This is a genomic window from Pseudomonas entomophila (assembly GCF_013523165.1).
In the GTDB taxonomy this organism is placed as follows: domain Bacteria; phylum Pseudomonadota; class Gammaproteobacteria; order Pseudomonadales; family Pseudomonadaceae; genus Aquipseudomonas; species Aquipseudomonas entomophila_A.
The window spans coordinates 55,703-108,326 of sequence record NZ_JAAMQI010000013.1 but is presented as its reverse complement, the minus strand read 5'-3'; the positions used below and the strand labels follow the sequence as shown (position 1 = coordinate 108,326).

The window sequence follows — 52,624 nt, the reverse complement described above, 5'->3', positions numbered from 1 at the left end:
AAGCTGTCGAAGGCCTGTTCGGCGTGAAAGTCGAGAACGTGTCTACCGTCAACGTTCTGGGCAAGACCAAGCGCACCGCACGTGGTCTGGGCAAGCGCAATGACTGGAAGAAGGCGATCGTATCCCTTCAGCCAGGCCAAGATCTCGATTTCAGCAGCAGTGCTGAGTAAGGAAGGGGTGCATCATGGCAATCGTTAAATGCAAACCGACTTCCCCTGGCCGCCGTTTCGTGGTCAAGGTGGTCAACCAGGGGCTCCACAAAGGCGCTCCTCACGCACCGCTGATCGAGAAAAAATCGAAGTCTGGTGGTCGTAACAACAATGGTCGTATCACCACGCGTCACGTCGGTGGCGGCCATAAGCAGAACTACCGTCTGGTCGACTTCCGTCGCAACGACAAAGATGGCATCCCTGCCACTGTCGAGCGTATCGAATACGACCCGAACCGTACTGCTCACATCGCTCTGCTGTGCTACGCCGACGGCGAACGTCGCTACATCATCGCGCCGAAGGGCGTGAGCGCTGGCGACCAGCTGATCGCAGGTGCCCTGGCCCCTATCAAGGCCGGCAACTCCCTGCAGCTGCGTAACATTCCAGTCGGTAGCACCATTCACGGCATCGAACTGAAGCCGGGCAAAGGTGCACAGATCGCTCGTTCCGCTGGTGCTTCGGCTCAGCTGATCGCTCGCGAAGGTGTCTACGTGACCCTGCGTCTGCGCTCTGGTGAAATGCGTAAAGTACTGGCTGAGTGCCGTGCGACCCTGGGCGAAGTCTCGAACTCCGAGCACAGCCTGCGTTCGCTGGGTAAAGCAGGTGCCAAACGCTGGCGTGGCGTTCGCCCAACCGTTCGTGGTGTTGCCATGAACCCGGTTGACCACCCGCATGGTGGTGGTGAAGGTCGTACCTCCGGTGGTCGTCATCCGGTATCGCCATGGGGCTTCCCGACCAAGGGTGCTAAGACTCGTGGTAATAAGCGTACCGACAAAATGATCGTCCGTCGTCGCAAGTAAATAGAGGGATACGACAGTGCCACGTTCTCTGAAAAAAGGTCCTTTTATTGATCTTCACCTACTGAAGAAGATCGAAGTGGCGGTGGAGAAGAACGATCGCAAGCCGGTGAAAACCTGGTCGCGCCGTTCCATGATCCTGCCACAAATGGTCGGTCTGACCATCGCGGTACACAACGGTCGTCAACACGTCCCCGTTCTCGTGAACGAAGACATGGTCGGCCACAAACTGGGCGAGTTCGCCGGTACCCGCACCTATCGCGGGCACGTGGCTGACAAGAAAGCCAAGCGTTAAGGGGTAAGGAAATGGAAGTAGCCGCTAAGTTGTCGGGCGCTCGAATCTCCGCCCAGAAAGCCCGCTTGGTCGCCGACCAGATCCGCGGGAAGAAGGTGGGCGAAGCGCTCAACCTGTTGGCCTTCAGCAGCAAGAAAGCCGCTGAAATCATGAAGAAAGTCCTCGAGTCGGCCGTAGCCAACGCCGAACACAACGAAGGCGCAGACGTTGATGACCTGAAGGTCTCCACCGTCTTCGTCAACGAAGGGCGTTCGCTGAAGCGCATCATGCCGCGTGCCAAAGGCCGCGCAGATCGCATCGTCAAGCGGTCTTGCCATATCACTGTCAAGGTTGCGGACAAGTAACGGAGTCGATCAGATGGGTCAGAAAGTACATCCCACTGGCATTCGCCTGGGAATCGTCAAGGAGCACACGTCCGTCTGGTATGCAGACGGCGCGACTTACGCAGATTACCTCTTGAAGGATCTGAAAACGCGTGAGTACCTCCAGGACAAACTAAAAAGCGCGTCCGTAAGCCGTATCGATATTCATCGCCCGGCGCAAACCGCACGCATCACCATCCACACCGCTCGTCCCGGTATCGTTATCGGCAAGAAGGGTGAGGATGTCGAGAAGCTGCGTCAGGACCTGACCAAGCAGATGGGTGTGCCTGTGCACATCAACATCGAAGAGATCCGCAAGCCGGAACTCGACGCCATGCTGGTTGCGCAAAGCGTAGCTCAGCAGCTGGAGCGCCGCGTTATGTTCCGTCGCGCCATGAAGCGCGCCGTGCAGAACGCCATGCGTATTGGTGCCAAGGGCATCAAGATCCAGGTGAGCGGTCGTCTCGGCGGTGCCGAGATCGCACGTACTGAATGGTATCGCGAAGGTCGTGTGCCCCTGCACACCCTGCGTGCCGACATCGACTATGCCACCTACGAAGCTCACACCACCTACGGTGTGATCGGTGTCAAGGTTTGGATCTTCAAAGGCGAAGTGATTGGTGGTCGCCAGGAAGAGCTGAAGCCTCAAGCACCAGCGCCTCGTAAAAAAGCTGCTAAGTAAGGGGTACGCCAAATGTTGCAACCAAAGCGTACAAAATTCCGCAAGCAGATGACTGGCCACAACCGTGGTCTGGCACTGCGCGGTAGCAAGGTCAGCTTCGGCGAATTCGCCCTGAAAGCTGTTGCCCGCGGTCGTCTCACCGCCCGCCAGATCGAGTCGGCACGTCGTGCACTGACCCGTCACGTCAAGCGTGGCGGCAAGATCTGGATCCGTGTATTCCCGGACAAGCCGGTCACCAAGAAGCCTCTCGAAGTGCGGATGGGTAAAGGTAAGGGTTCCGTGGAGTACTGGGTTGCCCAGATCCAGCCAGGCAAGGTCCTGTACGAGATCGAGGGTGTTTCTGAAGAGCTGGCGCGCGAAGCTTTCGCTCTGGCCGCTGCAAAGCTGCCTCTCGCCACCTCCTTTGTTAAGCGGACGGTGATGTGATGAAAGCGAATGAACTTCGTGAAAAATCGGCACAGCAGCTGAACGAGCAACTGCTCGGCCTGCTGCGCGACCAGTTCAATCTGCGCATGCAGAAAGCAACTGGCCAGTTGGGGCAGTCGCACCTGCTCTCGCAAGTTAAGCGTGACATCGCTCGCGTGAAAACTGTGCTCAACCAGCAGGCAGGTAAGTGATCATGGCTGAAGCTGAAAAAACCGTCCGTACGCTGACTGGCCGTGTCGTCAGCGACAAAATGGACAAGACCATCACCGTTCTGATCGAGCGTCGCGTCAAGCACCCGATCTACGGTAAATACGTTAAGCGTTCGACTAAGCTGCACGCGCACGACGAAACCAATCAGTGCAAGATCGGCGACAAGGTTTCGATCACCGAAACCCGTCCGCTGGCCAAGACCAAGTCCTGGGCACTGGTTGAAGTCCTCGAACGCGCTGTTGAAGTCTAAGGGCTAGGGGTCGGAGAAATTTTATGATTCAGACTCAATCCATGCTCGATGTGGCCGATAACAGCGGCGCTCGTCGCGTCATGTGCATCAAGGTACTCGGTGGTTCGCACCGCCGTTACGCCGGCATCGGTGACATCATCAAGGTAACCGTCAAGGAAGCGATTCCTCGTGGCAAGGTCAAGAAAGGCCAGGTCATGACCGCGGTTGTCGTTCGCACCCGTCACGGTGTTCGTCGCGCTGACGGTTCCATCATTCGTTTCGACGGCAACGCTGCTGTTCTGCTGAACACCAAGCAAGAGCCGATCGGCACTCGCATCTTTGGGCCAGTGACCCGTGAGCTTCGTACTGAGAAGTTCATGAAGATCGTCTCGCTCGCCCCAGAAGTGCTCTAAGGAGATCCGACATGCAAAAGATTCGTCGTGACGACGAGATCATCGTGATCGCCGGCAAAGACAAGGGTAAGCGCGGTAAGGTGCTGAAGGTTCTGGCTGACGACCGTCTGGTCGTCGGTGGCCTGAACCTGGTCAAGCGTCATACCAAGCCTAACCCGATGGCGGGCGTTCAGGGCGGTATCGTCGAGAAAGAAGCGCCTCTGCACGCTTCCAACGTTGCCATTTTCAACGGCGAGACCAACAAGGCTGACCGCGTTGGCTTCAAGGTTGAAGACGGCAAGAAAATTCGTGTCTTCAAGTCGACCCAGAAAGCGGTTGATGCTTGAACACTGCTAGGTAGAAGACAATGGCACGACTCAAAGAGATTTACCGGAACGAAATCGCTCCCAAGCTTAAGGAAGAGCTTAAGCTGGGGAACGTGATGGAAGTCCCTCGCGTTACCAAGATCACCCTGAACATGGGCCTGGGCGAAGCGATCGGTGACAAGAAAGTCATCGAGCACGCAGTTGCCGACCTGGAAAAGATCACTGGCCAAAAGCCGGTCGTGACGTTCGCTCGCAAGTCGATTGCGGGTTTCAAGGTTCGTGAAGGTTGGCCGATCGGCGTCAAGGTCACTCTGCGCAGTGACCGTATGTACGAATTCCTGGATCGCCTGCTGGCTATCTCCCTGCCTCGGGTCCGCGACTTCCGCGGCCTGAATGCCAAGTCCTTCGACGGTCGTGGCAACTACAGCATGGGCGTTAAAGAGCAGATCATCTTCCCGGAAATCGACTACGACAAGATCGATGCTCTGCGCGGTCTGGACATTACCCTGACCACCACTGCTCGTTCGGATGACGAAGGCCGCGCCCTGCTGCGTGCTTTCAAATTCCCGTTCCGCAACTGATTGGAGTAGGAAAATGGCCAAGAAGAGCATGAAAAACCGCGAGCTGAAGCGTCAGCTCACGGTAGCCAAGTACGCCAAAAAGCGTGCTCAGCTGAAAGCGACCATCGTCGACCTGAACGCCTCTCCAGAAGAGCGTTTCGCCGCCGTTGTCGCGCTGCAGAAGCAGCCACGTGACGCCAGCGCTGCGCGCCTGCGCAACCGTTGCCGCCTGACCGGTCGTCCGCACGGCGTATACCGCAAGTTCGGCCTCGGCCGTAACATGCTGCGCCAAGCTGCCATGCGTGGCGACGTACCAGGTCTGGTCAAGGCCAGCTGGTAAGTCAGTCGGGTTTACAGGCGCCGGGGGAGCAATCTCCCGACCGTCGGTGGCCTCGCAACGAAACAAGCCCCTTCATGGGGCTTGTTTCGTTTCTGGCTTATGTCTAGAATTGCCGGCTCGCCTGAGCCTGGGTGTCCGCCCGGCGCGATCAGGTGGTTGTGATAGCCGCAAGGCTAATATTTCTTGTATCAGGAGCATCAAGCCCATGAGTATGCAGGACCCGTTAGCGGACATGCTAACTCGCATCCGTAATGCCCAGATGGCTGAAAAGTCCGTCGTGAGCATGCCTTCTTCGACTCTGAAGGTTGCGGTAGCCAAAGTTCTCAAAGATGAAGGTTACATCGCCGACTATCAAGTCACCAGCGAAGTCAAGCCCTCCCTGTCGCTCGAGCTGAAGTATTTCGAAGGCCGTCCGGTCATCGAAGAGCTGAAGCGCGCTAGCCGTCCAGGTCTGCGTCAGTACAAGGCCGTTACCGAACTGCCGAAGGTACGTGGCGGTCTGGGCGTCTCCATCGTCTCCACCAACAAAGGTGTGATGACGGATCGTGCTGCGCGCGCTGCCGGTGTCGGCGGCGAAGTTCTGTGCACAGTGTTCTAAGGGGAGATAGGCATGTCTCGCGTCGCTAAGAACCCCGTTAAGCTGCCCTCCGGTGTCGAAGTCAAATTCGCCGGCCAGCAGCTTTCGGTGAAGGGTGCCAAGGGCACTCTCGAACTGAACGTTCACTCCTCTGTTGAAGTTACCGAAGAAAGCGGCGAAGTACGTTTCGCTGCCCGCAACGGTGACCAGCAAGCTCGTGCCATGGCCGGTACCACCCGTGCTCTGGTCAACAACATGGTCCAAGGCGTCAGCCAAGGCTTCGAGCGCAAGCTCCAGCTGGTCGGTGTTGGTTACAAGGCACAGGCCAAGGGCAACATCCTGAACCTGGCTCTGGGCTTCTCGCATCCAGTGGATTACGAACTGCCAGCAGGTATCACCGCTGAAACCCCAAGCCAGACCGACATCCTGATCAAGGGTATCGACAAGCAGCTGGTGGGTCAGGTGGCCGCTGAAATCCGCGATTTCCGTCCGCCAGAGCCTTACAAAGGCAAGGGTGTGCGTTACGCGGACGAAGTAGTCCGTCGTAAAGAAGCCAAGAAGAAGTAGGGCCTAGCAAATGACCGACAAAAAAGTTACTCGACTGCGTCGCGCTCGCAAAGCACGCCTGAAAATGCACGAACTCGAAGTCGTGCGTCTCTGCGTGTTCCGCTCCTCGCAGCATATCTACGCCCAGGTCATTTCGGCCGACGGCAGCAAGGTTCTGGCAAGCGCCTCGACCTTGGACAAAGACCTGCGTGATGGCGCCACTGGCAACATCGATGCGGCCACTAAGGTTGGCAAGCTGGTAGCCGAGCGTGCGAAAGCCGCTGGCGTTTCTCAAGTTGCTTTCGACCGTTCTGGCTTCAAGTACCACGGCCGCGTCAAGGCGCTGGCTGATGCTGCTCGTGAAGGCGGGCTGGAGTTCTAAGTTATGGCAAATAACGACCAAAAGCGCGACGAAGGCTACATTGAGAAGCTGGTTCAAGTTAACCGCGTTGCAAAAACCGTCAAAGGCGGCCGTATCTTCACCTTCACCGCGCTGACCGTGGTAGGTGATGGCAAGGGTCGCGTCGGCTTCGGCCGTGGCAAATCGCGCGAAGTACCGGCTGCGATCCAGAAAGCCATGGAAGCTGCTCGTCGCAACATGATTCAGGTCGACCTGAAGGGCACCACCCTGCAGTACGCCACCAAGTCCGCCCACGGCGCGTCGAAGGTGTACATGCAGCCTGCCTCCGAAGGTACCGGTATCATCGCCGGTGGCGCGATGCGTGCTGTCCTGGAAGTTGCTGGCGTCCAGAACGTTCTGGCCAAGTGCTACGGTTCGACCAACCCAGTGAACGTGGTCTACGCCACCTTCAAGGGTCTGAAAGCCATGCAATCTCCTGAATCCATTGCTGCCAAGCGCGGCAAGACCGTCGAGGAGATTTTCTGATCATGGCAACCGTCAAAGTAACGCTGATCAAAAGCACCGCAGGTCGCCTGCCCAATCACAAGCTGTGCGTGAAGGGTCTGGGTCTGCGTCGCATCGGTCACACTGTAGAAGTCCTGGATACTCCCGAGAACCGCGGGATGATCAACAAGGCTTACTACATGCTGCGCGTCGAGGGTTAATCGATGAAACTCAATGATCTGAGTCCAGCGCCGGGTTCCCGTCGCGAGAAGCATCGTCCGGGCCGTGGTATCGGTAGCGGCTTGGGCAAGACCGGTGGCCGCGGCCACAAAGGTCAGACCTCCCGTTCCGGTGGCACCATCGCTCCGGGCTTCGAAGGCGGCCAACAGCCGCTGCACCGTCGCCTGCCGAAGTTCGGCTTCGTTTCGCTGAAAGCCATGGACCGCGCCGAAGTGCGTCTGTCCGAGCTGGCCAAGGTGGAAGGTGACCTGATCACCGTGCAATCCCTCAAGGATGCCAACGTGATCAACCAGAACGTACAGCGTGTGAAAATCATGCTGTCGGGCGAAGTCACTCGTGCAGTCACCCTCAAGGGTATCGCCGCCACCAAAGGTGCGCGCGCGGCTATCGAAGCAGCTGGCGGCAAGTTCGAGGAATAAATGGCTAAGCAAGGTGCTCTCTCTTCGCTCGGTAAGGGCGGGATGTCTGAACTCTGGGCTCGTCTGCGCTTCCTGTTCCTGGCGATCATCGTCTACCGGATCGGCGCGCACATCCCAGTGCCCGGAATCAATCCTGACCGCCTGGCGGAACTGTTCCGACAGAATGAGGGGACCATTCTTAGCTTGTTCAACATGTTTTCCGGTGGTGCGCTGGAGCGCATGAGCATCTTTGCACTGGGGATCATGCCGTACATTTCGGCATCGATCATCATGCAGCTCATGACCGCGGTCAGCCCACAACTGGAGCAGTTGAAGAAGGAAGGTGAAGCTGGCCGTCGCAAGATCAGCCAGTACACCCGCTACCTCACCGTGATCCTGGCGCTGGTCCAGGCCACTGGCATGTCCATTGGCCTGGCCAACCAGGGTGTGGCGTTCTCTACGAGCCTCGGCTTCCATTTCGTCGCGGTCGCCACCTTCGTGGCCGGCGCGATGTTCATGATGTGGCTGGGCGAGCAGATCACCGAGCGCGGTGTGGGCAACGGTATCTCGATGTTGATCTTCGCGGGTATCGTCGCCGGTCTTCCGAGGGCAATCGGGCAGTCTTTCGAGTCTGCACGCACAGGCGATATCAACATCTTCGCCCTGGTCGCCATCGGTTTGCTCGCAGTAGCGATCATCGGTTTCGTGGTGTTCATCGAACGTGGTCAGCGGCGTATCGCCGTTCACTACGCCAAGCGTCAGCAGGGCCGCAAGGTCTTCGCTGCGCAGACGAGCCACTTGCCGCTCAAGGTGAACATGGCTGGGGTCATCCCGGCCATTTTCGCCAGCAGCATTCTGCTGTTCCCGGCTTCGCTGGGTGCCTGGTTCGGCCAGTCCGAAGGTATGGGCTGGTTGCAGGACATCTCGCAGTCGATCGCTCCTGGTCAGCCGTTGAACATTCTGCTGTTTAGTGCAGGGATCATCTTCTTCTGCTACTTCTACACAGCGTTGATGTTCAACCCGAAAGACGTAGCGGAAAACCTGAAGAAGTCCGGTGCCTTTATTCCGGGCATCCGTCCTGGTGAGCAGTCGGCGCGCTACATTGATGGCGTTCTGACCCGTCTGACCATGTTCGGTGCTCTATACATGACGGCCGTGTGCCTGCTGCCCCAGTTCCTGGTGGTGGCTGCAAACGTTCCGTTCTACCTTGGCGGGACCTCGTTGCTGATCGTGGTAGTGGTTGTGATGGACTTCATGTCCCAAGTACAATCGCACCTCGTTTCACACCAGTACGAATCCCTGATGAAGAAAGCCAACCTGAAAGGCTACGGTGGCAGCAGCTTGCTGCGCTGAGTGGCCCCTAAGGTTCGAGGAGTTGGTGATGAAAGTTCGTGCATCGGTGAAAAAGCTGTGCCGCAACTGCAAGATTATTCGCCGCGAAGGTGTCGTGCGAGTCATCTGCAGCGCGGAGCCGCGTCACAAGCAGCGCCAAGGCTGAGTGTGATCCGCGTTACAAACCCAGCAGCTAGTGTGCTGCTGGGTTGATTAATCGTTTCTACAGCGATATCATCTTGCGCCCTATTTTCTTGGCTTCCGGGGCGTAGGTAGCTGTCAACTGGAGTTCCACTGAATGGCCCGTATTGCAGGCGTCAACATTCCAGATAACAAGCACACTGTTATCTCGCTGACCTACATCTATGGTGTCGGTCGCACAACTGCGCAGAAAATCTGTGCAGACGCTGGTGTCAACCCAGCCGCTAAGATCAAGGATCTGAGCGACGAGCAAATCGAAACCCTGCGTGGCGAAGTCGCGAAGTTCACCACCGAAGGTGACCTGCGTCGTGACATCAACATGAAGATCAAGCGCTTGATGGACCTGGGTTGCTACCGCGGCCTGCGTCATCGTAAAGGTCTGCCGGTTCGCGGTCAGCGCACCAAGACCAACGCACGCACCCGTAAGGGCCCGCGTAAGCCGATCCGCAAGTAACCGCCCGGGAATATAGACATGGCAAAACCTGCTGCTCGTCCTCGTAAGAAAGTCAAAAAGACAGTGGTTGATGGCATCGCCCACATCCATGCGTCTTTCAACAACACCATCGTGACCATCACCGACCGTCAGGGCAATGCATTGTCCTGGGCGACCTCCGGTGGTTCGGGTTTCCGTGGTTCGCGCAAATCCACCCCGTTCGCTGCGCAGATCGCTGCTGAACGTGCTGGTCAAGCTGCGCTGGAATACGGTCTGAAAAACCTCGACGTCAATGTCAAGGGTCCAGGTCCGGGTCGTGAGTCGGCTGTTCGTGCACTCAACGGCTGCGGCTACAAGATCGCCAGCATCACCGACGTGACGCCAATCCCGCATAACGGGTGCCGTCCGCCGAAGAAGCGTCGCGTGTAATCAGGAGACAGATAAATGGCACGTTACATTGGTCCAAAATGCAAACTGTCTCGCCGTGAAGGCACTGACCTGTTCCTGAAGAGCGGCGTTCGCGCTCTGGAATCGAAGTGCAACATCGAAGCAGCCCCAGGTATCCACGGCCAGCGCCGTGGCCGTCAGTCCGACTACGGTACCCAGCTGCGCGAGAAACAAAAAGTTCGTCGTATCTACGGTGTTCTGGAGCGTCAATTCAGCGGTTACTACAAGCTGGCTGCCTCGAAAAAAGGCGCCACTGGCGAGAACCTGCTGCAACTGCTCGAATGCCGTCTGGATAACGTCGTCTACCGTATGGGCTTCGGTTCGACTCGCGCCGAATCCCGTCAGCTGGTATCGCACAAGGCGATCAGCGTCAACGGCAAGACCGTGAACATTCCATCCTACCAAGTTCGTCCGGGTGACGTGGTCGCCGTTCGCGAGAAATCGTCGAACCAGCTGCGCATTGTTCAAGCCCTTGAACTGTGCGCCCAGCGTGGCCGCGTTGAGTGGGTAGACGTGGATGCTGCCAAGAAGTCGGGCGTTTTCAAGAACGTTCCTGCTCGCAGCGACCTGTCCGCCGACATCAACGAAAACCTGATTGTCGAGCTCTACTCCAAGTAAGGGCTAGAAAATAGGTGCATCCATGCAGATTTCGGTAAATGAGTTCCTGACACCCCGCCACATCGATGTGCAGGTTGTCAGTCCAACCCGCGCCAAGATCACGCTCGAGCCTCTCGAGCGTGGCTTCGGCCATACCCTGGGCAACGCGCTGCGCCGCATCCTGTTGTCCTCCATGCCTGGCTGTGCAGTAGTCGAGGCCGAGATCGATGGCGTACTCCATGAGTACTCCGCGATCGAAGGTGTACAGGAAGATGTCATTGAAATCCTGTTGAACCTGAAAGGCCTGGCTATCAAGCTGCACGGTCGTGACGAAGTTACGCTGACCTTGTCGAAAAAGGGTTCGGGGGTGGTTACCGCTGCCGATATTCAGCTGGATCACGATGTCGAGATCGTCAATCCCGATCACGTGATCGCGAACCTGGCGTCCAACGGCGCCCTGAACATGAAGCTCACCGTAGCTCGTGGTCGCGGTTACGAGCCGGCCGATTCCCGTCAGACCGACGAAGATGAAAGCCGCAGCATCGGTCGTCTCCAGTTGGACGCGTCGTTCAGCCCAGTGCGTCGTATCGCCTACGTGGTTGAAAACGCCCGTGTCGAACAGCGCACCAACCTGGACAAGCTGGTCATCGATCTTGAGACCAACGGTACCCTGGATCCTGAAGAGGCCATCCGTCGTGCCGCGACCATCCTGCAACAGCAGCTCGCTGCGTTCGTCGACCTCAAAGGTGACAGCGAACCGGTGGTTGTCGAGCAGGAAGACGAGATCGACCCGATCCTGCTGCGTCCAGTCGACGATCTGGAACTGACCGTACGTTCGGCCAACTGCCTGAAGGCGGAGAACATCTACTACATCGGTGACCTGATCCAGCGCACCGAAGTCGAGCTGTTGAAAACTCCGAACCTCGGCAAGAAGTCCCTGACCGAAATCAAGGACGTCTTGGCCTCTCGTGGTCTGTCTCTCGGCATGCGCCTCGACAACTGGCCGCCCGCAAGCCTTAAGAAAGACGACAAGGCGACTGCCTGATCGTCGTAATCACCGAACGCAGTGTTTGGTAAGGAATGAATCATGCGTCATCGTAAAAGTGGACGTCACCTGAGCCGTACCAGCTCCCACCGCAAAGCCATGTTCCAGAACATGGCGGTGTCGCTGTTCGAGCACGAGCTGATCAAGACTACCCTGCCGAAAGCCAAGGAGCTGCGTCGCGTTGCCGAGCCGCTGATCACCCTGGCCAAGGAAGACAGCGTTGCAAACCGTCGTCTGGCCTTCGACCGTACCCGTTCGAAGTCTGCCGTAGGCAAGCTGTTCAACGATCTGGGCAAGCGCTACGCTGCCCGTCAGGGTGGCTACCTGCGCATCCTGAAGTGCGGTTTCCGCGCTGGCGACAACGCGCCTATGGCGTACGTCGAGCTGGTTGATCGTCCAGTCGGTGGTGCTGTAGAAGCCGCTGAATAAGACGTCAGTCTGTTACAAGGAACCGGGCCTCGCGCCCGGTTTTTTGTGCGTGGTTGAATTGTAAAAATCTATCAACCAAAGCAAATTAATGAATTTGTCCTGAGAGGCATGCCTGCGGATACTGAGCCCAAGCCATCACCATCGGCACCGTCCGTACAGCAGGAGCCCTCATGAGTCAGATTCTTACCACCGCCAGCGGCGCACCCGTTGCAGATAACCAGAACTCCCGCTCCGCTGGAGCCCGTGGTCCGTTGCTGCTCGATGATTTCCACCTGCTCGAGAAGCTGGCGCACTTCAATCGTGAAAACATCCCAGAGCGCCGTGTGCACGCCAAGGGTTCGGGCGCTTATGGCACCTTCACGGTCACCCAGGACATCACGGCGCTGAGCAGTGCTCGTCTGTTCTCCGAGATCGGCAAGCGTACCGAGATCTTCCTGCGCTTCTCCACCGTCGGCGGCGAGCGTGGTTCGGCCGACACCGAGCGTGACCCGCGCGGTTTTGCGGTCAAGTTCTACACCGAGGAGGGCAACTGGGACATCGTCGGCAACAACACGCCGGTGTTTTTCATTCGTGACCCTCTGAAGTTCCCGGACTTCATCCACACCCAGAAGCGTCATCCGCAGACCAACCTGAAAAGCGCGCAGATGATGTGGGACTTCTGGTCGCATTCGCCCGAGGCGCTGCACCAGGTCACCATTCTGTTCTCCGACCGTGGTATCCCGGATGGCTACCGCCACATGCATGGCTTCGGCAGCCACACCTACAGCCTCATCAGCAGCACGGGGGAGCGCACGTGGGTGAAGTGGCACTTCAAGACGCAGCAAGGCATCAAGACCCTGTCGCCCGCCGATGCCGCACGCCTGGCGGGCACCGAGCCGGACTACGCGCAGCGCGACCTGTTCGACGCCATCGAGCGTGGTAACTTCCCCCGCTGGACGGCCTATGTGCAGACCATGAGCGAGCGTGAGGCCCAGGAGCGCGCAGAGCATCCGTTCGATGTGACCAAGACCTGGTCGCAGAAGGATTACCCATTGCAGGAGGTAGGTGTCCTGGAGCTCAACCGCAATCCGCAGAACTACTTCGCTGAAGTGGAGCAGGCTACCTTCGGCCCCAGCAACATGGTGCCCGGTGTCGGTCTGTCTCCAGACCGCATGCTGCAGGGCCGCGTGTTCGCCTATGCCGATGCGCACCGCTACCGTGTCGGCACCAACCACCAGCAGTTGCCGGTCAACGCGCCACGTAGCCCTGTTCACAGCTACCAGCGTGACGGCGCCATGGCCTTCGGCAGCAATGGTGGCGCTGCGCCCAACTACGAGCCCAATAGCTACGCCAATGCGCCCAAACAGTCGCCGCGTCATGCCGAGCCTGCACTAGCCCTGTCAGGCAATGCGGACCGTCATGACCACCGTGAAGACCGTGACTACTTCAGTCACGCCGGTGCACTGTTCCGCCTGATGACGGCCGACCAACAAGCGCTGTTGATCAGCAACATCGCCGGCGCCATGGCAGGCGTCAGCCTCGACGTCGTGCAGCGACAGCTGCAGTACTTCTACCAGGCCGACCCGGCGTACGGTGAAGGCGTCGCACGTGCACTGGGCGTCACGCTCGGCTGAGTCTAAATGATAAGAATAACCGCCTGCATCCAGGCGGTTTTCAATGCATATCACTACCGTTTGCAGGATTTAATCCACGCGATCCTGCATTTTTCAGTGACCTGAAGCCCATCCTGGTTCACACTATGTCCATCACTGTCATTGTGGAGCACCAGGGTAATGCAAGGTCACCCGGACGTAATCGACTACCTCAACACGTTGCTGACGGGCGAACTGGCGGCACGCGACCAATACTTCATTCACTCGCGGATGTACGAAGACTGGGGCTTGAGCAAGCTCTACGAACGTATCAATCACGAGATGGAAGAGGAAACGCAGCACGCCGATGCCCTGATGCGCCGGATTCTGATGCTCGAAGGCACGCCGCGCATGCGCGCGGACGATCTCGACGTCGGCACGACCGTGCCGGAGATGCTGGCTTCCGACCTGCGCCTGGAATACAAGGTGCGCGCAGCGCTGTGCAAGGGTATCGAGCTGTGCGAACTGCACCGTGACTACGTCAGCCGCGACATCCTGCGCGTGCAACTGTCGGACACCGAAGAAGACCACGCCTACTGGCTGGAAAAGCAGCAGGGCTTGATCAAGTCGATCGGTTTGCAGAATTACCTGCAGTCCCAGATGTAAAGGCCGCACTGTGCGTGAATACGCACTGCCATACGCGACACGCGACACCAAAGCCGTCGTCCCTCACAGGGCGACGGCTTTTGCGTTTCCTCAGGCGCGATCACGCTCCAGCAGAGGCTTGAGGTAGTGGCCCGTGTAGGACTGCTTCATCTCGGCCAACTGCTCGGGCGTACCGCTGGCGATGATCTGCCCGCCCTTGGAGCCGCCTTCGGGGCCCAGGTCGACCAGCCAGTCGGCGGTCTTGATCACGTCCAGGTTGTGCTCGATCACCACCACGGTGTTGCCGTGGTCACGCAGCCGGTGCAGCACGTCCAGCAGTTGCTGGATGTCGGCGAAGTGCAGCCCCGTGGTGGGTTCGTCGAGGATGTACAGCGTCTTGCCCGTGTCGCGCTTGGACAGTTCGCGAGACAGCTTGACCCGCTGCGCCTCGCCACCGGACAGCGTCGTGGCCGACTGCCCCAGCTTGATGTAGGACAGGCCCACGTCCATGAGGGTCTGCAGCTTGCGCGCCAGCGCCGGCACCGCGTCGAAGAAGCTTCGGGCGTCCTCGATGGTCATCTCCAGCACATCGTGGATGTTCTTGCCCTTGTACTTGATCTCGAGCGTCTCGCGGTTGTAGCGCTTGCTCTTGCAGACGTCGCACGGCACGTAGATGTCGGGCAAGAAGTGCATCTCGACCTTGATCAGCCCGTCGCCCTGGCACGCCTCGCAGCGTCCGCCCTTGACGTTGAAGGAGAACCGCCCCGGGCCGTAACCCCGTGAGCGCGACTCGGGTACCCCGGCGAACAGCTCACGGATCGGTGTGAACAGCCCGGTGTAGGTCGCCGGGTTGGACCGAGGCGTTCGCCCGATCGGACTCTGGTCGATGTCGACGACCTTGTCCAGGTGCTGCAGGCCGTCCATGCTGGCGTGAGGCGCAGCCTCCAGCGTGCTGGCGCCATTGAGCGCAGTCGCGGCCAAGGGGAACAGGGTGTTGTTGATCAGCGTCGACTTGCCCGAGCCGGACACACCGGTCACGCAGGTCAGCAGCCCGATCGGCACCTCCAGGTCGACGTTCTGCAGGTTGTTGCCCCGCGCCCCTTTGAGTTTGAGCGACAGCTTCTTGTTGCGCGGGGTGCGCTTGCCAGGCACGACGATCTTCTTGCGCCCGGACAGGTACTTGCCGGTCAGCGAGTCGGGATGGTCCATGACCTCCTGGGGCGTGCCTTCGGCGACGATGCTGCCGCCATGCACGCCGGCGCCGGGGCCGATGTCGACCACGTAGTCGGCCAGGCGAATGGCGTCCTCGTCGTGCTCGACCACGATCACGGTGTTGCCCAGGTCGCGCAAGTGGTTGAGCGTCGCCAGCAGGCGGTCGTTGTCGCGCTGGTGCAGGCCGATCGACGGCTCGTCGAGGATGTACATCACCCCCACCAGGCCGGCGCCGATCTGGCTGGCCAGGCGAATGCGCTGCGCCTCGCCGCCGGACAGCGTGTCCGCGCTGCGATCCAGCGTCAGGTAATCGAGGCCGACGTTGACCAGAAACTGCAGGCGCTCGCAGATCTCCTTGAGGATCTTCGAGGCGATCTCGCCACGGCGTCCGGTCAGGGTGAGGTCGCCGAAGTAGGCGCTGGCGTCGCCGATGGGCAGGCTGGTGACGGCCGGCAGGGTCTTTTCGCCGACCCAGACGTGGCGCGCCTCGCGACGCAGGCGTGTGCCGCGGCAGTCAGGGCAGGGCTGGGTACCCAGGTACTTGGCCAGCTCCTCGCGCACGGAGGTCGACTCGGTCTCGCGGTAGCGACGTTCCAGGTTCGGAATGATGCCTTCGAACGGGTGGGAGCGCTTGACGATGTCGCCACGGTCGTTGAGGTACTTGAAGTCGACGTTCTGCTTGCCGCTACCGTGAAGGATGACCTTCTGGTGGTCGGCCGACAGTTGCCCGAAGGGCTTGTCGATGCTGAAGCGGTAGTGTCCGGCCAGCGAGCCGAGCATCTGGAAGTAGTAGACGTTGCGCCGATCCCAGCCGCGGATGGCCCCTTCGGCCAGCGTCAGTTCGGTGTTGATCAGGCGCTTGGTGTCGAAGAACTGCTTGACCCCCAGGCCATCACACGTCGGGCAGGCTCCGGCCGGGTTGTTGAACGAGAACAGCTTGGGTTCCAGTTCGCTGATGGCATGGCCGCAGATCGGGCAGGCGAAGCGCGCAGAGAAGATCGTCTCTTCGCCTGCCTCGTCGTCCATGGGCGCGACCAGGGCGATGCCGTCGGCCAGCTTGAGCGCGGTCTCGAAAGATTCGGCCAGGCGCTGCTGCAGGTCTTCGCGCACCTTGAAGCGGTCCACGACCACGTCGATGCTGTGCTTCTTCTGCTTGTCGAGCTTGGGCAGCTCGTCCATCTCGTACAGCTTGCCGTTGACCCGAGCGCGCACGAAGCCCTGCGCGCGCAGTTCGTCGAACACGGCCAGGTGCTCGCCCTTGCGTTCGCGGATCACGGGCGCCAGCAGCATGAGCCGGCGACCTTCTGGCTGCTCGAGCACCAGGTCGACCATCTGGCTGACCGTTTGCGCTTCCAGCGGGATATCATGGTCCGGGCAGCGCGGCGTCCCGACGCGGGCGTAGAGCAGGCGCAGGTAGTCGTAGATCTCGGTGATGGTGCCGACGGTGGAGCGGGGGTTGTGGGAGGTGGATTTCTGCTCGATGGAAATCGCCGGCGACAGCCCTTCGATGGTGTCCACATCGGGCTTTTCCATCATCGACAGGAACTGGCGGGCATAGGCCGACAGCGATTCCACGTAGCGTCGCTGACCCTCGGCGTACAGCGTGTCGAACGCCAGGGAGGACTTGCCGGAACCGGACAGGCCGGTGATCACGATCAGCTTGTCGCGCGGCAGGGTCAGGTCGATGTTCTTCAGGTTGTGGGTGCGTGCCCCACGAATCAGGATCTTGTCCACTGCGGCCTCGCTTGGCGGGCATAAACGACGAAGTATACGGCGCACGGCCATCACGCGGCAAAGCGTCGCGCAGATGCCGTCAAGCTGTCGGACTGATAGAATTCCTGCCGGTTCATATGAGGTTACTCCATGCACGACGCTCCCCATGATCGCATGAGCGGCAGCGAAACCCGCGCCGCCAGCGGCCTGGCCCTTGTCTTCGCCTTCCGCATGCTGGGCATGTTCATGGTGCTGCCGGTTCTGGCCACCTACGGCATGGACCTGGCAGGCGCGACCCCTGCGTTGATCGGCCTGGCCATCGGCGCCTACGGGCTGACCCAGGCGGTGTTGCAGATCCCTTTCGGGATGGTGTCCGACCGGATCGGCCGTCGGCCGGTCATCTACGTCGGCCTGGTGCTGTTCATCCTCGGCAGCTTGCTGGCGGCCCAGGCCGACTCCATCTGGGGCATCGTCGCCGGTCGCGTCCTGCAGGGCGCGGGCGCCATCTCGGCGGCAGTCATGGCCTTGCTGTCGGACCTGACTCGCGAGCAGCACCGGACCAAGGCCATGGCCATGATCGGCATGAGCATCGGCCTGTCGTTCGCCGTGGCGATGGTGGTCGGCCCGTTGCTGACCCGCGCGTTCGGGCTGTCGGGCCTGTTCCTGGCCACGGCGGCGCTGGCGGTGGTCGGCATCGGCCTGATCGCCTTCGTCGTGCCGGCCGGTCACAGCGTGTTGCAGCACCGCGAATCCGGCGTGGCCCGCCAGGCCCTGGGCCCGACCTTGCGCAACCCGGACCTGCTGCGCCTGGACGTCAGCATCTTCATCCTCCATGCCATCCTCATGGCCAGCTTCGTGGTCCTGCCCCTGGCGTTCGTCGAGCGTGGCGGGTTGCCCAAGGAGCAGCACTGGTGGGTGTACCTGACGGCCTTGCTGATCTCATTTTTTGCAATGATCCCGTTCATCATCTACGGCGAAAAAAAGCGCAAGATGAAGCGTGTGCTGCTCGGCGCGGTCAGTGTCCTGCTGCTGGTGGAGCTGTTCTTCTGGCAGTGGGCTGACAACTTGCGCGGACTGGTGACGGGCACCGTGGTATTCTTTACGGCCTTCAACCTGCTGGAGGCGTCGTTGCCTTCGCTGGTCAGCAAGGTATCGCCTGCGGGTGGCAAGGGCACGGCCATGGGGGTGTATTCCACCAGCCAGTTCCTCGGCGCTGCCCTGGGCGGCATCATGGGTGGCTGGTTGTTCCAGCACGGTGGTCTGGGGACGGTGTTCCTCGGTTGCGCAGGGCTTTGCCTGGTCTGGCTGCTCGCGACACTGGGCATGAACGAGCCGCCCTACGTGACCAGCCTGCGCCTGCCGTTGTCGCCTGGCGCGTTGCGCGAGGCCGGATTGACCACGCGCCTGATGGCCGTGCCGGGAGTGACCGATGCCGTAGTGGTAGAGGAAGAAGCTGCCATCTACATCAAACTCGATACGAAAATTTTGGATCGCGCGACCCTCGAGCGTCTGGTAGACCCGACCTCGACCGCGCGTGAAGCCTAGGAGAACGTTATGGCCCGTGGGGTTAACAAAGTCATTCTGGTCGGTACCTGCGGCCAGGATCCCGAAGTCCGCTATCTGCCCAACGGTAACGCCGTGACCAACCTGAGCCTGGCGACCAGCGAGCAGTGGACCGACAAGCAGTCCGGTCAGAAGGTCGAGCGCACCGAGTGGCACCGCGTTTCCCTGTTCGGCCGCCTGGCCGAGATCGCCGGCGAATACCTGCGCAAGGGTTCCCAGGTGTACATCGAGGGCAAGCTGCAGACCCGCGAGTGGGAAAAGGACGGCATCAAGCGTTACACCACCGAAATCATCGTCGACATGCAGGGCTCCATGCAGCTGCTCGGCGGCCGTCAGCAGAACCAGGACGGTGGCGGTCAGTACAACCAGGGTGGTGGCAACTACAACCAGGGCCAGGGCCAGGGCGGCAACGAGTACAACCAGGCTCCGCCGCGTCAGCAGGCCCAGCGCCCGCAGCAGGCGCCACAGCGTCCGCAGCAGCAACAGCAACAGCAACCGGCACCGCAGCAGCAGCCGGCGGCCGATTTCGACAGCTTCGATGACGACATTCCGTTCTGAGTCCAGCCGTCAGGCATCGCGCCAGACCAGAAACCCGGGGCTCTCGCTCCGGGTTTTTTTATGCCTGCCGTGAGGAAACGCGAACACACGCTAGCGAAGACATGAAGTAGTCCGAAGAAACTTCTTATTTTGCTGTAGGGGGTTTCTGAACTTGCGCCTGCGCGCTCTATCCCCTGTCGCGATTGCTTAGCATCCAAGCTTTCAAGGGAGTGGACCATGCAATCGGAACCTCAAGCAATCGATCAGCAAGCCGTCAGGTTGACGGCCTTGTCAGGGGACTATCGCATTTCAGGATTCAGCGAAGCGTACGCCACCTATCTTGAAAGCTGCGAAAAGGGTGCTGGTTACGCAGGGGCGTGCCTGCTCCTGGTGGGGGTTCCTCTCGCCCTGCTGGCCATCGGGACGGCGCTGTTCGGACCGTCGACGATCTACTATCCCATTTCCAGCGGCCCGTCCCTGTTCCAGTACATCCAGATCTACCCAGGACCGATCATGACCGTGGGTGGTGCGCTGTGCACTGCAGGCGCCGCGCTGTATTCAAGGCGGGCAGTGAGGCCATCGGCGTTTTTCCGAAACACCTACGAGCTGGTCGCCCCCGATGGGCAGGTCGTGACCGACAGGGCGTGGATCCACTACTTGGGAGGGGACGATTTCCGCATCGATATCAGCGAGTGACGCGCTGAATCGAGAAGAAAGTGAGGCACGTCTGCCTTCCGTTGGCAGAGGGGCGATGCGTACGCGTGCAAACCGATTCGCGCCCCCTTCGGCAGTCGGTAGCAACTTACTTCAGCGTGACACGCTCGCCACACAGGTCCAATCCGAACCAATGCTCACAGTCCTGTGCATCCAGCCCCGCGCCCAATAGGGCGAACAGCTTGCCCAGCGCCGCTTCGCGGGTCATGCCACCGCCACTGACCAGCCCGGTATCCCGCAGTCGACTGCCGGCTTCGTAGGTGTCGAATTGCACCGCGCCTTCCGGGCATTGGCTGATGGCGGCGATGACCACACCATCGCGGTGCGCCTCGCTCAGGGCATCGAGCAGGGCCTGGTCTTCCGACGGGCCGGTGCCACTGCCATAGCACTCCAGCAGCAGCCCTTGGACGCCACTGGCCAGCACGGCACGCACGTGTGCAGCGCGTACGCCGGGGAACATCGGCAGGACCGCCAGATTGACGGGCTGGCGGCGCTGGCGGTAGCTCAGTGCCTCGGGCACCGCGTCGGCTGTCTGGCCATGGCGTTCGCGCGGCAGCGCGGCAAAGGCGTCGAAGGCCTCGCTGCGCAGCTTGGAAGCCCGGCAGCCGTGCAGCAGCTTGCCATGGAAGTAGAGCTGCACACCGTCGTCCAGGCCGCGCTCGAGCGTGTGCAAGGCGCCACACAGGTTGTCCCAGGCATCGCTGTCGGGCACGCCTGCCGGCAGCATCGAGCCGGTCAGCACGACCGGTACGGGCAGGCCGAGCAGCAGGAAGGACAGGGCCGCTGCGCTGTAGGCCAGGGTGTCGGTGCCGTGCAGCACCAGCACGCCGTCATGTCCGTCGCGTTCGACGGCCTCGACGATGGCCTCGCGCATGGCCAGCCAATTGGCCTGTTGCATGTTGGCGCTGTCGATCAGCGGGTCGAGTTCGCGCAGGGTCCAGCTCAGCTGAGGGGCATCGCTGCAGGTGGCGAGGTACTCGCGCATCCGCGCCTCGAAGCCGCCCGCAGGCACAAGGCCCGCAGGTGTCTCGAGCATGCCGATGGTGCCCCCGGTGTAGAGGACGAAGAGATTCTTGACTGCACGCATGGCGCATTCCGTAGCGAGAAAGGCAGAGAAAGGCAGCCGCCCGCGGACGGGGCGGCTGGCGCAGAGGGTGAATCAGTGGCGGGCGTGTGCCGGCGCTGACGCCGTGGCGGCAGGGGCGTCGACGGTCGGGTTGGCTGGCCAGGCGGCACGGTCCAGGTCCAGGTCCTGGAAATTCGCCGAGTCGAACACCGGTTGCTTGATACCGGCACGACGCTGGGCATCGTAGTCGCGCATCACCCGCAGGCCGACCTTGAACAGCAGGGTCAGGGCGATCAGGTTGACGAAGGCCAGGCACGTCATGGTGATGTCGGCGAAGGCGAACACGGTCGACAGGTCCTGCGTCGAGCCCCAGATCACCAGCACCAGTACCAGGGCACGGAAGCCCATCAGCACGGCGCGGTTGCGGGTCAGGAACTGCAGGCTGTTCTCGCCCAGGTAGTAGTTGTAGAGGATGCAGGTGAAGACGAACAGCGACAGCGCCACGCTGACGAAGATGCGGCCCCAGTCACCGACCACGGCAGCCAGGGAGTTCTGCGTCAGGACGATGCCGTCACCTTCGAAGCCAGGGGTGTAGAAGCCCGACAGCAGGATCAGCAGCGCGGTGCAGGTGCAGATCACGAAGGTGTCGAGGAACACGCTGAACGCCTGCACCACGCCTTGCGCGCCAGGGTGCTTGACGGCCGCCACGGCTGCCACGTTCGGAGCGCTGCCCAGGCCGGCTTCGTTGGCGAACACGCCACGCTTCACACCCATGACGATGGCGCTGCCCAACAGACCGCCAAAGGCAGGGTCCAGACCGAAGGCACTCTTGAAGATGGTTTCCAGCATGGCCGGCACGTGTTCGATCTGTGTGCCGATCACGTACAGCGTCACGCCGATGTAGGCCATGGTCTTGACCGGTACCAGCAGGTCCGAGACCGAAGCGATGCGTTTGATGCCACCGATGAAGGTGAGCGCCAGCAGCACGGCCAGCACGATGCCGGTGTGGGTCGGCTCGAAGGCGAAGGCGTTCTGCAGCGAGTGGGTCACGGTGTAGGACTGCAGGCCGATGAAGGCGAAGCCGTAGGTGACCAGCAGCAGGAGCGAGAAGACGATCGCCATGCCTTTGAATTTCAGGCCGTGCAGGATGTAGTAAGCCGGGCCGCCGCGGTACAGGCCGTCGCCGTCGGCGCGCTTGTAGACCTGGGCCAGGGTGCATTCGAAGAAGCTGCTGGCCATGCCCACCAGGGCAGTGACCCACATCCAGAACACGGCGCCAGGGCCGCCCAGGGTCACGGCAATGCCGACGCCTGCGATGTTACCGGCACCGACGCGACCGGCCAGGCTGAGCATCAGGGCCTGGAAAGAACTCAGTTGGCCTGCCTGGCCGCGCAGCGATTCCTTGAAGACGCCGAACATGTGTCCAAAGTGGCGGAACTGCACGAACCGCGAGCGGATCGTGAAGTAGCTGCCGAGTCCGACGATCAGCACGATGAGGAGTTTCCCCGAGAGGAAATCGTTGAGCGCATCAAGCATGGAAGAACCTCGATTCTTATTTTCTTGGCATGGAAAATCGGCACGACACGGGCGCGCCGATGCCATGGGGCGCATGGTTGTGCATGACAAGTGCAGTTACAATTTCGCGGCTTGCTCTGAATTGATGCGACTTGATGCTATGATGGCGCCCATAGCATCACCCGGACGCCCACGATGAGCGAACATTTCGCCGCCAATCTCAAGCTTGCCTGCAGCCATTACCGCTCCATTTCCGAGGTCTGCCGACAGCTGTCGATCAACCGTGCCCAGTTCAACAAGTACCTGAGCGGGCAAAGCCAGCCCACACCGTACAACCTCAAGCGCATCGGCGATTTCTTCGGTGTCGAGGACTACGAGTTGAGGCTGCCTGGCGAGCAGTTCGCCCAGTTGTTCGGTGCGCGCCAGGCAACGCCGGTCACCGCTCCGGACGGCGATCCGATCAGCGAGCTGTTCAAGCCTCTGCTCGCGCATGCAGGCAACCTGTCGCGCTACTGCGGCTACTACTTCGAGTATTCCAACTGCCTCTCGGTCCCCGGCATGATCCTGCTGTCGCTGGTGCACCTGCGCGAAGAGCGGGGGACGTTCGTGTTCGAACGCCAGGAGCGTCAGGAGCGCACCAGCAGCACCGACGTGCAGGCCGAGGACTGGGTCCGCTGCCGCTACCTGGGCGCCGCCTTCCAGTTGCAGGATCGGCTGTACCTCGTCGACTACGAGTCGCTGACCTTGAACGAGATGAGCCAGACCATCCTGATCCCCAGCTTCAAGAGCCGTATCACCCGGCTCAATGGCCTGAAGGCCGGGGTCTCCAGTGGCGACCGACGCAACCCGGCCTGTACCCGGGTGGTCTGGGAGTACCTGGGGACCGAGATCAACCGCATCAGTACCTACCGCCAGGTCAAGCTGTACCGCCCCGATGATCCGCGTATCGACGACGATGTGCGCGAGCGCCTGAGCGCCAGGCCTTCGAGCAACGGGCTGTTCGAAGTGGAGTGACGTGCCGCAGGCAGTGCGCGACGGTGCAGGCCGCCAGGGTTGCGCTCTGCCGAAAAGAACCCGCAAAATGGCTGCCTTCTCCAACCACCTGTCCGGATCTGCTGACTCTATGCGAATGCGCCTGATGCTGTTGGGGGGTGGAAGTGCCCTGGGGCAATCGCTGATTCGCCTCGGCGCCGAGGAAGACATCCAGTTTCTGGCGCCACGACCGCCCGAACAGGGCTGGGACGCCGCGAGCCTGACGCAGCTGCTCGATGACCACCGCCCCGATGCGCTGGTCAACCTGGCCTACTACTTCGACTGGTTCCAGGCCGCGTCGGTCAGCGAGCCGCGCCTGGCCCTGCAGGAACGGGGTGTCGAGCGCCTGGCCGAGCTGTGCCAGCACCACCAGATCACCTTGGTCCAGCCTTCGAGCTACCGGGTCTTCGACGGCTCGCGCGCCACGGCGTACAGCGAGAAGGATGAGCCGGTGCCGCTGAGCCTGCGTGGCCAGGCGCTCTGGCGCATCGAGCAGAGCGTGCGCGCCGCCTGCCCACAGCATGTGCTGCTGCGCTTCGGCTGGTTGCTCGACGACAGTCGCGAGGGCGTGCTCGGGCGTTTCCTGACGCGTGCCGAGCAGCCCCACGAGCTGTTCCTGGCCGACGACCGGCGCGGCAATCCGACGCCGGTGGACGATGCCGCGCGGGTGATCCTCTCGGTGCTCAAGCAGCTCGACTGCGCCGCGCCGCTCTGGGGGACCTACCACTACGCAGGCAACGAAGCGACCACGCCGCTGGCGCTCGGCCAGGCGATCCTGGGTGAAGCCGCGCAGTGGCAGAAACTGGCCATCCAGGCGCCCACCGCCCAGGCGCATGCCGCGCGTGCCGATGCCAGCGAAGAACCCCAGCACGCCGTGCTGGCCTGCAAGAAAATCCTGCACACCTTCGGCATCAAGCCGCGCGCCTGGCGCGCCGGCTTGCCCTCTCTCCTGGATCGGTTCTATCGACATGGCTGACGCGCCCATTCTGATCACCGGCGGTGCCGGTTTCATTGGTTCGCACTTGAGCGACGCGTTGTTGAGGCAGGGCCATGCGGTCCGCATCCTCGACGACCTGTCCACCGGCAAGCGCGACAACCTGCAGCTGCACCATCCCCGGCTCGAACTGATCGAGGGCGACGTGGCCGACGCGGCGCTGGTCGCGCGTGCCATGCAGGGCTGCCAGGCGGTGGTGCACCTGGCCGCGGTGGCGTCCGTGCAGGCCTCGGTCGACGACCCGGTACGCACTCACCAGAGCAACTTCATCGGCACCCTCAACGTCTGCGAGGCGATGCGCATCGAGGGCGTCCGGCGCGTGGTGTTCGCGTCCAGCGCCGCGGTCTATGGCAACAACGGCGAAGGTCAGTCCATCGTCGAGGACACGCCGAAGGCCCCGCTGACCCCCTATGCGGTGGACAAGCTGGCCAGCGAGCAGTACCTGGATTTCTACCGTCGGCAACATGGGCTGGAGCCGGTCGTGTTCCGCTTCTTCAACATCTTCGGGCCACGCCAGGATCCGTCCTCGCCATACTCCGGCGTGATCAGCATCTTCGCCGAGCGGGCCAGCAAGGCCATGCCGATCACCGTGTTCGGCGATGGCGAACAGACGCGCGACTTTTTCTACGTAGGTGACCTGGTCAAGCTGCTGGTGCAAGGGCTGACGTTGCCGACGGTGGAAGAGGGCGCCATCAACGTCGGGCTGAACAAGGCCACCTCGTTGAACCAGCTGTTGGCGGCACTGGGGGAGGTGCTGGGCGGGTTGCCTGCGATCAGCAACGGCCCTGCGCGGTCGGGTGACATCCGCCATTCGCGGGCGGACAACCAGCGCCTGCTGACGCGGTTGCGCCTCGACGAGCCCACCCCGCTGGTGGAAGGCCTGGCGCTGCTGCTGGGGCGTTGATCGCCGGCCAGAAACAGGCGCGGCGTGCTTGGCACGCCGCGTCATGGGTTCAGAACTTGTAGCCGATACCGACCATGTAGACCCATGGGTCCACTTCGACGTTGACCTTGGTCTTGCCCACGCCCAAGGCGCTGGGGCCATCGATCGAGGCCTTGGTGTTGATGTCCACGTACCAGACGGCAGCGTTCACCAGCAGGTGATCGGTCAGCATGTAGTCCATGCCCAGCTGCCCGGCCAGGCCGACCGAATCCTGCATTTTCAGGTTGCGAAAGCCCTGGGCCTTGCGCGTGCTGCTGAGGTCTTCGTCGAAGAACATCGTGTAGTTGATGCCGATGCCTGCATACGGCTGGAAGCGCGACGACGCATCGAGCGGGTAGTACTGCAGCGACAGGGTCGGCGGCAGCTGCTTGATATCTGCCAGCTTGCCATCCAGGCCGGCGCCCAGCCCCTTGACCCCGACCGTGTGCTGGAACGGTGTGGCGGCCAGCAGTTCGACGCCGACGTGCTCGGTCAGCATGTAGCCGAGGGTCAGGCCCAGTTGCGTGTCGCTGTCCAGGGTCGCCTTGGTGCCGGAGACCTTGGCGCCATCGAGCTTGAGTTCGCCGCTGTCTTCGTTCGGGGCGGTGACGATGGCGCCGGCGCGCAGGATGACGTCACCCGGTTGATAGGCATGCGCCACGGGCGCTGCGAGGGCCAGGGCTACGAGCGAGGCGCCGAGCAGGGACTTGTTCATGGGGGCTCCAGAAAGGACGTGAATAATCGAGGGGCCCCATGGTAAGGAGGCGACTGCGCCAAACGTTTGATCCAGCTCAAGGAACCGGGCTGTAAACCGCGGCGTAGACGCTATTTCAGCTCGTACGCGTAGATCTTGTCCGCCTCCATCTGGTAGCCCGCCTGCGCCAGCTCGCTGGCGACCGACTTCACCTGCAGACGGCCTTCGATCCAGTAGGGCTGGTAGAGGTCTTCGAGACGCACGCCCATTTCACTGACCACGTGCACGATCTGGTTGGCCGGTGGCGGTGGCACATGGATGCAGGCGCCGTAGTACGGCACCAGCAGAAAGCCCGTGGTCCGGCCTTCCTCGCTCACCTCCAGCGGCACGATGTAGCCCGGCAGCTTTACCGTCTGACCGTCCAGGGCGTTCACCACCGGCGCATCGGGCGCCGGTTGCTGGGCGGCCGGTGCCCCTTCGCCGCCCAGTGCACTGCCCAGTTGCGACAGATCGTGCAGCGGCGCCATCTGCGGCACGATGACCGGGGCACCTTCGGGGATCAGTTGCGGCCAGTCCAGCTCACGGGGTTCGGCCGCCCAGAGCGGCGCCATGGCCAAGACCAGTACCATCGACAGCACACGACGCATGACGACCCTCACAGGTGGATGGACAGGCCATCGGCCAACGATTGCCGGTAGGCACGCCAGGCCGGCACGCTGCCCATCAGCAGGGCCGCGCCCAGGATGATACCCAGCAAGGCCCATTCATGGGTGCTGGGCCAGGCCAGGGGCAGGAACAGTCCGTAGTGGGCCTGGACATACCCTTGCGCCAGCGCGATGCCAAGGTAGAGCAGGGCCAGCCCGGCCAGGATACCGACCAGGGCCAGGGCCAGCGCTTCGAGCACCAGCAGCCCGGCGATGTGCCAGGGGCGAGCGCCGACCGAACGCAGGATGGCCATTTCCCGGCGTCGCTCGTTGAGGCTGGTGAGGATCGCCGTGAGCATGCCGATCAGCCCGGTCAGGACCACGAACAGCGAGACCACGAACAGCGCCTGCTCGGCCGTGCTCATCAGGCTCCACAGCTCCTGCAGGGCGACGCCGGGCAGGATCGCCAGCAACGGCTCGCCCCGGAACTCGTTGATCTCGCGTTGCAGGCTGAACGTGGCGATCTTGCTGTTGAGGCCCAGCATGAAGGCGGTGATGGCCGCCGGCTGCAGGTCCATCGCGCGGGCCTGGTCGGCGCTGATCCGCCCGGCGCCGCGGGCAGGGACACCGTTGTGCCAATCGACGTGGATGGCCTCCATGCCGGCCAGGCTGATGTGCAGGGTACGATCGACCGGCGTGCCAGTACGCTGCAGGATGCCGACCACCGTGAACGGCTTGTCGTCATGCTTGACCAGGCTGATCGCGGCCACGCCATGGGCCAGCACCAGGGTGTCGCCCAGCGTGTAGTGCAGCGCTTCGGCCACGTCGGCGCCGAGCACCACCTCGAACGGGTCATTGGCGAAAGGGCGGCCCTGAGCGAGGTGCAGGGGCTGCTGGCGCCCATAGCGGTAGTGGTCGAAGTAGGCGCCCGTGGTGCCCATTACCCGATAGCCGCGGTGCGAGTCGCCCAGGGAGATCGGAATGGCCCATTTCACCCGCGGGTCGTTGGCGTAATGGGTGTAGCTGTCCCAGCGAATGTTGTTGGTGGCGTTGCCGATGCGAAAGACCGAGTACAGCAGCAGGTTCACCGACCCCGAGCGCGCACCGACGATCAGGTCGGTGCCGCTGATGGTGCTGGCGAAGCTGGTACGGGCTTCGGTGCGCACCCGCTCGACCGCCAGCAGCAGGCACACCGACAGGGCGATGGCGAAAGCGGTCAGAAATGCGGTGAAGCGCCGGTTGGCCAGGCTGGCCAGGGCAAGGCGGAGCAGGTACATCAAGCCTCCTGGTGCGTACTGGCGCGGTTGAGTTCGGCCAGGGACAGATGACGGTCGAACAGCGGGGCCAGGCTCTGGTCGTGGCTGACGAACAACAGGCTGGCACCGGCTGCCCGGCACTCGGCGAACAGCAGTTGAAGGAAGGCTTCGCGCGTGTCGGCATCCAGTGCCGAGGTCGGCTCGTCGGCGATGATCAGCTCCGGCTGGCCGATCAAGGCGCGGGCGGCGGCGACCCGCTGCTGCTGGCCGATCGACAGGTTGTCGGCACGCCGCGTCTGCAGCGCCTCATCCCCCAGCCCCAGGTGCGTCAGCAAGGCGCGGGCGGCACGTTCCACGCTGCCATGCCGCTGCGAAGCGCGTTCGGCGCGGCTGCGCGAGAAGCGACAGGGCAGCTCGACGTTTTCGCGCACCGACAGGAACGGCAGCAGGTTGAACTGCTGGAAGATATAGCCGGTGTGATCGACCCGGAAGCGGTCCCGAGCGCCCTGGCCCAGGGCCTCCAGCGGTTGGCCGAGCAAGCGTACGCTGCCGCGGTCCGGTCGGTTGACGCCGCCCAGCAGGCCCAGCAGCGTGGTCTTTCCACTGCCACTGGGGCCTTTGAGAAACACGGTTTCGCCTGCATGCAGGTCGAATGCGGCGATGTCCAGCAGAGGGGGCTGGCCTGGCCAGGCAAAGGACAGGTCGCGCAACTGGATCAGCGGCGTGCCCATGTCAGAACGCGACCGTGGCCTGGGTTGCGGTGGCGTCCTGGCCCTTCTGACCGTTGGGGCCGATGAGCTGAACGTGCAGCGTGCGCGTGCCCGGGAAATGCTGGAACAAGGGCGTCAGGTCGAGCTGGGTCAGGGCGCCCGGCGTGGTGCAGGTCCAGGCGTAGTGAGCCTGGATGTCGCTGTGCTCATGGGCGTGCTCCTGTTCGTCGCCGGCAGGTTCACTGTGCTCATGCTCATGCTCATGAGCCGCCGTGCCGAACAGGGGGCTTTCCAGCGTCTGGCGCGAAACGCTGCAACCGGCGGCGGCGTTCAGGGCGAACAGGGTCTGGGGATCGGCCAGCTGCTGGCGCACGTGGGCTACCTTGGCCTTGTCCGCTTCGGAGGTGGCGGCATGCTCGAAGCCGACCAGGTTCATCGCCGGGCTGTCCAGCGCCAGTTCCAGCGTGTTGCCATCGAGTGCCACGTTCAGGCTGGCGACCCCATGTTCATGGGCGCCGAGCGTGCTATGTTCGTGGTCACGCGCGTCGTGCGCAACGGCAGTCAGGGGCAGCAACGCAACAGGCAGGGCAAGCAGCAGACGACGCATGGAAAACTCCGGGCACGGTGGGTGTTGCGTAATGTTATAACAAGGTTCGCGTAAGTTGCCAGTGTGTCTGGCACAGGCCGTCGCTGCATGGGAGCATGCCTGCTCCGCGAACAGGAGGTGCGACATATGAGAATTCGAGGCCAGATCGGGCCATGGCCAGTGGACCTGACGATCGAGCTGGACCCGGCCGAGTGGGCCCAGGTGAACGGATCAGGCGAAACGGTGCCTGTCAGCCCGGTTTCCTCGGCAACGCCACCGCCCGTGCAGCGCCCGGACGATGCGCAATGGCAAGCGGCCTGCGCCGTGCTGGCCCAGGCCGGACACATGCCCGGCCCTGCCTTGCTGGAGAGCCTGGAAGGGCTGGCCGGCAGTACCGCTGCCGGCAAGCGCCTACTGGTGCGGCTGCGGCACAACCCCAGCGTGCGTGTGGAGAGCGGCGTGGATGCGCCGATCTACCACTGGGTCGAGTGAGCGATCAGTACAGGGCCGCGAACAATTTGCGTCGATAGGTGCCGACCAATGGATGATCGTTGCCCAGCAGCTCGAACACCTGCAGCAGCGTCTTGTGCGGCAGACCGTCGCCATAGCCCCGGTTACGCTGGAACAGCTTGAGCAGGCCCTCCAGGGCCGCCTCGTACTGCTGACGCGCCAGCTGCTGGATGCACAGCTGGTAGGCGGCTTCGTCGTCGCCCGGGTTTTGCGCCAGTCGCGTCTTGAGGTCGGCAGCTTCGGGCAGGCTGGCGGCCTGGCGCAGGAAGGTCAGCTGGGCCTTGGCGCCGGCCAGGGCGGCCTTGTGCTCGTCGGTCTTGACCGCGTCCAGCACCGTCTGCGCTTCACCCAGCTCGTCACGCTCGGCCAGGCAGCGGGCGTAGTAGATCAAGGCCTCGGCGTTGCTGTTGTCTTCACCCAGGAGCGCGACCAGGACCGCTTCGGCCTCGGCGAAGCGGCTTTCGGCGAACAGCGCCTTGGCCTGCTCCAGCGGCGAGGCGGCAGGCGCTTCGGGCAATGTCACATGGGGTTCGAGCAGGGCACGAATCGCCGATTCCGGCTGCGCGCCGGAGAACCCATCGACCGGTTGGCCATCCTTGAACAGCACCACCGTCGGCAGGCTGCGGATACCCAGCTGCGCGACGATCTGCTGCTCGGCGTCGCAGTCCATCTTGGCCAGCAGCAGCTCGCCCTGATAGTCCTCGGCGATCTTGGCCAGCAGCGGCATCAGCGCCTTGCACGGTGCGCACCATTCAGCCCAGAAATCCACCAGGACCGGCTTGTGGAACGAGTTCTCGATCACCAGCTGCTCGAACGTGGCGTCGGTGGCATCGAAAATGTACGGCGTCTCTTGGCTCATCGCAGTTCTCGCAAATCCTTGAATGGCACCACTATAAAGGCTCGCCGCTGGCGTGGTACAGGCTGACGCGGCGGAATTCGTGCGGCTCGGCCAGGTCCGGCAGGGTCAGGGCCTCCAGCGTGCCCAGCGCTCGATAATGCCGGTGATCGAAATCGCGGACCCGCGAGTCCGCCACCAGGGTGTCACGGCCTCGGCGTGGGAACTGGTCGAGCAAGGGGAGGTTGGCGCGGTCGTACAGCACATCGGCCGCCAGGATCAGGTCGAAGCCGTCCTGCTGCCCGAAAAAGTCCTCGCTGTACTGCAGCTCGACATCATTCAGCGCGGCGTTGGCCTGACAGGCACGCAGCGCCAGCGGGTCGAGGTCGCAGGCCACCACTTCGCGGGCACCGGCCCGGGCGGCGGCGATCCCGGCGATGCCCGAGCCGGCCCCGACGTCCAGCACGCGCTTGCCCCGTACCCACTGCGGGTGCTCGGCCAGAAAGCGCGCCAGCGCCAACCCGCTGGCCCAGCAGAAGCCCCAGTAGGGCGGTGCCTCGAGGATGCGCTGCGTCTCCTCGGGGCTGAACGCGCGGTCCATGGCCTGCGCATCGATCAGCCACAGGGCCAGGTCGCACCCTGGAAGCGCAGTGACCGTCAGCCGTGCCTGGTCGATGACCTCGCCCAGGGCGCGTTGCAGGCTGTCCAGGCCCGTCAAGGCGCGCGTTCGAAACGCAGCGGGCCGGTCGCCTGGGTCTCGGGGCGCAGCAACGGTTGCGAGGGCAGGTGCAGGATCAACTGCCCCGACTGACTGGCGCGTCCGCGCAACTCGACCCGTGCATCGGCCGGGAACGCCTCGGGGTTGAAGCGCAAGGCGTAGGGCAGCGGCTGCCCGGTGCCGGTCAACGTGCTGCTGGCCAGCAGCCGCTGGGGCCGGCCGCGCGTGTCGATCACCAGCAGGGCCAGCTCGACCTCGGCACCCGTCGGCACCTCCAGCAGCGTGCCGCTCACCTCGCGCTGGTAGGCCGGCAGTGGCCCTGGGGCCTTGGGCGCGTCGGCGACCTTGGTCGGTGATGGGATGGGCGCCGGCTCAGGCTTGGGGCGGTCGCTGCCACAGGCGGCGAGCAGGCAGGCAAGGCTGAGCACGACGAGCGCGCGATGGTGCATGGGGAGATCCTTCACGGGCAGATTTGACCGGATGGTACCGCCTTTGGCTTGTCTTGCCAGTGGGATGCGCTACCATGGCCCTCCCTTTTTTTGTTGCCTGCCACCATGCACTGTCCATTTTGCGGTGCCAACGACACCAAGGTCATCGACTCGCGCCTGGTTGCCGAAGGCGAACAGGTTCGTCGCCGGCGCGAATGCGTGGCCTGCGGCGAGCGTTTCACCACCTTCGAGACCGCCGAACTGGTACTGCCGCGGCTGATCAAGCAGGACGGTACGCGCCAGCCCTTCGACGAGGACAAGCTGCGTGCCGGCATGCAGCGCGCGCTGGAAAAGCGCCCGGTCAGCGTCGAACGCCTGGAAGCCGCGCTGGCGCACATCAAGCACCGGCTGCGGGCGACGGGCGAGCGCGAGGTCAAGTCGCTGGTGGTCGGCGAACTGGTGATGGCCGAGCTGCGCAAGCTCGACGAGGTGGCCTACATCCGCTTCGCCTCCGTCTACCGCAGCTTCCGCGACCTCGAAGAATTCCGCGAAGAAATCGACCGACTGGCCCGCGAGCCGGCCAAAGAGTGAGCATGTCCAGCCAGACCGCGACCCTCGACGTCCAGTACATGGCCCGCGCCCTCGAACTGGCGCGCAAGGGGCTCTACAGCACCCACCCCAACCCCCGGGTCGGGTGCGTGATCGTGCGTGACGGCGAGGTGGTGGGCGAGGGCTGGCATGTCCGTGCCGGCGAACCCCATGCCGAAGTCCATGCGCTGCGCCAGGCTGGCGCGCGTGCGCAGGGGGCCTGTGCCTACGTCACCCTCGAGCCGTGCAGTCACCAGGGGCGCACCCCGCCGTGCGCCAACGCGCTGATCGAGGCCGGTGTGGGCCGGGTGGTGGCGGCCATGCGCGACCCCAACCCCCAGGTCGCCGGGCAAGGCCTGCAGCGCCTGGCCGAGGCGGGCATCGAGGTGCACAGTGGCGTGCTCGAGACACAGGCCCGGGCGCTCAACCCCGGCTTTCTCAAGCGCATGGAGCGCGGTCTGCCGTTCGTTCGCGCCAAGCTGGCCATGAGCCTGGACGGCCGCACCGCCATGGCCAGCGGCGAAAGCCAGTGGATCACCGGGCCTGCCGCGCGCAGCGCCGTGCAACGCCTGCGTGCCCGCTCCAGCGCCGTGTTGACCAGCGCCGCCAGCGTCTTGATGGACGGTGCGCGGATGACCGTGCGTGGCGCCGAACTGGGTCTGGACGCCGACAGCACCGCACTGGCCCTGTCGCGACCGCCGGTGCGGGTGTTGATCGACGGGCGCCTGCGCCTGCCGCTGGAGGCACCGTTCTACCAGGCCGGCCCGGCGCTGGTGGCGACCGCGCTACCGGTCGACCCCGCCTACGCCGAGGCCGGCCACGAACTGCTGAGCCTGCCCGGCGAGGCAGGGCGCGTCGATCTGTCGGCCTTGCTGAACGTCCTGGCCGCGCGCGGCCTGCACGAGGTCCTGCTCGAAGCCGGCGCCGGCCTGGTCGGCGCCTTCGCCCAGCTGAACGCGATCGACGAGTACCAACTGTTCGTCGCCGGCACCTTCCTGGGTTCCACCGCGCGCCCCTTGCTCGACTGGCCCCTGTCGCGCATGGACCAGGCCCCCCGGCTGACCATCACCGATGTGCGCGCAGTGGGCGATGATTGGCGCATCACGGCCATCCCCCAGGCGGTCGTCGGCGTATAATCGCCGACACGCCGTACACGCCTTGCCCCGAGGAGGACTCATGTTCACAGGCATCATCGAATCGATCGGCAGTATCCGCAACCTGTCTCCACAGGGCGGCGACTACCGCGTTCATGTCCAGACCGGCAAGCTCGATCTGGGCGACGTCAAGCTGGGCGACAGCATCGCCGTCAATGGCGTCTGCCTGACCGCCGTGGAGCTGCCAGGCGACGGTTTCTGCGCCGACGTCAGTCGCGAGACGCTGGCCCGCACTGCCTTCACCGAGCTGAAGAACGGCAGCCGGGTCAACCTCGAGAAGGCCCTGACGCCCACCACCCGCCTGGGTGGTCACCTGGTCAGCGGCCATGTCGATGGCGTCGGCGAGATCATTTCGCGCAGCGATAACGCCCGCGCCATCCAGTTCCGCGTACGCGCACCCAAGGAGCTGGCCAAGTACATCGCCCACAAGGGCTCGATCACCGTCGACGGCACCAGCCTGACGGTCAACGAGGTCGATGGCGCCGAATTCGAGCTGACCATCGTCCCGCACACCCTGTCCGAAACCATCATGGCCGACTACCGCCCAGGGCGTCGGGTGAACCTTGAGGTCGACCTGCTGGCCCGTTACCTGGAGCGCCTGCTGCTGGGCGACAAGGCTGCCGAGTCGAGCAAGGGCAGTGGCATCACCGAAAGCTTCCTGGCCGCCAACGGCTACCTGAAATCCTGATTGAGAAGGGGGTGCCGCGTGGCGCTCGACAGTATCGAAGAGCTGGTGGAAGACATCCGCCAAGGCAAGATGGTCATCCTGATGGATGACGAAGACCGCGAGAACGAAGGCGACATCATCATGGCCGCCGAGTGTTGCCAGGCCGAGCACATCAACTTCATGGCCAAGCACGCCCGTGGCCTGATCTGCATGCCGATGACCCGCGAGCGCTGCGAAACGCTCAAGCTGCCGCTGATGGCACCACGCAACGGCTCGGGCTTCGGCACCAAGTTCACCGTGTCGATCGAAGCCGCCGAGGGCGTCACCACCGGCATCTCGGCCGCCGACCGTGCCCGCACCGTGCAGGCCGCCGCCGCCCGCGACGCCAAGGCCGAGGACATCGTCAGCCCGGGGCACATCTTCCCGCTGATGGCCCAGCCTGGCGGCGTGCTGGCGCGCGCCGGCCACACCGAAGCGGCCTGCGACCTGGCGCGCATGGCCGGGTTCGAGGCCAGTGGCGTGATCTGCGAAGTGATGAACGACGACGGCACCATGTCGCGCCGTCCGGAGCTGGAGGCGTTCGCCGCCCAGCACGGCATCCGCATCGGCACCATCGCCGACCTGATCCACTACCGCATGATCCACGAGCGCACCGTTCAGCGTGTCACCGAGCAGGTGATGGACACCGAGCTGGGCCCGTTCAACCTGGTCACCTACCGCGACTCGGTCGAAGGCGACGTGCACATGGCCTTGACCCTGGGCGATATCCGCGCCGAGGAACCGACCCTGGTGCGCGTGCACAACATGGACCCGCTGCGCGACCTGATGCTGGTCAAGAGCCCGGGCCGCTGGAGCCTGCGCGCCGCCATGGGCGCCGTGGCCGAGGCTGGCAGCGGCGTGGTGCTGCTGCTCGGTCATCCGCTGGACGGCGACCTGCTGCTGGCGCACATCCGCGAAGCCGCGGGCGAGGCGCAGCCCAAGACGCCGACCACCTACAGCACCGTCGGTGCCGGCTCGCAGATCCTGCGCGACCTCGGTGTGCGCAAGATGCGCCTGATGAGCTCGCCGATGAAGTTCAATGCGATATCCGGATTCGATCTGGAAGTTGTAGAATACGTGCCCTCCGAGTGAGGCGAGCGCTGCGATCGCCTCGCCGCTCGTGGCAAAACCCTTTTTGCAGGCCGCTCATTGGCGGCCTCGCTCTTTAAGATGAGAACACCCGAATGACCCTGAAGACCATCGAAGGTACCTTCATCGCCCCCAAAGGTCGCTATGCCTTGGTGGTTGGCCGTTTCAACAGCTTCGTCGTCGAAAGCCTGGTCAGCGGCGCCGTCGACGCCCTGGTGCGCCATGGTGTGGCCGAAAGCGAGATCACCCTCATCCGTGCCCCAGGCGCCTTCGAGATCCCGCTGGTCGCCCAGAAGATCGCCCAGAAAGGCGAGTACGATGCGATCATCGCCCTGGGCGCGGTCATTCGGGGCGGTACCCCGCACTTCGAATACGTGGCCGGTGAATGCACCAAGGGCCTGGCCCAGGTGTCCATGGAATTCGGCGTACCGGTCGCCTTCGGCGTGCTGACCGTCGACTCCATCGAACAGGCCATCGAGCGTTCCGGCACCAAGGCCGGTAACAAAGGCGCCGAAGCGGCCCTGTCGGCCCTGGAAATGGTCAGCCTGCTGGCGCAGTTGGAGGCCAAGTGATTAGCGACGACAGCGATCGTTTCAACCCGCGTGAGCCCAAGCCTGCGGATGCCGGCAAGCCGTCCAAGAGCCTCAAGCGCCGCGAAGCGCGCAAGCTCGCGACCCAGGCGCTGTACCAATGGCACATGGCCAAGCATTCGCTGAACGAGATCGAAGCGCAGTTTCGCGTCGACAACGACTTCACCGACATCGATGGCGCCTACTTCCGCGAGATCCTGCACGGCGTGCCGGCGATCAAGGGCGAGATCGACAGTGCCCTCACGCCTTGCCTGAACTTGACGCTGGACGAGCTGGACCCGGTGGAACTGGCCGTGCTGCGCCTGTCCACCTGGGAGCTGATCAAGCGCGTCGACGTGCCTTATCGCGTGGTCATCAACGAAGGCGTGGAGCTGGCCAAGGTCTTTGGCGCCACCGACGGACACAAGTTCGTCAACGGTGTGCTGGACAAGCTGGCCCCGACGTTGCGCGAAGCCGAAGTCAACGCGGCGCGGCGCTGAGCGTGGCGCCGATCGCCCATGGGTGAGTTCGAGCTGATTGCCCGCTTCTTCGCCGCCGCGCGTTGCGCGCGGGGCGGGGAGGGCGTGGCCCTGGGCATCGGCGACGATTGCGCCTTGCTCGATGTGCCGGTGGGCGCCTCCCTGGCGGTGTCCACCGACACCCTGGTGGCGGGCGTCCACTTTCCCGCCGCATGCGACCCGCATGCGCTCGGCCAGCGCTCGCTGGCCGTGGCGGCGAGCGACCTGGCGGCGATGGGCGCGACCCCGCTGGGCTTCACCCTGGCGCTGACCGTGCCGCAGGTCGACGTCGACTGGCTGGCCCGTTATGCCGCCGGCCTGGACCAGATGGCCGGGCAGTGCGGGCTCAGCCTGGTAGGCGGCGATACCACACGGGGCCCGCTGAGCCTGACCTTGACGGTGTTCGGCCACGTTCCACGGGGCCAGGCGCTCACCCGCCATGGCGCCCAGGTCGGTGACCTGCTCTGCGTGGGCGGCAACCTGGGCAACGCGGCCGGTGCCTTGCCGCTGGTCCTGGGCGAGCGCCAGGCGCAGCCCGCGGTGGCCGAACCCCTGCTGGGGCACTATTGGGCGCCCTCGCCACAGTTCGCCCTGGGCCAGGCCTTGCGCGGTCAGGCCAGCGCGGCCCTGGACATCTCCGACGGTCTGCTCGCCGACGGTGGCCACATCGCCAAGGCTTCCGGGTTGTGCCTGGAAATCAACCTTGAGCGGCTGCCGTTGTCCGATGCCTTGACGGCCCTGCTTGGGCAAGATGCTGCACGCCAGGCCGCCCTGACCGGCGGTGATGACTACGTCCTGCTCTTCACGCTGCCGCCTGCACAGCTATCCTGTCTGGAGCAGGCCGGCCTGCCCGTGCAGGTCATCGGGCAGGCGGTCGCCGGCCAGGGGGTACGCCTGCTGGATGCGCAGGGCCACGACATCACCCCGACGCAACGGGGCTATCAACATTTCAGGGGGACCCCGTGACCGACCATCCGAACCAAGTGCCCGCCGAATTCGTACCGCCCTCGGTCTGGCGCAACCCATGGCACTTCATCGCCTTCGGGTTCGGCTCCGGCACCCTGCCCAAGGCACCAGGCACCTGGGGCTCGCTGGTGGCGCTGCCGTTCGTGCCGCTGTGGCAAATGCTGCCGGACTGGGGCTACTGGCTGCTGCTGGGAATCACCATGCTGTTCGGCTTCTGGCTGTGCGGCAAGGTCGCTACCGACCTGCGGGTGCATGACCATGAAGGCATCGTTTGGGACGAGATGGTCGGCATGTGGATCACCCTCTGGCTGGTGCCTGAAGGGTGGCCGTGGCTGGTGGTGGGCTTCTTGATGTTCCGCTTCTTCGACATCCTCAAGCCCTGGCCGATACGCTGGATCGACCGGCACGTGCATGGCGGTGTGGGGATCATGCTCGACGATGTGCTGGCGGGTGTGTTCGCCTGGCTGGCCATGCAGGGCCTGGTGTGGTGGTTGGCCTGATACGCGAGGTGGCGCGATGGTCATGAGGTACCTGCTGTTGTGTCTGGCATTCATGGTCGGCAACCCGCAGGCCATGGCCGCAGCGCTTCCCGAGCAGATTCGTCTGGTCAGCGAGGCATGGATCGACTACACCAACGCCGATGGCACCGGCCTGGCCTGGGATGTCCTGCGCAAGGTGTACGAACCGGTCGGGATCAAGGTCGAGGCCCAGAGCGCGCCGTACAGCCGTGCGGTGGGGCTGGTCACCCGTGGCCAGGCCGACGCCTGGGTCGGTGCCTATCAGGGCGAGAAGGGCTACCTCTACCCACGCTGGCATTTCGACATGGACCACATCTATGTCCTGGGCCTGGCCAACCGCCCGGAACCCACCCTGCAGACCCTCGGGCAGTACCGCCTGGCCTGGGTGCGCAGCTACGATTTCAAGCACTACCTGCCCAACGTCGACCAGTTTCGAGAGATCCAGCGGCGTGAGGGCATCCTGCCCATGCTCGAGCATGACCGTGTGGACTTCTACATCGATTCGCTCACCGAGGTCGACTACGTGCTGGAGCAGGCGACCGACAAAAGCCTGTTCCGCCGCAGTCACCTGACCGAGCTGCCACTGTACCTGGCGTTCGGCAACGGCCCGGACAGCCAGGTGCTGCGCGACGTGTTCGACGAGCGGATGGAAAAGCTGGTGCGCAGTGGAGAGCTTCGGCCGATCTTCGAGCGCTGGAAACAGCCTTATCCATTCACGCGGCAGAGCCGTCCTCAGTGAGGCCTCTCCCCATCAGGCTCCCGGCACGTCACTCGACACCCTTGATCGAAGGGTTCGATACATCCGCACAGGATCCTGCTCGCGCACACCGCGCGCCCTGCTGATACAATCGCCCTCACGTGAAATTCCAAGTTACCAATCAGGAGCACAACGTGCCCGTCGTTTTCGTCGCCGCCTCCAAACTCCCCACGCCTTTCGCGACCTTCACCATGCATGGCTTTCTCGATGAGGCCACGGGCCGCGAACACGTGGTGCTCAGCTTGGGTGATGTGGCCGATGGCAAGCCCGTCCTGGGGCGGCTGCATTCCGAATGCCTGACCGGCGATGCCTTGTTCAGCCAGCGCTGTGACTGCGGCTCACAGCTCGAAGCGGCCCTCCAGGCCATCGCCCGTGAAGGTCGCGGCGTGCTGCTGTACCTGCGCCAGGAAGGCCGGGGCATCGGCCTGCTCAACAAGATCCGGGCCTACGAGCTGCAGGACGGCGGTGCCGACACCGTCGAGGCCAACGAGCGCCTGGGGTTCGCTGCCGATCAGCGCGACTACGCCATGTGCCTGCCGATGCTCGAGCACCTTGGCGTGACGTCGCTGCGCTTGATGACCAACAACCCGCGCAAGGTCAAGGCCTTGGGTGGCATGGGCATCGTGGTGGCCGAACGGGTCCCGCTGCACACTGGCCACAACCCGCACAACAGCCATTACCTGGCGACCAAGGCCGGCAAGCTGGGGCACATGATGGGCAATGAACATCAGGGGGAAGTGCCGTCGGCGTGAAGCATCCGTGACGGGGCTGCGCCCGTCCGGCAAGGGTCACGTCGAGACGTGTCCAGGAAGAAGGGACGCCTGAACTGCAGGCGTCCCTGTCGGTGCCGGCCCCGATCGGGACTGGCCTCAGAGGCCGAGCAAGGCCATCCGCGCACGTACGGCGGCTTCGATGCCGGGCGCGTCCAGGCCACATTCGGCCAGCATCTGCGACGGCTTGGCGTGCTCGACGTAGAGGTCCGGCAACCCCAGGTGCAGCAGGGGCTTGACCAGCGCCTCGCGGGCCAGGAACTCACCGACCGCCGCGCCCGCGCCGCCCATGATGGCGTTTTCCTCGACCGTCACCAGCAGCGCATGGCTGCCGGCCAGCTCGCGGATCAGGGCCTCGTCCAGCGGTTTGACGAAGCGCATGTCGACCACCGTGGCGTCCAGCGTCTCGGCCACTTTCAGGGCCTCGGCCAGTTGCACGCCGAACACCAGCAGCGCGACGTCCTTGCCTTCGCGGCGTACCACACCCTTGCCGATCGCCAGAGGCTCCAGGTCGCCGCTGATCAGGGCGTTGGGGCCGTTGCCGCGTGGGTAGCGCACCGCCGCCGGGCCTTCGTAGAGGTAGCCGGTGCTGAGCATCTTGCGCAGCTCGCCTTCGTCGCTCGGCGCCATGATCACCATGCCAGGGATGCAGCGCAGGAAGGACAGGTCGAAGCTGCCGGCGTGGGTCGGCCCGTCTTCGCCCACCAGGCCGGCGCGGTCGATGGCGAACAGCACGTCGAGGTTCTGCACGGCCACATCGTGGATCAGTTGGTCGTAACCGCGCTGCAGGAAGGTGGAGTAGATCGCCACCACCGGCTTGGCACCCTCGCAGGCCATGCCGGCCGCCAGGGTGACGGCGTGCTGCTCGGCGATCGCCACGTCGAAGTAGCGCTCAGGGTGACGCTCGCTGAACGCCACCAGGTCCGAGCCTTCCTTCATTGCCGGGGTGATGCCGACCAGCCGTGCATCGGCGTCGGCCATGTCGCACAGCCACTGGCCGAACACGGCCGAGTATTTCGGGCCGGTCGCCTTGCGCGGCGCGACGGGCGGCGCGTTGGCCGGCTCCAGCTTGGTGATGGCGTGGTAGCCGATCGGGTCGACCTCGGCAGGCGCGAAACCCTTGCCCTTCTTGGTCACCACGTGCAGGAACTGCGGCCCCTTGAGGTCGCGCATGTTGCGCAGGGTGGCGATCAAGGTCGGCAGGTCATGCCCGTCGATCGGGCCGATGTAGTTCCAGCCCAGCTCCTCGAACAGCGTGCCCGGCACCAGCATGCCCTTGGCGTACTCCTCGGTGCGGCGGGCGATTTCCCAGGCGCCTGGCAGGCGCGAGAGGACTTTCTTGCTGCCCTCGCGCATGCTGGTGTAGGTGCGGCTCGAGAGGATCTTGGCCAGGTAGTTGGACAGACCGCCGACATTGCGCGAGATCGACATGTCGTTGTCGTTGAGGATCACCAGCATGTCGGCGTCGACTTCCTGGGCGTGGTTGAGCGCCTCGAACGCCATGCCGGCAGTCAATGCGCCGTCACCGATCACTGCGATCGACTTGCGCGGATCGTTCTGCAGGCGGGCGGCGATGGCCATGCCCAGCGCAGCGCTGATCGAGGTGCTCGAGTGACCGACGCCGAAAGTGTCGTACTCGCTCTCGACCCGGCGCGGGAAGGCGGCGACGCCGTCCTTCTGACGCAGGGTATGCATGCGCTGACGTCGCCCGGTGAGGATCTTGTGCGGATAGGCCTGGTGGCCGACGTCCCATACCAGCCGATCGTCGGGCGTGTCGAAGACGTAGTGCAGGGCGATGGTCAGCTCGATCACGCCCAGGCCGGCGCCAAAATGCCCACCGGTTTCACCGACGCAATAGAGCAACTCCTGGCGCAATTCATCGGCCAGGGTCTCCAGGTCGGCTTCGGCCAGCCGGCGCAGACCGACGGGCGTGTCGGCACGGTCCAGCAGGGGCGTGACCGGGCGTTCGCGGGGAATCTCTTGAAACGTCGTGGGCATCAGGCGAATCGTTATAGGTGTGAAGTGGCGGCAGTTTAACCCATTGAGGGAAAACTGCCCATTTTGCCAGCGCCTCCGACGACCAGCCGCCGAGGGGCGCCAGGACGAGGGGGTGATGGGCTCAGTGACGGCGCTCGACGATGTAGCAGGCCAAGGCCCGCAGCGGCTCGGCAGACTCGCCGAAGCCTTCCAGTGCGACCAGGGCCTGGTCGCGCAGTTCCGCGGCGTAGGCCTTGGCCGCCGGCAGGCCCAGCAGCGCCGGGTAGGTCGGCTTGTCGCGTGCCAGGTCGGCGCCCTGGTGCTTGCCCAGTGTCGCCGTGTCGCTCTCGATGTCGAGGATGTCGTCCTGCACCTGGAAGGCCAGGCCGATCGCCTGGGCGTAGGCCTGCAGCGACGTCAGCTGGCTCGCGCTGGCACGACCGCTGGCCAGGGCACCGAGGCGTACGCTGGCTTCGATCAGGGCGCCGGTCTTGTGCCGGTGCATGTACTCCAGGGCCTGCTGGTCGAGCTTCAGGCCCACCGAGCCCAGGTCGATGGCCTGGCCGCCGACCATGCCCGCCGAACCGGCCGCGTCGGCCAGGGCACGGACCATGGCCAGGCTGGTCTCGGCATCCTGGGTGTTCAGGCGCGGGTCGAGCAGGGCGCTGAAGGCCAGGCTCTGCAAGCCGTCGCCGGCCAGGATCGCGCAGGCTTCGTCGAACGCCTTGTGCGTGGTCGGCTGGCCCCGGCGCAGGTCGTCATCGTCCATGGCCGGCAGGTCGTCGTGCACCAGCGAGTAGGCATGGATCAGCTCCACCGCGCAGGCCGCGCCGTTGGCGCGCTGACCCTCGGCGCCCAGGGCTTCGCAGGCGGCGTAGGCCAGCAGCGGGCGGACCCGCTTGCCACCGTTCATGACGCTGTAGCGCATCGCGGCGTACAGCCGCTCGAGTTCGGGCGACGGAGCCTGGAACAGCGGCTCCAGGGCAGCGTCGACCTGGGCCTGGCATTTGGCCTGGTAGGCGGCGATCATGCCGTCGGTTCCGCATCGAACGGCTCGGCCGCCAGCGCACCGTCGCGCTCGAGCAGGACCTGCACCTTCTGCTCGGCCTGCGACAGCGCGCCCTGGCACTCACGGGTCAGGCTGATGCCCTGTTCGAAGGCGACCAACGAATCCTCGAGCGACAACTCGCCGTTTTCCAGGCGTTCTACCAGCGCTTGCAGCGCGGCGAGGGATTGCTCGAAATCGATGGACGCTTTTTTACGGGCCATGGCGGCTGTCTCGTGGCTGTGGTGAACGCCGCGACACTAGCAGAGCGGCGCAGGGTGAGCAAACGCGCCGGGCGCTCGTCAGACCACCGCTTCGGCCTGCCGTGCGCGCAGGGCCAGGCGATAACGCGCCAGTTCCTCGATGGTCAGCACCGGCAGGTCATGCTGGCGCGCATAGGCGGCCACCTGCTCGCCACGGGCCATGCTGCCATCGGGGTTCATCAGTTCGCAGAGCACCGCTGCTGGACGCAGACCGGCCAGGCGAGCTAGGTCGACCGAACCTTCGGTGTGGCCGCGGCGGGTCAGCACGCCGCCGTCGCGTGCCCGCAGCGGGAACACATGGCCCGGGCTGACGATGCGTCGCTCGCTGGCGCTGGAGGCCAGCGCGGCCTGGATGGTGGTGATCCGGTCCTGGGCCGAAACGCCGGTGGTGATGCCTTCGGCCGCCTCGATGGTCACGGTGAAGCCGGTGCCGTGGCGCGCCTGGTTGTGCTGCACCATCGGCGCCAGCGCCAGCGCATCGACGGTGGCTTCGTCCAGGCACAGGCAGACGATGCCGCTGCAGTCGCGGATCATCATGGCCATGGTCTGCAGCGAAATGTTCTCGGCGGCCGCGATGATGTCGGCCTCGTCCTCGCGATCGTCGTCGTCGAGCAACAGCACGGGCCGGCCGGCCCGGAAGGCGGCAAGGGCGGCGGTGACGTTGGGGCAGTGCAGGGGGTGTGCAGTGGACATGAAACGCTCCTCGGTGAGATGAACGTCCCGGGGCGAGCAAAACGCGCGCAAAGGTACACGAAGGCCTTTGCCTGACGCCTTCTTTCATCCGGACTATGACCGTCGGCCCTGGAATCTCACCAGGTCTGCTGACCCTTGGCATGGCCAAGGCGCTCGCGGGCTCGTCTGTCGACTTACCGCCGGTGGGGAATTGCACCCCGCCCTGAAGACCGGGCAAGCATACCCCACGCCGGTACCCGCCTGGCAAGGCGGGGGCGTACGACCTTGGGAGAGCATCGGGGCACGAAAGGACTTTCAGCCAGACCTGCGCCTTGCAAGATCAGCCCTCAGTCCCCCTGTGGGAGTCCGCCAGTTCAGCCCGCCGCCTTGGCGCCGCGCTGTCGCGCAGAGAACATGGCGATAGCTGGCAGTGCTCAGATGCTGTGTCGCTGATCGATTTCTGGGACCGCTTTGCGGTCCATCGCGGCCGGTCCGGCGCCCCGGCAGGGGCCGCTTCTACACCCGTAGCCGCACCACGGCATCGCAGGCAATCGCGGTCCCTGTGGGAGCGGCCCCCGTGCCGCGATCGGCCCCGCAGGGGCCGCTGCATCAGCCTGCGCCATGCCACCTCCGTGCAACGACCGATCCAGGACGATCAATCACCCACGTCTTCCACCCTCAGCGCGACAACCGCTCCACCACATACCCCAGCGACGCCGGCAGCATCGGCCCGTGCCCCAGCCCCTCGAACACCTTCGACTCCACCGTCACCCCCGGTGCCTCGGCTAGCGCCGCCTCCAACCGCCGTGCACCGGCCTCGGCGTCAGCCTTCGACACCTGCCCCGGTGGCACGCCCTCGGCACTGCCTTTCATCAGCAGCAGGCGAGGGTGCTGCCCGGCCAGGCGCTGCTCCAGCCCGGCTGCATCGGCCACCACCGCGCCCTGGCGCCACCACAGCGAGGGGCTGGCCGCGGCATAGTCGGTGAAGGCGCCAGGCCGGGTGAACAAGGCATGCAGCACGGCCAGCCCCCCGTACGAGTGGCCCCACAGCGTCTGGTGCCGTGGATCGAGTGGCACGCGCTGGCTCACCTCAGGGCGCATGCGCTGTTCGAGCAGGTCGAGAAAGGCCTCGACGCCACCGCTGGGCAGGCCGGTGAGCGGATCGCGCTGCTGCGCCAGGCCACCCACCGACGGCGTGTAGTCCAACGTCCGGCCCTCGCGGTCGATGCGGGCCTCGGTGCGGTAACCGACGGCGATCAGCACCGGTGCCTGCCCGGCCGCCAAGCCGTCCAGCTGCTCGGGCGACAACGCCCCGATCGCCGCGTTGCCATCGAGCATCCACAGGGCCGGATAACCCGCTGCCGGTGCCGGGCGCTTCGGTATGCCGATCCACAGCTGGTAATGCCGCTGGCCGTCGACGGCGTCCACGGTCAGGGTGCTGAAGCGGTAGGCCAGGTCGTCACGTTGCAGCACGGGCGCCTCCATCGGCTGTCCAGGGGTCGGTTGCGCCAGGGCGGTCGGCAGCACGGCGGCCAGGGCCACCGACAGCGCCAGGGAAAACAGGGAAGCTTTCATCGAATACGCTCATGGGGGTGAAGAAACGCCAACGCCCGCACGGCATTCATTGCCGTGCGACGGGCACGCTCGCGTAAAACGCCGTGGATTGCAAATGCCAGGCCTCCCGGGGCAGATGCCCGACCTGGCCTCGTTACGAAAATTTTACGGCCACGCCCTTGCCTGGCAATCGATCCTTTACGCCCCTCGCCCGAATACTCCAGGCCTGTCCCTCGCCCTGTCAGGAGCACCCCATGGGCCCCGTCGAAATCTTGTCCCTGCTGGCCGCCACGGCCCTGTTCATCTACCTCGTGATCGCGCTGCTGCGCGCCGACCGGACGTGAGCCATGCACAGTCATGAAATCCTCTTGATCGGCCTGTTCCTGGTGCTGGTGATCCTGCCGGCGCCCTGGCTGGGCCGTTTCTACTACCGGGTCATGGAAGGCCAGCGTACCTGGCTGCACCCGGTGCTGGCGCCGCTCGAGCACGGCTGCTACCGGCTGGCGGGCGTCGATGCGCAGCAGGAGCAGCGCTGGCAGCGCTATGCCCTGGCCTTGCTGGCGTTCAACCTGGCCGGTTTCGTGGCACTGTTCGGCCTGCTCATGCTGCAGGGCCTGCTGCCGCTCAACCCGCAAGGCCTGCCGGGCCTGGACGCGGCGCTGGCGTTCAACACCGCGGTCAGCTTCGTCACCAACACCAACTGGCAGGCCTACAGTGGCGAGGCGTCGCTGAGCTACCTGAGCCAGGCGCTCGGGCTGGGGGTGCAGAACTTCGTCAGCGCCGCCACCGGGCTGTGCGTGCTGGTGGCGCTGTGCCGGGGCATCGCCCGTCGCTCGGCGAGTACCGTGGGCAACGCCTGGGCGGACCTGACCCGCGCCACGCTGTACGGGCTGCTGCCGCTGAGCCTGCTGCTGGCCGTACTGCTGCTGTGGCAAGGCGTGCCACAGAACCTGGCCCCCTATGTCGAGGCCCATACCCTGCAAGGCACCGTGCAGCACCTGCCGATGGGGCCCGCCGCCAGCCAGGTGGCGATCAAGCAGCTGGGCACCAACGGCGGCGGGTTCTTCGGGACCAACTCGGCCCACCCCTTCGAAAACCCGACGGCCTGGAGCAACCTGTTCGAGCTGGTAGCGATCCTGTTGATCCCGGCGGCACTGGTGTTCACCTTCGGCCACTACGTCAAGGACCTGCGCCAGAGCCGGGCGATCTTCGCCACCATGGGGGTGCTGCTGTGCCTCGGTGGCGGCGTGGCGTTGTGGGCGGAGACGCAACCGCTGACCGGACTCGACCCCAGCCTGATCCAGGCCGCCGCGCCGCTGGAGGGCAAGGAGGCCCGCTTCGGCAGCCTGGCCACGAGCCTGTGGGCGGTGGTCACTACGGCCGCGTCCAATGGTTCGGTCAATGGCATGCACGACAGCCTGAACCCGCTGACCGGCCTGGTGGCGATGGTCAACATGATGCTTGGCGAGGTGGTCTTCGGCGGCGTCGGCGCCGGGCTCTACGGCATGTTGCTGTTCGTGCTGATCACTGTGTTCCTGGCCGGCCTGATGATCGGCCGCACGCCCGAGTACCTGGGCAAGAAGCTCGGCGCCCACGAGGTCAAGCTGCTGGTGGCGACCTTGCTGGTGATGCCGGTCGGTGTGCTGGTGCTGGGCGCCATCGCCGCCAGCCTGCCCGGCATCGACGCGGCCCTGACCAACCCGGGGCCGCACGGCTTCAGCGAACTGCTCTACGCCTACACCTCGGCCACGGCCAACAATGGGTCGGCCTTCGCCGGCTTCAACGCCAGCAGCACGCTGCACAACCTGCTGTTGGGCCTGGCGATGCTCATCGGCCGCTTCGGTTACCTCCTGCCCGTACTGGCCCTGGCGGGCAGTCTGGCGGCGAAGAACGCCGCGCCGGCCGGCCAGGACACGTTCCCGACCCATGGGCTGCTGTTCGTGGTGCTGCTGACGGTCACCGTACTGGTGGTCGGCGGCCTGACTTTCCTACCGACCCTGGCCCTGGGGCCGGTGGCCGATCACCTGAGCGTCGCGCGTTGAGGACTGCCATGAACCTGCCTGTAGAACCTACCCGTGAGGGCGCGCCCGTCGCGCCCGTGGCCCGGACGCGACTGTCGGCGCTGTGGCGTCCGGCATTGTGGCAAGCGTTCGTCAAGCTCGACCCTCGCCAGTTACGGCGTTCGCCCGTGATGCTGGTGGTCGCGGCGACGGCGCTGTTCGCCACGCTGCTGTGCCTGCTGCCCAACGACGCCGTGCCGGTGTCGGTCGGCGTACAGATCGCGGCGTGGCTGTGGTTCACCGTGTTGTTCGCCAACTTCGCCGAAGCCCTGGCCGAAGGCCGGGGCAAGGCACGCGCCGACAGCCTGCGGGCGGGCAGTGTCGACCTGCAGGCCCGCCGCCGCACGGCCCAGGGGACCTTCGAATCGGTCTCGGCGACCACACTGCGTCAGGGCGACGTGGTACGGGTCGAAGCCGGTGAGCTGATCCCCGGCGATGGCGACGTGCTCGAAGGCATCGCTGCCGTCGACGAGGCGGCCATCACCGGGGAGTCGGCGCCGGTGATTCGCGAGTCCGGAGGCGACCGTTGTGCAGTCACCGGCAACACCCGGCTGGTGTCCGACTGGCTGCTGGTGCGCATCACCGCGAACCCGGGCGAGTCCACCCTCGACCGCATGATCGCCCTGGTCGAAGGCGCCCGTCGGCAGAAGACCCCCAACGAAACCGCCTTGGACATCCTGCTGATCGGGTTGACGCTGATCTTCCTGCTGGTGGTGGTGACCTTGCAGCCGTTCGCCGCCTTCGCCGGGGGCGCGTTGCCGCTGCTGTTCCTGGTGGCGCTGCTGGTCACCCTGATCCCGACCACCATCGGTGGCCTGCTGTCGGCCATCGGCATCGCCGGCATGGACCGCCTGGTGCGCCTCAATGTGATCGCCAAGTCCGGGCGTGCGGTGGAGGCGGCCGGTGACGTGCACGTGCTGCTGCTGGACAAGACCGGCACCATCACCTTCGGCAACCGTCGTTGCACCGGGTTGTATGCGGCGCCGTCAATCAGCAAGGCCGAGCTGGCCGACGCCGCCTTGCTGGCCTCGCTGGGCGACACCACGGCCGAAGGCCGGTCGGTGGTGAGCTACGTGGAACAGCTGGGCGTGGCGGGGTATCCGCAGCCGCAAGGCGCCACGCCGATACCGTTCAGTGCCGAGACGCGCCTGTCCGGCCTGGACCTGGCCGGCCATCGCTACCGCAAAGGGGCGGTGGACGCGCTGCTGGCGTACCTGGGCAGCACCCGAGCCGACGTGCCGGACAGCCTGGCGCGTGAGGTCGGGCGGATCGCCCAGGCCGGGGGCACGCCCTTGCTGCTGGCGTGCGACGACCGGCTGATCGGCGCCATCGAGCTGACCGACGTGGTCAAGCCGGGCATCCGCGAACGGTTCGAGGCCTTGCGGCAGATGGGCATCCGCACGGTGATGGTGACCGGCGACAACCCGCTGACCGCTGCCGCCATCGCCGCCCAGGCCGGGGTCGACGATGTGATCGCCGAAGCCACGCCGCAGAAGAAGCTCGAACGCATCCGCCAGGAGCAAGGCCAGGGGCGGCTGGTCGCCATGTGCGGTGACGGCGCCAACGATGCGCCAGCGCTGGCCCAGGCCGACGTCGGCATGGCGATGAACGAAGGCACCCAGGCGGCGCGCGAGGCCGCCAACATGGTCGACCTGGACAGCGACCCGACCAAGCTGCTCGACGTGGTGCGCATCGGCAAGGAGCTGCTGATGACCCGCGGTGCACTGACCACCTTTTCGGTGGCCAACGACGTGGCCAAGTACTTCGCCCTCCTGCCAGCCTTGTTCGCCAGCCTCTACCCGCAGCTGGACGTGCTCAACGTCATGCGCCTGCACAGCCCGCAGAGCGCGATCCTGTCGGCGATCATCTTCAACGCCCTGATCATCATCGCACTGATCCCCCTGGCGCTACGCGGCGTGCGGCTGCAGGCGCGCTGCGCTAACGACCTGCTACGGCGCAACCTGCTGATCTATGGCGTGGGCGGGCTGCTGGTGCCGTTCGCCGGCATCAAGCTGATCGACCTGGCGCTGACTGCCCTTCACCTGGTTTGAGGAACGTCCCATGAACACCGTACTGCGTCCTGCCGTCTGCCTTCTGGCCGCGCTGGCCCTGCTGACCGGGGTCGCCTACCCGCTGCTGGTCGGCACCATCGGGCGTTTCGCCTTCCCCGAGCAGGCCCAGGGCAGCCTGGTACGCGACCTTCACGGCCAGGTGCTGGGCTCGACACTGATCGCCCAGGCGTTCACGGGCGATGCCTGGTTTCACCCGCGGCCCTCGGCGGGTGCCTTCGCCACGGTCGCCAGCGCCGCCAGCAACCTGGCGAGCACCCACCCCGCGCTGCACCAGCGTCTGCAGGCGCAGGCCGGGCAGCTGATCGGGCAGGGCCAGGGGCCGGTGCCGCTGGCGCTGCTGACCACCTCCGGCAGCGGCCTGGACCCGGACCTTCCGCCCGACGCGGCGTTGTGGCAGGTTAAGCGCATCGCCGTCAGCCGTGGCCTGGACGCCGCCGTACTGGACACCTGGGTGCGCCAGCAGGTACGCACGCCGTGGGTCGGCCCGCCGGTGGTCAACGTGCTGGCCTTGAACCTGGCGCTGCAACAGCGCTGGCCCCTGATGCCCCGATGAGGACCCTGCTCGATGACTGATGCGGCCCGCGCCGACGCGCTGCTGGCGGCCTTGCCCGATGGCCGGGGCCGCCTGAAGGTGTACCTGGGCGCCAGCGCCGGGGTCGGCAAGACCTGCGCGCTATTGCGCACGGCCCATGACCTGCAGCGCCAAGGCGTCCAGGTGCGCGTCGGCTGGGTCGAAACCCATGGCCGTGCCGAGACCGAGGCGCTGCTGGTAGGGTTGCCGGTGCAGCCCCGGGTGCGACGGCCTTACCGCGGCCGGACCCTGGAGGCCTTGGACCTCGACGCGCTGCTGGCAGCTCGGCCCCCGGTGGCACTGGTGGACGAGCTGGCGCACAGCAACGCGCCGGGCGGCCGGCACGCCAAGCGCTGGCAGGATGTGCGCGAACTGCTGGCCGCTGGCATCGACGTGCACACCACCCTCAACGTCCAGCACCTGGAAAGCCTCAACGACCAGGTGCATGGCATCACCGGGGTGCGTGTCCAGGAGACGGTACCGGACTGGGTGGTGCTGGAAGCGCACGAACTGGTGCTGATCGACCTGTCGCCCCGCGAGCTGCTCGAACGTCTGCGGGCCGGCAAGGTGTACATGCCCGAGCAGGCCCGTGCCGCCATCGAGGCGTTCTTCGTGCCGACCCACCTGGCCGCGCTGCGCGAGTTGGCGATGCAGGTTGCTGCAACCCACGTCGAGGGCGATGTCGCCCAAGGCTACCGTCAGCAGGGGCTGCCGTTGCCACAGGGGCGGGGTCGCCTGCTGGTGGCGGTCCAGGGCGATGCCCAGGCCGAGCGCCTGGTGCGTCACGCCAGCCGGGTCGCCGAACGTCGCCACCTGCCGTGGGCGCTGGTGCACGTCGATACCGGTCGCATGCCGGACGACACGGATCGTCAACGACTGATGGTCGCGCAACGCCTGGCCGAGCGGCTGGGGGGCGAGGTGGTCCGGCTGCGCGCCACCGACGTGGCCGATGCCTTGCTCCAGCACGCCGCCCAACGCCGCGCCACGGTGCTGCTGCTGGCCGCCGCACGGCGTCGCGTCTGGGGGCTGGGCCTGCCGGGCCGCTTGCTGGGCCGGGCCCAAGGGCTGGAAGTCGCCGTGCTCGACCGTGAGGCCACGGAGGGACCGCGGACGCCGCGCTGGCGGCCGACCACCCGGCGCCGACACCTGGCCCTGGCGGTGCTGGTCTCGGTCCTCGCGGCAGTGCTGTCCTGGGGGCTTTCCACCTCGCTGGCACTGCCCAACATCTCCCTGGTGTTCCTGGCCGGCGTCCTGGTGGTCGCCGTGATCGGCGGCCTCGGGCCGGCCTTGCTGAGCGCGGGGTTGTCGTTCCTGCTCTACGATTTCCTGTTCATCACGCCGTTGTATTCGTTCTCGGTGGACCTGCAGGAAGACGTCCTGACCTTGCTGTTCTTCCTGTTCATGGCGACCGTGACCGGCAACCTCGCCACCGCCCAACGTCGGCAGTTGCTGGCCCTGCGCGAGACCCAGGCGCACACCGACGAACTGCTCGACCTGTCGCGCCACCTGGCCGCCGCCAGCGACCGTGAGGCGGTCCTGGAGGCGGCGCGCCGTCACTTCGCGGGCTGGACCGACGTCCACGTCAGCGTGCATGGCCAGGATCCGCACAGGGCGCTCGACCTGCCCTCGAGCCGCGCCGAGCTCGACCGCGCCACCGCGCAGTGGGCCTGGAAACACGGGCAGGCGGCCGGGCAGGGCACCAGCACGCTGCCCGCCAGCCAGGCCTGGTGGTGGCCGTTGTGCGTCGAAGGCGGCAGTGTCGGCCTGATCGGCGTGTGGCCGAAGGCAGGCCAGCCGATCCCCGAGTCACGACGGCGCCGGGTCATGGCGCTCGGCCAACCCCTGGGCCAGGCGCTGGCCCGCGCGGACCTGGCCGAAGAGCTGGAGGCCGCCCGGCTGCTTGGCGAAACCGAATCCCTGCGCAGCGCCTTGCTGGCCTCGGTCTCCCATGACCTGCGCACCCCGTTGACTGCCATGCGCGGCAGCCTGGAAAGCCTGCAACTGTTCGGCGAGGCCCTGAGCCAGGCCGATCGCGACGCGCTGCTCGAAGGCACGCGCCTGGAGTGCGAGCGGCTCGACCGCTACATCCAGAACCTGCTGGACATGACCCGCCTGGGCCATGGTGCACTCAGCCTGGCCCGCGACTGGGTCGCGCCGGCCGACATCGTGGCCTGCGCCGTGCAGCGGCTGCAGGCGGTACTGGCGCCCGTGCGCCTGCGGCTCGAGCTGCCCGAGGGCTTGCCGCTGCTCTATGCGCACCCGGCGCTGATCGAGCAGGCGCTGGTCAACGTGCTGGAAAACGCCGCACGCTTCTCGCCGGCCCAGGGGCAGGTGGTGGTGTCGGTCGCGGTCGACGGCGACCGCGACCGCCTCGGGATCTCGGTCAGCGACCAGGGCCCCGGGATTCCCGCCGAGGAACGCGCCAAGGTCTTCGACCTGTTCTACACCGCCAGCCGTGGTGATCGGGGCGGGCAGGGCACGGGGCTGGGCCTGGCCATCTGCCAGGGCATGGTGGGAGCCCACGGCGGGCAGGTCAGCGTCGATACCGGGCCAGGCGGTCAGGGCACCTGCATCACGCTACACTTGCCGCTTCACCCTCAGCCGGCCGAAGAGACCCCTGCATGACCCTGGCACCGACCGTTCTGGTGATCGACGACGAGCCGCAGATTCGCAAGTTCCTGCGCATCAGCCTGGCCAGCCAAGGCCACACGGTGCTGGAGGCCGAGACGGCTACCCAGGGGCTGGGCCTGAGCGCCACCCGGCAGCCGGACCTGATCGTGCTCGACCTCGGCCTGCCGGACCGCGATGGCCAGGACGTGCTGGTCGAGCTGCGCGAATGGAGTGCCACTCCGGTGCTGGTGCTCTCGGCCCGCGCCAGCGAAGCGCAGAAGGTCCAGGCCCTGGATGCGGGCGCCAACGACTACATGGTCAAGCCGTTCGGCATCCAGGAATTCCTCGCCCGCGTGCGCGCACTGCTGCGCCAGGCCAGTGGC

At 64.7% G+C, this 52,624-nt stretch carries 66 protein-coding genes and 1 riboswitch (2 of these 67 cut by a window edge); of the genes, 50 read left to right on the top strand and 16 right to left on the bottom strand.

What is annotated here, in order from left to right; translation table 11 throughout:
• The 27 genes from rplW to bfr all read left to right on the top strand — a co-directional run.
• Positions 1–170, top strand: the 3' portion of a protein-coding gene (gene rplW, locus G7Z99_RS12615) for a 50S ribosomal protein L23 (protein WP_010220306.1). It extends 130 nt beyond the left edge of the window; only the last 170 of its 300 coding nucleotides appear in the window; its start codon lies beyond the left edge, outside the window; it ends in the stop codon at positions 168–170.
• Positions 171–184: 14 nt separating this feature from the next.
• The gene (rplB, locus tag G7Z99_RS12610) at positions 185–1,009 is read left to right on the top strand and encodes a 50S ribosomal protein L2 (RefSeq protein ID WP_060392310.1); all 825 of its coding nucleotides are present in this window, start codon (positions 185–187) and stop codon (positions 1,007–1,009) included.
• A gap of 16 nt (positions 1,010–1,025) precedes the next feature.
• Entirely contained in the window at positions 1,026–1,301 is a 276-nt protein-coding gene (gene rpsS, locus G7Z99_RS12605; protein ID WP_010486981.1) for a 30S ribosomal protein S19, read from the top strand.
• Between the two features lie 11 nt (positions 1,302–1,312).
• Positions 1,313–1,645, top strand: coding sequence for a 50S ribosomal protein L22 (rplV, locus tag G7Z99_RS12600; RefSeq protein ID WP_003103908.1), 333 nt, complete (start codon positions 1,313–1,315; stop codon positions 1,643–1,645).
• 13 nt (positions 1,646–1,658) lie between these two features.
• Positions 1,659–2,345, top strand: a complete 687-nt coding sequence (gene rpsC, locus G7Z99_RS12595; RefSeq protein WP_060392311.1) for a 30S ribosomal protein S3 — start codon at positions 1,659–1,661, stop codon at positions 2,343–2,345.
• 12 nt (positions 2,346–2,357) lie between these two features.
• The gene (rplP, locus tag G7Z99_RS12590) at positions 2,358–2,771 is read left to right on the top strand and encodes a 50S ribosomal protein L16 (protein ID WP_009397508.1); all 414 of its coding nucleotides are present in this window, start codon (positions 2,358–2,360) and stop codon (positions 2,769–2,771) included.
• On the top strand, positions 2,771–2,962 hold the full coding sequence (gene rpmC, locus G7Z99_RS12585; protein WP_002555481.1) for a 50S ribosomal protein L29: 192 nt from the start codon (positions 2,771–2,773) through the stop codon (positions 2,960–2,962). The genes rplP and rpmC overlap by 1 nt, the downstream gene beginning before the upstream one ends.
• A 2-nt stretch (positions 2,963–2,964) precedes the next feature.
• Complete coding sequence (rpsQ, locus tag G7Z99_RS12580; protein WP_023534981.1) at positions 2,965–3,231, top strand: 30S ribosomal protein S17; 267 nt, start codon at positions 2,965–2,967, stop codon at positions 3,229–3,231.
• A gap of 23 nt (positions 3,232–3,254) precedes the next feature.
• Positions 3,255–3,623, top strand: coding sequence for a 50S ribosomal protein L14 (gene rplN / locus G7Z99_RS12575; protein ID WP_008089810.1), 369 nt, complete (start codon positions 3,255–3,257; stop codon positions 3,621–3,623).
• An 11-nt stretch (positions 3,624–3,634) separates the two neighbouring features.
• Complete coding sequence (gene rplX / locus G7Z99_RS12570) at positions 3,635–3,949, top strand: 50S ribosomal protein L24 (RefSeq protein ID WP_060392312.1); 315 nt, start codon at positions 3,635–3,637, stop codon at positions 3,947–3,949.
• A 20-nt stretch (positions 3,950–3,969) separates the two neighbouring features.
• Positions 3,970–4,509, top strand: coding sequence for a 50S ribosomal protein L5 (gene rplE / locus G7Z99_RS12565; RefSeq protein WP_060392313.1), 540 nt, complete (start codon positions 3,970–3,972; stop codon positions 4,507–4,509).
• A 13-nt stretch (positions 4,510–4,522) separates the two neighbouring features.
• Positions 4,523–4,828 (top strand): 30S ribosomal protein S14, encoded by a 306-nt coding sequence (rpsN, locus tag G7Z99_RS12560; protein WP_181094254.1) that lies wholly within the window; start codon positions 4,523–4,525, stop codon positions 4,826–4,828.
• A 205-nt stretch (positions 4,829–5,033) separates the two neighbouring features.
• On the top strand, positions 5,034–5,426 hold the full coding sequence (gene rpsH / locus G7Z99_RS12555; RefSeq protein WP_060392315.1) for a 30S ribosomal protein S8: 393 nt from the start codon (positions 5,034–5,036) through the stop codon (positions 5,424–5,426).
• 12 nt (positions 5,427–5,438) lie between these two features.
• A complete protein-coding gene (gene rplF / locus G7Z99_RS12550; RefSeq protein WP_060392316.1) occupies positions 5,439–5,972 on the top strand; it encodes a 50S ribosomal protein L6 in 534 nt (177 codons plus the stop codon).
• A gap of 10 nt (positions 5,973–5,982) precedes the next feature.
• On the top strand, positions 5,983–6,333 hold the full coding sequence (gene rplR / locus G7Z99_RS12545; protein ID WP_008089801.1) for a 50S ribosomal protein L18: 351 nt from the start codon (positions 5,983–5,985) through the stop codon (positions 6,331–6,333).
• A gap of 3 nt (positions 6,334–6,336) precedes the next feature.
• Positions 6,337–6,837: a 30S ribosomal protein S5 gene (gene rpsE, locus G7Z99_RS12540; RefSeq protein WP_060392317.1), complete on the top strand. Its 501-nt coding sequence runs from the start codon at positions 6,337–6,339 to the stop codon at positions 6,835–6,837.
• 2 nt (positions 6,838–6,839) lie between these two features.
• Positions 6,840–7,016 carry a 50S ribosomal protein L30 gene (gene rpmD / locus G7Z99_RS12535; protein WP_010220317.1) on the top strand — a complete coding sequence of 59 codons (177 nt, stop codon included), beginning with the start codon at positions 6,840–6,842 and terminating at the stop codon, positions 7,014–7,016.
• A gap of 3 nt (positions 7,017–7,019) precedes the next feature.
• On the top strand, positions 7,020–7,454 hold the full coding sequence (gene rplO, locus G7Z99_RS12530; protein ID WP_060392318.1) for a 50S ribosomal protein L15: 435 nt from the start codon (positions 7,020–7,022) through the stop codon (positions 7,452–7,454).
• Complete coding sequence (secY, locus tag G7Z99_RS12525; RefSeq protein WP_181094252.1) at positions 7,455–8,786, top strand: preprotein translocase subunit SecY; 1,332 nt, start codon at positions 7,455–7,457, stop codon at positions 8,784–8,786.
• A gap of 28 nt (positions 8,787–8,814) precedes the next feature.
• Positions 8,815–8,931 carry a 50S ribosomal protein L36 gene (rpmJ, locus tag G7Z99_RS12520; RefSeq protein ID WP_002555468.1) on the top strand — a complete coding sequence of 39 codons (117 nt, stop codon included), beginning with the start codon at positions 8,815–8,817 and terminating at the stop codon, positions 8,929–8,931.
• A gap of 132 nt (positions 8,932–9,063) precedes the next feature.
• Positions 9,064–9,420 (top strand): 30S ribosomal protein S13, encoded by a 357-nt coding sequence (gene rpsM, locus G7Z99_RS12515; protein WP_003255457.1) that lies wholly within the window; start codon positions 9,064–9,066, stop codon positions 9,418–9,420.
• An 18-nt stretch (positions 9,421–9,438) separates the two neighbouring features.
• Positions 9,439–9,828, top strand: a complete 390-nt coding sequence (rpsK, locus tag G7Z99_RS12510) for a 30S ribosomal protein S11 (protein WP_060392320.1) — start codon at positions 9,439–9,441, stop codon at positions 9,826–9,828.
• A gap of 15 nt (positions 9,829–9,843) precedes the next feature.
• Positions 9,844–10,464 (top strand): 30S ribosomal protein S4, encoded by a 621-nt coding sequence (gene rpsD, locus G7Z99_RS12505; RefSeq protein ID WP_181094250.1) that lies wholly within the window; start codon positions 9,844–9,846, stop codon positions 10,462–10,464.
• Positions 10,465–10,486: 22 nt separating this feature from the next.
• Positions 10,487–11,488 (top strand): DNA-directed RNA polymerase subunit alpha, encoded by a 1,002-nt coding sequence (locus G7Z99_RS12500; protein WP_003255452.1) that lies wholly within the window; start codon positions 10,487–10,489, stop codon positions 11,486–11,488.
• Between the two features lie 42 nt (positions 11,489–11,530).
• A complete protein-coding gene (gene rplQ, locus G7Z99_RS12495) occupies positions 11,531–11,917 on the top strand; it encodes a 50S ribosomal protein L17 (protein ID WP_060392322.1) in 387 nt (128 codons plus the stop codon).
• A gap of 170 nt (positions 11,918–12,087) precedes the next feature.
• The gene (locus G7Z99_RS12490) at positions 12,088–13,530 is read left to right on the top strand and encodes a catalase (protein ID WP_181094248.1); all 1,443 of its coding nucleotides are present in this window, start codon (positions 12,088–12,090) and stop codon (positions 13,528–13,530) included.
• 159 nt (positions 13,531–13,689) lie between these two features.
• Positions 13,690–14,154, top strand: a complete 465-nt coding sequence (gene bfr, locus G7Z99_RS12485; RefSeq protein ID WP_181094246.1) for a bacterioferritin — start codon at positions 13,690–13,692, stop codon at positions 14,152–14,154.
• Between the two features lie 90 nt (positions 14,155–14,244).
• Here the strand turns inward: bfr and uvrA are convergent, their stop codons facing one another.
• Positions 14,245–17,079, bottom strand: coding sequence for an excinuclease ABC subunit UvrA (uvrA, locus tag G7Z99_RS12480; RefSeq protein WP_181094244.1), 2,835 nt, complete (start codon positions 17,077–17,079; stop codon positions 14,245–14,247).
• A gap of 129 nt (positions 17,080–17,208) precedes the next feature.
• On the opposite strand from uvrA, the gene G7Z99_RS12475 reads away from it, so the two are divergent.
• The 3 genes from G7Z99_RS12475 (at position 17,209) to G7Z99_RS12465 (ending at position 19,854) form a co-directional block, all read left to right on the top strand.
• A complete protein-coding gene (locus G7Z99_RS12475) occupies positions 17,209–18,603 on the top strand; it encodes an MFS transporter (protein WP_181094242.1) in 1,395 nt (464 codons plus the stop codon).
• A 9-nt stretch (positions 18,604–18,612) separates the two neighbouring features.
• Positions 18,613–19,179 (top strand): single-stranded DNA-binding protein, encoded by a 567-nt coding sequence (locus tag G7Z99_RS12470; RefSeq protein ID WP_181094240.1) that lies wholly within the window; start codon positions 18,613–18,615, stop codon positions 19,177–19,179.
• Between the two features lie 216 nt (positions 19,180–19,395).
• Positions 19,396–19,854 carry a hypothetical protein gene (locus tag G7Z99_RS12465; protein WP_181094238.1) on the top strand — a complete coding sequence of 153 codons (459 nt, stop codon included), beginning with the start codon at positions 19,396–19,398 and terminating at the stop codon, positions 19,852–19,854.
• Positions 19,855–19,960: 106 nt separating this feature from the next.
• On the opposite strand, the gene G7Z99_RS12460 is transcribed toward G7Z99_RS12465, so the two are convergent.
• Positions 19,961–20,959, bottom strand: a complete 999-nt coding sequence (locus tag G7Z99_RS12460; RefSeq protein WP_181094236.1) for an asparaginase — start codon at positions 20,957–20,959, stop codon at positions 19,961–19,963.
• Positions 20,960–21,031: 72 nt separating this feature from the next.
• A complete protein-coding gene (locus G7Z99_RS12455) occupies positions 21,032–22,474 on the bottom strand; it encodes an alanine/glycine:cation symporter family protein (RefSeq protein ID WP_181094234.1) in 1,443 nt (480 codons plus the stop codon).
• A 174-nt stretch (positions 22,475–22,648) separates the two neighbouring features.
• On the opposite strand from G7Z99_RS12455, the gene G7Z99_RS12450 reads away from it, so the two are divergent.
• The 3 genes from G7Z99_RS12450 (at position 22,649) to G7Z99_RS12440 (ending at position 25,383) form a co-directional block, all read left to right on the top strand.
• Positions 22,649–23,467 (top strand): helix-turn-helix domain-containing protein, encoded by an 819-nt coding sequence (locus tag G7Z99_RS12450; protein ID WP_181094232.1) that lies wholly within the window; start codon positions 22,649–22,651, stop codon positions 23,465–23,467.
• Positions 23,468–23,576: 109 nt separating this feature from the next.
• Positions 23,577–24,461 carry a sugar nucleotide-binding protein gene (locus G7Z99_RS12445; protein WP_181094230.1) on the top strand — a complete coding sequence of 295 codons (885 nt, stop codon included), beginning with the start codon at positions 23,577–23,579 and terminating at the stop codon, positions 24,459–24,461.
• On the top strand, positions 24,454–25,383 hold the full coding sequence (locus G7Z99_RS12440) for an NAD-dependent epimerase/dehydratase family protein (protein ID WP_181094228.1): 930 nt from the start codon (positions 24,454–24,456) through the stop codon (positions 25,381–25,383). The genes G7Z99_RS12445 and G7Z99_RS12440 overlap by 8 nt, the downstream gene beginning before the upstream one ends.
• Positions 25,384–25,432: 49 nt before the next feature.
• Here the strand turns inward: G7Z99_RS12440 and G7Z99_RS12435 are convergent, their stop codons facing one another.
• From G7Z99_RS12435 to G7Z99_RS12415, 5 genes are all read right to left on the bottom strand, one after another.
• Entirely contained in the window at positions 25,433–26,116 is a 684-nt protein-coding gene (locus G7Z99_RS12435; protein WP_181094226.1) for an OmpW/AlkL family protein, read from the bottom strand.
• A gap of 110 nt (positions 26,117–26,226) precedes the next feature.
• Positions 26,227–26,742: a DUF3299 domain-containing protein gene (locus G7Z99_RS12430; protein ID WP_181094224.1), complete on the bottom strand. Its 516-nt coding sequence runs from the start codon at positions 26,740–26,742 to the stop codon at positions 26,227–26,229.
• 8 nt (positions 26,743–26,750) lie between these two features.
• Complete coding sequence (locus tag G7Z99_RS12425; protein WP_181094222.1) at positions 26,751–28,016, bottom strand: ABC transporter permease; 1,266 nt, start codon at positions 28,014–28,016, stop codon at positions 26,751–26,753.
• On the bottom strand, positions 28,016–28,726 hold the full coding sequence (locus G7Z99_RS12420; RefSeq protein WP_181094220.1) for an ABC transporter ATP-binding protein: 711 nt from the start codon (positions 28,724–28,726) through the stop codon (positions 28,016–28,018). The genes G7Z99_RS12425 and G7Z99_RS12420 overlap by 1 nt, the downstream gene beginning before the upstream one ends.
• A 1-nt stretch (position 28,727) precedes the next feature.
• Entirely contained in the window at positions 28,728–29,312 is a 585-nt protein-coding gene (locus tag G7Z99_RS12415) for a DUF2796 domain-containing protein (protein WP_181094218.1), read from the bottom strand.
• A 126-nt stretch (positions 29,313–29,438) separates the two neighbouring features.
• Here G7Z99_RS12415 and G7Z99_RS12410 point away from each other — a divergent pair, with 126 nt between their 5' ends.
• Positions 29,439–29,783 carry a hypothetical protein gene (locus G7Z99_RS12410; protein WP_181094217.1) on the top strand — a complete coding sequence of 115 codons (345 nt, stop codon included), beginning with the start codon at positions 29,439–29,441 and terminating at the stop codon, positions 29,781–29,783.
• Between the two features lie 4 nt (positions 29,784–29,787).
• On the opposite strand, the gene trxA is transcribed toward G7Z99_RS12410, so the two are convergent.
• From trxA to G7Z99_RS12395, 3 genes are read right to left on the bottom strand one after another with little or no spacing between them, the layout of a single operon-like run.
• A complete protein-coding gene (trxA, locus tag G7Z99_RS12405; RefSeq protein WP_181094216.1) occupies positions 29,788–30,660 on the bottom strand; it encodes a thioredoxin in 873 nt (290 codons plus the stop codon).
• Positions 30,661–30,691: 31 nt separating this feature from the next.
• Positions 30,692–31,345 (bottom strand): class I SAM-dependent methyltransferase, encoded by a 654-nt coding sequence (locus G7Z99_RS12400; protein WP_375139152.1) that lies wholly within the window; start codon positions 31,343–31,345, stop codon positions 30,692–30,694.
• 5 nt (positions 31,346–31,350) lie between these two features.
• The gene (locus G7Z99_RS12395; protein WP_181094214.1) at positions 31,351–31,803 is read right to left on the bottom strand and encodes a YbaY family lipoprotein; all 453 of its coding nucleotides are present in this window, start codon (positions 31,801–31,803) and stop codon (positions 31,351–31,353) included.
• Positions 31,804–31,908: 105 nt separating this feature from the next.
• On the opposite strand from G7Z99_RS12395, the gene nrdR reads away from it, so the two are divergent.
• The 10 genes from nrdR (at position 31,909) to ribA (ending at position 39,399) form a co-directional block, all read left to right on the top strand.
• Positions 31,909–32,373: a transcriptional regulator NrdR gene (nrdR, locus tag G7Z99_RS12390; protein ID WP_060395555.1), complete on the top strand. Its 465-nt coding sequence runs from the start codon at positions 31,909–31,911 to the stop codon at positions 32,371–32,373.
• Between the two features lie 2 nt (positions 32,374–32,375).
• Entirely contained in the window at positions 32,376–33,506 is a 1,131-nt protein-coding gene (ribD, locus tag G7Z99_RS12385; protein ID WP_181094213.1) for a bifunctional diaminohydroxyphosphoribosylaminopyrimidine deaminase/5-amino-6-(5-phosphoribosylamino)uracil reductase RibD, read from the top strand.
• Positions 33,507–33,546: 40 nt separating this feature from the next.
• Positions 33,547–34,212, top strand: coding sequence for a riboflavin synthase (locus tag G7Z99_RS12380; RefSeq protein WP_181094212.1), 666 nt, complete (start codon positions 33,547–33,549; stop codon positions 34,210–34,212).
• A gap of 18 nt (positions 34,213–34,230) precedes the next feature.
• Positions 34,231–35,322: a bifunctional 3,4-dihydroxy-2-butanone-4-phosphate synthase/GTP cyclohydrolase II gene (ribBA, locus tag G7Z99_RS12375; RefSeq protein WP_181094211.1), complete on the top strand. Its 1,092-nt coding sequence runs from the start codon at positions 34,231–34,233 to the stop codon at positions 35,320–35,322.
• 92 nt (positions 35,323–35,414) lie between these two features.
• The gene (gene ribH, locus G7Z99_RS12370; protein ID WP_060392348.1) at positions 35,415–35,891 is read left to right on the top strand and encodes a 6,7-dimethyl-8-ribityllumazine synthase; all 477 of its coding nucleotides are present in this window, start codon (positions 35,415–35,417) and stop codon (positions 35,889–35,891) included.
• Entirely contained in the window at positions 35,888–36,388 is a 501-nt protein-coding gene (gene nusB, locus G7Z99_RS12365) for a transcription antitermination factor NusB (RefSeq protein WP_181094209.1), read from the top strand. The genes ribH and nusB overlap by 4 nt, the downstream gene beginning before the upstream one ends.
• An 18-nt stretch (positions 36,389–36,406) precedes the next feature.
• The gene (gene thiL, locus G7Z99_RS12360; RefSeq protein WP_181094207.1) at positions 36,407–37,372 is read left to right on the top strand and encodes a thiamine-phosphate kinase; all 966 of its coding nucleotides are present in this window, start codon (positions 36,407–36,409) and stop codon (positions 37,370–37,372) included.
• A complete protein-coding gene (locus G7Z99_RS12355) occupies positions 37,369–37,872 on the top strand; it encodes a phosphatidylglycerophosphatase A family protein (protein ID WP_181094205.1) in 504 nt (167 codons plus the stop codon). Before thiL ends, G7Z99_RS12355 begins: the two co-directional genes overlap by 4 nt.
• A gap of 16 nt (positions 37,873–37,888) precedes the next feature.
• A complete protein-coding gene (locus G7Z99_RS12350) occupies positions 37,889–38,629 on the top strand; it encodes a substrate-binding periplasmic protein (RefSeq protein ID WP_181094203.1) in 741 nt (246 codons plus the stop codon).
• Between the two features lie 152 nt (positions 38,630–38,781).
• Positions 38,782–39,399, top strand: coding sequence for a GTP cyclohydrolase II (gene ribA, locus G7Z99_RS12345; RefSeq protein ID WP_181094201.1), 618 nt, complete (start codon positions 38,782–38,784; stop codon positions 39,397–39,399).
• A gap of 117 nt (positions 39,400–39,516) precedes the next feature.
• Here ribA and dxs read toward each other — a convergent pair whose 3' ends face one another.
• From dxs to G7Z99_RS12320, 5 genes are all read right to left on the bottom strand, one after another.
• Positions 39,517–41,415: a 1-deoxy-D-xylulose-5-phosphate synthase gene (gene dxs, locus G7Z99_RS12340; RefSeq protein ID WP_181094199.1), complete on the bottom strand. Its 1,899-nt coding sequence runs from the start codon at positions 41,413–41,415 to the stop codon at positions 39,517–39,519.
• A gap of 121 nt (positions 41,416–41,536) precedes the next feature.
• The gene (locus tag G7Z99_RS12335) at positions 41,537–42,424 is read right to left on the bottom strand and encodes a polyprenyl synthetase family protein (RefSeq protein WP_181094197.1); all 888 of its coding nucleotides are present in this window, start codon (positions 42,422–42,424) and stop codon (positions 41,537–41,539) included.
• On the bottom strand, positions 42,421–42,663 hold the full coding sequence (locus G7Z99_RS12330; protein ID WP_181094195.1) for an exodeoxyribonuclease VII small subunit: 243 nt from the start codon (positions 42,661–42,663) through the stop codon (positions 42,421–42,423). The genes G7Z99_RS12335 and G7Z99_RS12330 overlap by 4 nt, the downstream gene beginning before the upstream one ends.
• Before the next feature lie 78 nt (positions 42,664–42,741).
• Entirely contained in the window at positions 42,742–43,395 is a 654-nt protein-coding gene (ribB, locus tag G7Z99_RS12325) for a 3,4-dihydroxy-2-butanone-4-phosphate synthase (RefSeq protein WP_181094193.1), read from the bottom strand.
• 72 nt (positions 43,396–43,467) lie between these two features.
• Positions 43,468–43,609: riboswitch (FMN riboswitch) on the bottom strand.
• Positions 43,610–44,052: 443 nt separating this feature from the next.
• Positions 44,053–44,949 (bottom strand): alpha/beta hydrolase, encoded by an 897-nt coding sequence (locus G7Z99_RS12320; protein WP_181094191.1) that lies wholly within the window; start codon positions 44,947–44,949, stop codon positions 44,053–44,055.
• A 233-nt stretch (positions 44,950–45,182) separates the two neighbouring features.
• Here G7Z99_RS12320 and kdpF point away from each other — a divergent pair, with 233 nt between their 5' ends.
• The 6 genes in view from kdpF to G7Z99_RS12290 are tightly spaced (at most 12 nt apart) and all read left to right on the top strand, a layout consistent with a single transcriptional unit that may run on beyond the window.
• The gene (kdpF, locus tag G7Z99_RS12315) at positions 45,183–45,272 is read left to right on the top strand and encodes a K(+)-transporting ATPase subunit F (RefSeq protein WP_181094189.1); all 90 of its coding nucleotides are present in this window, start codon (positions 45,183–45,185) and stop codon (positions 45,270–45,272) included.
• Between the two features lie 3 nt (positions 45,273–45,275).
• Positions 45,276–46,970 (top strand): potassium-transporting ATPase subunit KdpA, encoded by a 1,695-nt coding sequence (gene kdpA / locus G7Z99_RS12310; protein ID WP_181094187.1) that lies wholly within the window; start codon positions 45,276–45,278, stop codon positions 46,968–46,970.
• A gap of 8 nt (positions 46,971–46,978) precedes the next feature.
• Positions 46,979–49,039 (top strand): potassium-transporting ATPase subunit KdpB, encoded by a 2,061-nt coding sequence (gene kdpB, locus G7Z99_RS12305; RefSeq protein WP_181094185.1) that lies wholly within the window; start codon positions 46,979–46,981, stop codon positions 49,037–49,039.
• A 10-nt stretch (positions 49,040–49,049) separates the two neighbouring features.
• Positions 49,050–49,613 (top strand): potassium-transporting ATPase subunit KdpC, encoded by a 564-nt coding sequence (gene kdpC, locus G7Z99_RS12300; protein ID WP_181094183.1) that lies wholly within the window; start codon positions 49,050–49,052, stop codon positions 49,611–49,613.
• 12 nt (positions 49,614–49,625) lie between these two features.
• On the top strand, positions 49,626–52,256 hold the full coding sequence (locus G7Z99_RS12295; protein WP_181094181.1) for a sensor histidine kinase: 2,631 nt from the start codon (positions 49,626–49,628) through the stop codon (positions 52,254–52,256).
• Positions 52,253–52,624, top strand: partial view of a response regulator gene (locus G7Z99_RS12290; RefSeq protein ID WP_181094179.1) — the 5' portion only. 330 nt of this gene lie beyond the right edge of the window; only the first 372 of its 702 coding nucleotides appear in the window; it begins with the start codon at positions 52,253–52,255; its stop codon lies beyond the right edge, outside the window. Before G7Z99_RS12295 ends, G7Z99_RS12290 begins: the two co-directional genes overlap by 4 nt.

Bases quoted from the DNA above. Each gene is read 5' to 3' on its own strand.
- rplB (WP_060392310.1), top strand. From the start codon at position 185: ATGGCAATCGTTAAATGCAAACCGACTTCCCCTGGCCGCCGTTTCGTG.
- rplV (WP_003103908.1), top strand. From the start codon at position 1,313: ATGGAAGTAGCCGCTAAGTTGTCGGGCGCTCGAATCTCCGCCCAGAAA.
- rpsC (WP_060392311.1), top strand. From the start codon at position 1,659: ATGGGTCAGAAAGTACATCCCACTGGCATTCGCCTGGGAATCGTCAAG.
- rplP (WP_009397508.1), top strand. From the start codon at position 2,358: ATGTTGCAACCAAAGCGTACAAAATTCCGCAAGCAGATGACTGGCCAC.
- rpmC (WP_002555481.1), top strand. From the start codon at position 2,771: ATGAAAGCGAATGAACTTCGTGAAAAATCGGCACAGCAGCTGAACGAG.
- rpsQ (WP_023534981.1), top strand. From the start codon at position 2,965: ATGGCTGAAGCTGAAAAAACCGTCCGTACGCTGACTGGCCGTGTCGTC.
- rplN (WP_008089810.1), top strand. From the start codon at position 3,255: ATGATTCAGACTCAATCCATGCTCGATGTGGCCGATAACAGCGGCGCT.
- rplX (WP_060392312.1), top strand. From the start codon at position 3,635: ATGCAAAAGATTCGTCGTGACGACGAGATCATCGTGATCGCCGGCAAA.
- rplE (WP_060392313.1), top strand. From the start codon at position 3,970: ATGGCACGACTCAAAGAGATTTACCGGAACGAAATCGCTCCCAAGCTT.
- rpsN (WP_181094254.1), top strand. From the start codon at position 4,523: ATGGCCAAGAAGAGCATGAAAAACCGCGAGCTGAAGCGTCAGCTCACG.
- rpsH (WP_060392315.1), top strand. From the start codon at position 5,034: ATGAGTATGCAGGACCCGTTAGCGGACATGCTAACTCGCATCCGTAAT.
- rplF (WP_060392316.1), top strand. From the start codon at position 5,439: ATGTCTCGCGTCGCTAAGAACCCCGTTAAGCTGCCCTCCGGTGTCGAA.
- rplR (WP_008089801.1), top strand. From the start codon at position 5,983: ATGACCGACAAAAAAGTTACTCGACTGCGTCGCGCTCGCAAAGCACGC.
- rpsE (WP_060392317.1), top strand. From the start codon at position 6,337: ATGGCAAATAACGACCAAAAGCGCGACGAAGGCTACATTGAGAAGCTG.
- rpmD (WP_010220317.1), top strand. From the start codon at position 6,840: ATGGCAACCGTCAAAGTAACGCTGATCAAAAGCACCGCAGGTCGCCTG.
- rplO (WP_060392318.1), top strand. From the start codon at position 7,020: ATGAAACTCAATGATCTGAGTCCAGCGCCGGGTTCCCGTCGCGAGAAG.
- secY (WP_181094252.1), top strand. From the start codon at position 7,455: ATGGCTAAGCAAGGTGCTCTCTCTTCGCTCGGTAAGGGCGGGATGTCT.
- rpmJ (WP_002555468.1), top strand. From the start codon at position 8,815: ATGAAAGTTCGTGCATCGGTGAAAAAGCTGTGCCGCAACTGCAAGATT.
- rpsM (WP_003255457.1), top strand. From the start codon at position 9,064: ATGGCCCGTATTGCAGGCGTCAACATTCCAGATAACAAGCACACTGTT.
- rpsK (WP_060392320.1), top strand. From the start codon at position 9,439: ATGGCAAAACCTGCTGCTCGTCCTCGTAAGAAAGTCAAAAAGACAGTG.
- rpsD (WP_181094250.1), top strand. From the start codon at position 9,844: ATGGCACGTTACATTGGTCCAAAATGCAAACTGTCTCGCCGTGAAGGC.
- G7Z99_RS12500 (WP_003255452.1), top strand. From the start codon at position 10,487: ATGCAGATTTCGGTAAATGAGTTCCTGACACCCCGCCACATCGATGTG.
- rplQ (WP_060392322.1), top strand. From the start codon at position 11,531: ATGCGTCATCGTAAAAGTGGACGTCACCTGAGCCGTACCAGCTCCCAC.
- G7Z99_RS12490 (WP_181094248.1), top strand. From the start codon at position 12,088: ATGAGTCAGATTCTTACCACCGCCAGCGGCGCACCCGTTGCAGATAAC.
- bfr (WP_181094246.1), top strand. From the start codon at position 13,690: ATGCAAGGTCACCCGGACGTAATCGACTACCTCAACACGTTGCTGACG.
- G7Z99_RS12475 (WP_181094242.1), top strand. From the start codon at position 17,209: ATGCACGACGCTCCCCATGATCGCATGAGCGGCAGCGAAACCCGCGCC.
- G7Z99_RS12470 (WP_181094240.1), top strand. From the start codon at position 18,613: ATGGCCCGTGGGGTTAACAAAGTCATTCTGGTCGGTACCTGCGGCCAG.
- G7Z99_RS12465 (WP_181094238.1), top strand. From the start codon at position 19,396: ATGCAATCGGAACCTCAAGCAATCGATCAGCAAGCCGTCAGGTTGACG.
- G7Z99_RS12460 (WP_181094236.1), bottom strand. From the start codon at position 20,959: ATGCGTGCAGTCAAGAATCTCTTCGTCCTCTACACCGGGGGCACCATC.
- G7Z99_RS12455 (WP_181094234.1), bottom strand. From the start codon at position 22,474: ATGCTTGATGCGCTCAACGATTTCCTCTCGGGGAAACTCCTCATCGTG.
- G7Z99_RS12450 (WP_181094232.1), top strand. From the start codon at position 22,649: ATGAGCGAACATTTCGCCGCCAATCTCAAGCTTGCCTGCAGCCATTAC.
- G7Z99_RS12445 (WP_181094230.1), top strand. From the start codon at position 23,577: ATGCGAATGCGCCTGATGCTGTTGGGGGGTGGAAGTGCCCTGGGGCAA.
- G7Z99_RS12440 (WP_181094228.1), top strand. From the start codon at position 24,454: ATGGCTGACGCGCCCATTCTGATCACCGGCGGTGCCGGTTTCATTGGT.
- G7Z99_RS12435 (WP_181094226.1), bottom strand. From the start codon at position 26,116: ATGAACAAGTCCCTGCTCGGCGCCTCGCTCGTAGCCCTGGCCCTCGCA.
- G7Z99_RS12430 (WP_181094224.1), bottom strand. From the start codon at position 26,742: ATGCGTCGTGTGCTGTCGATGGTACTGGTCTTGGCCATGGCGCCGCTC.
- G7Z99_RS12425 (WP_181094222.1), bottom strand. From the start codon at position 28,016: ATGTACCTGCTCCGCCTTGCCCTGGCCAGCCTGGCCAACCGGCGCTTC.
- G7Z99_RS12420 (WP_181094220.1), bottom strand. From the start codon at position 28,726: ATGGGCACGCCGCTGATCCAGTTGCGCGACCTGTCCTTTGCCTGGCCA.
- G7Z99_RS12415 (WP_181094218.1), bottom strand. From the start codon at position 29,312: ATGCGTCGTCTGCTGCTTGCCCTGCCTGTTGCGTTGCTGCCCCTGACT.
- G7Z99_RS12410 (WP_181094217.1), top strand. From the start codon at position 29,439: ATGAGAATTCGAGGCCAGATCGGGCCATGGCCAGTGGACCTGACGATC.
- trxA (WP_181094216.1), bottom strand. From the start codon at position 30,660: ATGAGCCAAGAGACGCCGTACATTTTCGATGCCACCGACGCCACGTTC.
- G7Z99_RS12395 (WP_181094214.1), bottom strand. From the start codon at position 31,803: ATGCACCATCGCGCGCTCGTCGTGCTCAGCCTTGCCTGCCTGCTCGCC.
- nrdR (WP_060395555.1), top strand. From the start codon at position 31,909: ATGCACTGTCCATTTTGCGGTGCCAACGACACCAAGGTCATCGACTCG.
- ribD (WP_181094213.1), top strand. From the start codon at position 32,376: ATGTCCAGCCAGACCGCGACCCTCGACGTCCAGTACATGGCCCGCGCC.
- G7Z99_RS12380 (WP_181094212.1), top strand. From the start codon at position 33,547: ATGTTCACAGGCATCATCGAATCGATCGGCAGTATCCGCAACCTGTCT.
- ribH (WP_060392348.1), top strand. From the start codon at position 35,415: ATGACCCTGAAGACCATCGAAGGTACCTTCATCGCCCCCAAAGGTCGC.
- thiL (WP_181094207.1), top strand. From the start codon at position 36,407: ATGGGTGAGTTCGAGCTGATTGCCCGCTTCTTCGCCGCCGCGCGTTGC.
- G7Z99_RS12350 (WP_181094203.1), top strand. From the start codon at position 37,889: ATGGTCATGAGGTACCTGCTGTTGTGTCTGGCATTCATGGTCGGCAAC.
- dxs (WP_181094199.1), bottom strand. From the start codon at position 41,415: ATGCCCACGACGTTTCAAGAGATTCCCCGCGAACGCCCGGTCACGCCC.
- G7Z99_RS12335 (WP_181094197.1), bottom strand. From the start codon at position 42,424: ATGATCGCCGCCTACCAGGCCAAATGCCAGGCCCAGGTCGACGCTGCC.
- G7Z99_RS12330 (WP_181094195.1), bottom strand. From the start codon at position 42,663: ATGGCCCGTAAAAAAGCGTCCATCGATTTCGAGCAATCCCTCGCCGCG.
- ribB (WP_181094193.1), bottom strand. From the start codon at position 43,395: ATGTCCACTGCACACCCCCTGCACTGCCCCAACGTCACCGCCGCCCTT.
- G7Z99_RS12320 (WP_181094191.1), bottom strand. From the start codon at position 44,949: ATGAAAGCTTCCCTGTTTTCCCTGGCGCTGTCGGTGGCCCTGGCCGCC.
- kdpF (WP_181094189.1), top strand. From the start codon at position 45,183: ATGGGCCCCGTCGAAATCTTGTCCCTGCTGGCCGCCACGGCCCTGTTC.
- kdpA (WP_181094187.1), top strand. From the start codon at position 45,276: ATGCACAGTCATGAAATCCTCTTGATCGGCCTGTTCCTGGTGCTGGTG.
- kdpB (WP_181094185.1), top strand. From the start codon at position 46,979: ATGAACCTGCCTGTAGAACCTACCCGTGAGGGCGCGCCCGTCGCGCCC.
- kdpC (WP_181094183.1), top strand. From the start codon at position 49,050: ATGAACACCGTACTGCGTCCTGCCGTCTGCCTTCTGGCCGCGCTGGCC.
- G7Z99_RS12295 (WP_181094181.1), top strand. From the start codon at position 49,626: ATGACTGATGCGGCCCGCGCCGACGCGCTGCTGGCGGCCTTGCCCGAT.